Origin of the sequence: Cytobacillus sp. BC1816 (genome assembly GCF_051353635.1) — a bacterium.
GTDB classification, from domain to species: Bacteria; Bacillota; Bacilli; order Bacillales; family Cytobacillaceae; genus Cytobacillus; species Cytobacillus oceanisediminis_C.
Genome location: NZ_CP195611.1, coordinates 3,649,251 through 3,706,037, shown reverse-complemented (window position 1 = coordinate 3,706,037; position 56,787 = coordinate 3,649,251). Strand labels below are relative to the sequence as shown.

General features: G+C 40.6%; 63 protein-coding genes (2 of these 63 running past the window's edge). 52 read left to right on the top strand and 11 right to left on the bottom strand.

Annotated elements, in window-relative coordinates:
• On the top strand, window positions 1-206 hold the 3' end of the coding sequence (locus tag ACR42H_RS18860) for a cysteine protease StiP family protein (RefSeq protein WP_436372538.1). 901 nt of this gene lie to the left of the window's left edge; the window shows 206 of its 1,107 coding nt (coding positions 902-1,107); the start codon falls outside the window, past its left edge; the stop codon is at window positions 204-206.
• Window positions 206-1,006, top strand: coding sequence for an HAD family hydrolase (locus tag ACR42H_RS18855; protein ID WP_113884660.1), 801 nt, complete (start codon window positions 206-208; stop codon window positions 1,004-1,006). Before ACR42H_RS18860 ends, ACR42H_RS18855 begins: the two co-directional genes overlap by 1 nt.
• Here ACR42H_RS18855 and ACR42H_RS18850 read toward each other — a convergent pair.
• A complete protein-coding gene (locus ACR42H_RS18850) occupies window positions 1,003-1,251 on the bottom strand; it encodes a hypothetical protein (RefSeq protein ID WP_436372535.1) in 249 nt (82 codons plus the stop codon). The genes ACR42H_RS18855 and ACR42H_RS18850 overlap by 4 nt on opposite strands.
• A 294-nt stretch (window positions 1,252-1,545) precedes the next feature.
• Between ACR42H_RS18850 and ACR42H_RS18845 the strand changes: the two genes are divergently transcribed.
• The 7 genes from ACR42H_RS18845 to ACR42H_RS18815 all read left to right on the top strand — a co-directional run bounded on the left by ACR42H_RS18845 (window position 1,546) and on the right by ACR42H_RS18815 (window position 8,108).
• Window positions 1,546-3,183 (top strand): YceG family protein, encoded by a 1,638-nt coding sequence (locus tag ACR42H_RS18845; protein WP_113884715.1) that lies wholly within the window; start codon window positions 1,546-1,548, stop codon window positions 3,181-3,183.
• 2 nt (window positions 3,184-3,185) lie between these two features.
• Window positions 3,186-4,292, top strand: a complete 1,107-nt coding sequence (locus tag ACR42H_RS18840; RefSeq protein WP_113884662.1) for a toxic anion resistance protein — start codon at window positions 3,186-3,188, stop codon at window positions 4,290-4,292.
• A 50-nt stretch (window positions 4,293-4,342) separates the two neighbouring features.
• Window positions 4,343-4,954 carry a TerD family protein gene (locus tag ACR42H_RS18835; RefSeq protein ID WP_113884663.1) on the top strand — a complete coding sequence of 204 codons (612 nt, stop codon included), beginning with the start codon at window positions 4,343-4,345 and terminating at the stop codon, window positions 4,952-4,954.
• A 236-nt stretch (window positions 4,955-5,190) separates the two neighbouring features.
• Entirely contained in the window at window positions 5,191-5,892 is a 702-nt protein-coding gene (locus tag ACR42H_RS18830; protein ID WP_113884664.1) for an anthrax toxin lethal factor-related metalloendopeptidase, read from the top strand.
• Between the two features lie 91 nt (window positions 5,893-5,983).
• The gene (locus ACR42H_RS18825; RefSeq protein WP_436372530.1) at window positions 5,984-6,778 is read left to right on the top strand and encodes a thymidylate synthase; all 795 of its coding nucleotides are present in this window, start codon (window positions 5,984-5,986) and stop codon (window positions 6,776-6,778) included.
• A complete protein-coding gene (locus tag ACR42H_RS18820) occupies window positions 6,775-7,260 on the top strand; it encodes a dihydrofolate reductase (protein WP_436372527.1) in 486 nt (161 codons plus the stop codon). Before ACR42H_RS18825 ends, ACR42H_RS18820 begins: the two co-directional genes overlap by 4 nt.
• A 188-nt stretch (window positions 7,261-7,448) precedes the next feature.
• On the top strand, window positions 7,449-8,108 hold the full coding sequence (locus ACR42H_RS18815) for a lysophospholipid acyltransferase family protein (protein WP_436372525.1): 660 nt from the start codon (window positions 7,449-7,451) through the stop codon (window positions 8,106-8,108).
• A gap of 63 nt (window positions 8,109-8,171) precedes the next feature.
• Here ACR42H_RS18815 and ACR42H_RS18810 read toward each other — a convergent pair whose 3' ends face one another.
• On the bottom strand, window positions 8,172-8,408 hold the full coding sequence (locus ACR42H_RS18810; RefSeq protein WP_113884668.1) for a hypothetical protein: 237 nt from the start codon (window positions 8,406-8,408) through the stop codon (window positions 8,172-8,174).
• Window positions 8,409-8,580: 172 nt separating this feature from the next.
• On the opposite strand from ACR42H_RS18810, the gene ilvA reads away from it, so the two are divergent.
• From ilvA to ACR42H_RS18760, 10 genes are all read left to right on the top strand, one after another.
• Window positions 8,581-9,849 (top strand): threonine ammonia-lyase IlvA, encoded by a 1,269-nt coding sequence (gene ilvA / locus ACR42H_RS18805; RefSeq protein ID WP_113884669.1) that lies wholly within the window; start codon window positions 8,581-8,583, stop codon window positions 9,847-9,849.
• 149 nt (window positions 9,850-9,998) lie between these two features.
• Complete coding sequence (locus ACR42H_RS18800; RefSeq protein ID WP_113884670.1) at window positions 9,999-10,196, top strand: twin-arginine translocase TatA/TatE family subunit; 198 nt, start codon at window positions 9,999-10,001, stop codon at window positions 10,194-10,196.
• Between the two features lie 97 nt (window positions 10,197-10,293).
• Entirely contained in the window at window positions 10,294-11,031 is a 738-nt protein-coding gene (gene tatC, locus ACR42H_RS18795; protein WP_113884671.1) for a twin-arginine translocase subunit TatC, read from the top strand.
• Between the two features lie 89 nt (window positions 11,032-11,120).
• Complete coding sequence (locus tag ACR42H_RS18790; RefSeq protein ID WP_436377004.1) at window positions 11,121-11,372, top strand: DUF2535 family protein; 252 nt, start codon at window positions 11,121-11,123, stop codon at window positions 11,370-11,372.
• A gap of 142 nt (window positions 11,373-11,514) precedes the next feature.
• Window positions 11,515-12,360 (top strand): DegV family protein, encoded by an 846-nt coding sequence (locus ACR42H_RS18785; RefSeq protein ID WP_113884672.1) that lies wholly within the window; start codon window positions 11,515-11,517, stop codon window positions 12,358-12,360.
• 255 nt (window positions 12,361-12,615) lie between these two features.
• Window positions 12,616-14,232 carry an ATP-binding protein gene (locus ACR42H_RS18780; protein WP_436372522.1) on the top strand — a complete coding sequence of 539 codons (1,617 nt, stop codon included), beginning with the start codon at window positions 12,616-12,618 and terminating at the stop codon, window positions 14,230-14,232.
• Between the two features lie 83 nt (window positions 14,233-14,315).
• Entirely contained in the window at window positions 14,316-15,296 is a 981-nt protein-coding gene (locus tag ACR42H_RS18775) for a nucleoside hydrolase (RefSeq protein WP_113884674.1), read from the top strand.
• Between the two features lie 156 nt (window positions 15,297-15,452).
• Entirely contained in the window at window positions 15,453-16,034 is a 582-nt protein-coding gene (locus ACR42H_RS18770; protein WP_113884675.1) for an SCO family protein, read from the top strand.
• A gap of 121 nt (window positions 16,035-16,155) precedes the next feature.
• Complete coding sequence (locus ACR42H_RS18765) at window positions 16,156-16,995, top strand: SGNH/GDSL hydrolase family protein (RefSeq protein ID WP_436372519.1); 840 nt, start codon at window positions 16,156-16,158, stop codon at window positions 16,993-16,995.
• Complete coding sequence (locus tag ACR42H_RS18760) at window positions 16,985-17,566, top strand: YpmS family protein (RefSeq protein ID WP_113884677.1); 582 nt, start codon at window positions 16,985-16,987, stop codon at window positions 17,564-17,566. Before ACR42H_RS18765 ends, ACR42H_RS18760 begins: the two co-directional genes overlap by 11 nt.
• 57 nt (window positions 17,567-17,623) lie before the next feature.
• On the opposite strand, the gene ACR42H_RS18755 is transcribed toward ACR42H_RS18760, so the two are convergent.
• A complete protein-coding gene (locus ACR42H_RS18755; RefSeq protein ID WP_436372517.1) occupies window positions 17,624-18,394 on the bottom strand; it encodes a DUF4397 domain-containing protein in 771 nt (256 codons plus the stop codon).
• A gap of 611 nt (window positions 18,395-19,005) precedes the next feature.
• On the opposite strand from ACR42H_RS18755, the gene rsgA reads away from it, so the two are divergent.
• From rsgA to ACR42H_RS18735, 4 genes are all read left to right on the top strand, one after another.
• Window positions 19,006-20,064: a ribosome small subunit-dependent GTPase A gene (rsgA, locus tag ACR42H_RS18750; RefSeq protein WP_436372514.1), complete on the top strand. Its 1,059-nt coding sequence runs from the start codon at window positions 19,006-19,008 to the stop codon at window positions 20,062-20,064.
• A gap of 137 nt (window positions 20,065-20,201) precedes the next feature.
• Window positions 20,202-20,738: a peptide-methionine (S)-S-oxide reductase MsrA gene (gene msrA, locus ACR42H_RS18745; protein WP_113884680.1), complete on the top strand. Its 537-nt coding sequence runs from the start codon at window positions 20,202-20,204 to the stop codon at window positions 20,736-20,738.
• Window positions 20,738-21,178 (top strand): peptide-methionine (R)-S-oxide reductase MsrB, encoded by a 441-nt coding sequence (gene msrB / locus ACR42H_RS18740; RefSeq protein WP_113884681.1) that lies wholly within the window; start codon window positions 20,738-20,740, stop codon window positions 21,176-21,178. The genes msrA and msrB overlap by 1 nt, the downstream gene beginning before the upstream one ends.
• An 18-nt stretch (window positions 21,179-21,196) precedes the next feature.
• Window positions 21,197-21,694 carry a PTS sugar transporter subunit IIA gene (locus ACR42H_RS18735; protein ID WP_113884682.1) on the top strand — a complete coding sequence of 166 codons (498 nt, stop codon included), beginning with the start codon at window positions 21,197-21,199 and terminating at the stop codon, window positions 21,692-21,694.
• Between the two features lie 96 nt (window positions 21,695-21,790).
• Here the strand turns inward: ACR42H_RS18735 and ACR42H_RS18730 are convergent, their stop codons facing one another.
• The gene (locus ACR42H_RS18730) at window positions 21,791-22,882 is read right to left on the bottom strand and encodes a GDSL-type esterase/lipase family protein (RefSeq protein ID WP_436372510.1); all 1,092 of its coding nucleotides are present in this window, start codon (window positions 22,880-22,882) and stop codon (window positions 21,791-21,793) included.
• A gap of 190 nt (window positions 22,883-23,072) precedes the next feature.
• Between ACR42H_RS18730 and ACR42H_RS18725 the strand changes: the two genes are divergently transcribed.
• The 16 genes from ACR42H_RS18725 (at window position 23,073) to ACR42H_RS18650 (ending at window position 43,354) form a co-directional block, all read left to right on the top strand.
• A complete protein-coding gene (locus tag ACR42H_RS18725) occupies window positions 23,073-23,243 on the top strand; it encodes a YjcZ family sporulation protein (protein WP_009332599.1) in 171 nt (56 codons plus the stop codon).
• Between the two features lie 227 nt (window positions 23,244-23,470).
• Window positions 23,471-24,937: an NAD(P)/FAD-dependent oxidoreductase gene (locus ACR42H_RS18720; protein WP_436372507.1), complete on the top strand. Its 1,467-nt coding sequence runs from the start codon at window positions 23,471-23,473 to the stop codon at window positions 24,935-24,937.
• Between the two features lie 127 nt (window positions 24,938-25,064).
• The gene (locus tag ACR42H_RS18715) at window positions 25,065-26,042 is read left to right on the top strand and encodes a S66 family peptidase (RefSeq protein ID WP_436372505.1); all 978 of its coding nucleotides are present in this window, start codon (window positions 25,065-25,067) and stop codon (window positions 26,040-26,042) included.
• A 115-nt stretch (window positions 26,043-26,157) separates the two neighbouring features.
• Window positions 26,158-30,369: a tetratricopeptide repeat protein gene (locus ACR42H_RS18710; RefSeq protein ID WP_436372503.1), complete on the top strand. Its 4,212-nt coding sequence runs from the start codon at window positions 26,158-26,160 to the stop codon at window positions 30,367-30,369.
• Between the two features lie 211 nt (window positions 30,370-30,580).
• Window positions 30,581-31,939 carry an aspartate aminotransferase family protein gene (locus ACR42H_RS18705; protein WP_113884687.1) on the top strand — a complete coding sequence of 453 codons (1,359 nt, stop codon included), beginning with the start codon at window positions 30,581-30,583 and terminating at the stop codon, window positions 31,937-31,939.
• 2 nt (window positions 31,940-31,941) lie between these two features.
• Complete coding sequence (locus ACR42H_RS18700; protein WP_436372501.1) at window positions 31,942-32,634, top strand: CoA transferase subunit A; 693 nt, start codon at window positions 31,942-31,944, stop codon at window positions 32,632-32,634.
• Complete coding sequence (locus ACR42H_RS18695) at window positions 32,619-33,281, top strand: 3-oxoacid CoA-transferase subunit B (RefSeq protein ID WP_113884689.1); 663 nt, start codon at window positions 32,619-32,621, stop codon at window positions 33,279-33,281. The genes ACR42H_RS18700 and ACR42H_RS18695 overlap by 16 nt, the downstream gene beginning before the upstream one ends.
• A 48-nt stretch (window positions 33,282-33,329) precedes the next feature.
• Complete coding sequence (locus ACR42H_RS18690) at window positions 33,330-34,607, top strand: peptidase (protein ID WP_436372498.1); 1,278 nt, start codon at window positions 33,330-33,332, stop codon at window positions 34,605-34,607.
• A complete protein-coding gene (gene gabT, locus ACR42H_RS18685) occupies window positions 34,607-35,941 on the top strand; it encodes a 4-aminobutyrate--2-oxoglutarate transaminase (protein WP_436377002.1) in 1,335 nt (444 codons plus the stop codon). The genes ACR42H_RS18690 and gabT overlap by 1 nt, the downstream gene beginning before the upstream one ends.
• A gap of 12 nt (window positions 35,942-35,953) precedes the next feature.
• Window positions 35,954-37,375 (top strand): aldehyde dehydrogenase family protein, encoded by a 1,422-nt coding sequence (locus tag ACR42H_RS18680; RefSeq protein ID WP_436372496.1) that lies wholly within the window; start codon window positions 35,954-35,956, stop codon window positions 37,373-37,375.
• A 213-nt stretch (window positions 37,376-37,588) separates the two neighbouring features.
• Entirely contained in the window at window positions 37,589-38,464 is an 876-nt protein-coding gene (gene ablB / locus ACR42H_RS18675) for a putative beta-lysine N-acetyltransferase (RefSeq protein ID WP_436372494.1), read from the top strand.
• 72 nt (window positions 38,465-38,536) lie between these two features.
• Entirely contained in the window at window positions 38,537-39,979 is a 1,443-nt protein-coding gene (locus ACR42H_RS18670) for a sigma-54 interaction domain-containing protein (protein ID WP_436372492.1), read from the top strand.
• Window positions 39,980-40,144: 165 nt separating this feature from the next.
• Window positions 40,145-41,575 (top strand): lysine 2,3-aminomutase, encoded by a 1,431-nt coding sequence (gene ablA / locus ACR42H_RS18665; protein ID WP_436372490.1) that lies wholly within the window; start codon window positions 40,145-40,147, stop codon window positions 41,573-41,575.
• A gap of 10 nt (window positions 41,576-41,585) precedes the next feature.
• Window positions 41,586-41,879, top strand: coding sequence for a YokU family protein (locus tag ACR42H_RS18660; protein ID WP_436372488.1), 294 nt, complete (start codon window positions 41,586-41,588; stop codon window positions 41,877-41,879).
• Window positions 41,880-42,006: 127 nt separating this feature from the next.
• On the top strand, window positions 42,007-42,228 hold the full coding sequence (locus tag ACR42H_RS18655; protein WP_113884697.1) for a YozE family protein: 222 nt from the start codon (window positions 42,007-42,009) through the stop codon (window positions 42,226-42,228).
• 430 nt (window positions 42,229-42,658) lie between these two features.
• Window positions 42,659-43,354 (top strand): hypothetical protein, encoded by a 696-nt coding sequence (locus ACR42H_RS18650; protein WP_019379695.1) that lies wholly within the window; start codon window positions 42,659-42,661, stop codon window positions 43,352-43,354.
• A 30-nt stretch (window positions 43,355-43,384) separates the two neighbouring features.
• Here the strand turns inward: ACR42H_RS18650 and ACR42H_RS18645 are convergent, their stop codons facing one another.
• Window positions 43,385-43,546, bottom strand: a complete 162-nt coding sequence (locus tag ACR42H_RS18645) for a hypothetical protein (RefSeq protein WP_436372485.1) — start codon at window positions 43,544-43,546, stop codon at window positions 43,385-43,387.
• Window positions 43,547-43,723: 177 nt separating this feature from the next.
• Here ACR42H_RS18645 and ACR42H_RS18640 point away from each other — a divergent pair, with 177 nt between their 5' ends.
• Complete coding sequence (locus ACR42H_RS18640; RefSeq protein WP_009332582.1) at window positions 43,724-43,897, top strand: YozD family protein; 174 nt, start codon at window positions 43,724-43,726, stop codon at window positions 43,895-43,897.
• Window positions 43,898-44,234: 337 nt separating this feature from the next.
• Complete coding sequence (locus ACR42H_RS18635) at window positions 44,235-45,005, top strand: sporulation protein (RefSeq protein ID WP_436372483.1); 771 nt, start codon at window positions 44,235-44,237, stop codon at window positions 45,003-45,005.
• A gap of 75 nt (window positions 45,006-45,080) precedes the next feature.
• Here the strand turns inward: ACR42H_RS18635 and ACR42H_RS18630 are convergent, their stop codons facing one another.
• Window positions 45,081-45,770: a glycerophosphodiester phosphodiesterase gene (locus tag ACR42H_RS18630; protein ID WP_436372481.1), complete on the bottom strand. Its 690-nt coding sequence runs from the start codon at window positions 45,768-45,770 to the stop codon at window positions 45,081-45,083.
• Window positions 45,771-46,231: 461 nt separating this feature from the next.
• On the opposite strand from ACR42H_RS18630, the gene ACR42H_RS18625 reads away from it, so the two are divergent.
• Window positions 46,232-46,540: a YodL domain-containing protein gene (locus ACR42H_RS18625; protein WP_113884700.1), complete on the top strand. Its 309-nt coding sequence runs from the start codon at window positions 46,232-46,234 to the stop codon at window positions 46,538-46,540.
• A gap of 51 nt (window positions 46,541-46,591) precedes the next feature.
• Here ACR42H_RS18625 and ACR42H_RS18620 read toward each other — a convergent pair whose 3' ends face one another.
• Complete coding sequence (locus tag ACR42H_RS18620; protein WP_009332577.1) at window positions 46,592-46,741, bottom strand: hypothetical protein; 150 nt, start codon at window positions 46,739-46,741, stop codon at window positions 46,592-46,594.
• 14 nt (window positions 46,742-46,755) lie between these two features.
• On the bottom strand, window positions 46,756-46,884 hold the full coding sequence (locus ACR42H_RS18615; RefSeq protein ID WP_009332576.1) for a hypothetical protein: 129 nt from the start codon (window positions 46,882-46,884) through the stop codon (window positions 46,756-46,758).
• Window positions 46,885-47,037: 153 nt separating this feature from the next.
• Here ACR42H_RS18615 and deoD point away from each other — a divergent pair, with 153 nt between their 5' ends.
• Together deoD and ACR42H_RS18605 are read left to right on the top strand one after the other, a co-directional pair.
• On the top strand, window positions 47,038-47,742 hold the full coding sequence (gene deoD / locus ACR42H_RS18610) for a purine-nucleoside phosphorylase (RefSeq protein WP_436372478.1): 705 nt from the start codon (window positions 47,038-47,040) through the stop codon (window positions 47,740-47,742).
• A gap of 303 nt (window positions 47,743-48,045) precedes the next feature.
• Window positions 48,046-48,918, top strand: a complete 873-nt coding sequence (locus ACR42H_RS18605) for a M15 family metallopeptidase (protein ID WP_113885420.1) — start codon at window positions 48,046-48,048, stop codon at window positions 48,916-48,918.
• Between the two features lie 19 nt (window positions 48,919-48,937).
• Here ACR42H_RS18605 and ACR42H_RS18600 read toward each other — a convergent pair whose 3' ends face one another.
• A complete protein-coding gene (locus ACR42H_RS18600) occupies window positions 48,938-49,183 on the bottom strand; it encodes a hypothetical protein (RefSeq protein ID WP_113885419.1) in 246 nt (81 codons plus the stop codon).
• A gap of 280 nt (window positions 49,184-49,463) precedes the next feature.
• Between ACR42H_RS18600 and ACR42H_RS18595 the strand changes: the two genes are divergently transcribed.
• The 3 genes from ACR42H_RS18595 to ACR42H_RS18585 all read left to right on the top strand — a co-directional run bounded on the left by ACR42H_RS18595 (window position 49,464) and on the right by ACR42H_RS18585 (window position 52,357).
• Complete coding sequence (locus ACR42H_RS18595; RefSeq protein WP_113885418.1) at window positions 49,464-49,670, top strand: heavy-metal-associated domain-containing protein; 207 nt, start codon at window positions 49,464-49,466, stop codon at window positions 49,668-49,670.
• 132 nt (window positions 49,671-49,802) lie between these two features.
• Entirely contained in the window at window positions 49,803-51,299 is a 1,497-nt protein-coding gene (locus tag ACR42H_RS18590; protein WP_436372475.1) for a S41 family peptidase, read from the top strand.
• A gap of 128 nt (window positions 51,300-51,427) precedes the next feature.
• On the top strand, window positions 51,428-52,357 hold the full coding sequence (locus ACR42H_RS18585; protein WP_436377000.1) for an LCP family protein: 930 nt from the start codon (window positions 51,428-51,430) through the stop codon (window positions 52,355-52,357).
• Window positions 52,358-52,413: 56 nt separating this feature from the next.
• On the opposite strand, the gene ACR42H_RS18580 is transcribed toward ACR42H_RS18585, so the two are convergent.
• Window positions 52,414-53,031, bottom strand: a complete 618-nt coding sequence (locus ACR42H_RS18580) for a class I SAM-dependent methyltransferase (RefSeq protein ID WP_436372473.1) — start codon at window positions 53,029-53,031, stop codon at window positions 52,414-52,416.
• A gap of 115 nt (window positions 53,032-53,146) precedes the next feature.
• Here ACR42H_RS18580 and ACR42H_RS18575 point away from each other — a divergent pair, with 115 nt between their 5' ends.
• From ACR42H_RS18575 to ACR42H_RS18565, 3 genes are all read left to right on the top strand, one after another.
• Entirely contained in the window at window positions 53,147-53,548 is a 402-nt protein-coding gene (locus tag ACR42H_RS18575; RefSeq protein WP_113885414.1) for a hypothetical protein, read from the top strand.
• Window positions 53,541-54,461, top strand: a complete 921-nt coding sequence (locus ACR42H_RS18570) for a CobW family GTP-binding protein (protein ID WP_436372471.1) — start codon at window positions 53,541-53,543, stop codon at window positions 54,459-54,461. Before ACR42H_RS18575 ends, ACR42H_RS18570 begins: the two co-directional genes overlap by 8 nt.
• A gap of 126 nt (window positions 54,462-54,587) precedes the next feature.
• Window positions 54,588-55,421 (top strand): hypothetical protein, encoded by an 834-nt coding sequence (locus ACR42H_RS18565; RefSeq protein WP_436372469.1) that lies wholly within the window; start codon window positions 54,588-54,590, stop codon window positions 55,419-55,421.
• Window positions 55,422-55,466: 45 nt separating this feature from the next.
• On the opposite strand, the gene ACR42H_RS18560 is transcribed toward ACR42H_RS18565, so the two are convergent.
• Entirely contained in the window at window positions 55,467-55,709 is a 243-nt protein-coding gene (locus tag ACR42H_RS18560) for a hypothetical protein (RefSeq protein WP_009332565.1), read from the bottom strand.
• Between the two features lie 115 nt (window positions 55,710-55,824).
• Between ACR42H_RS18560 and ACR42H_RS18555 the strand changes: the two genes are divergently transcribed.
• Both ACR42H_RS18555 and ACR42H_RS18550 read left to right on the top strand, forming a co-directional pair.
• Window positions 55,825-56,091, top strand: a complete 267-nt coding sequence (locus ACR42H_RS18555; RefSeq protein ID WP_113885411.1) for a hypothetical protein — start codon at window positions 55,825-55,827, stop codon at window positions 56,089-56,091.
• Between the two features lie 123 nt (window positions 56,092-56,214).
• Window positions 56,215-56,787: the 5' portion of a WD40 repeat domain-containing protein gene (locus tag ACR42H_RS18550; protein ID WP_436372465.1), read on the top strand. Its footprint extends 408 nt past the window's final position; 573 of the gene's 981 nt are visible here — the first part of the coding sequence; it begins with the start codon at window positions 56,215-56,217; its stop codon lies off the right edge, out of view.

The window sequence follows — 56,787 nt, the reverse complement described above, 5'->3', positions numbered from 1 at the left end:
CTATTAACTTTGTAAAGCCGGGAGTCGGAGAAACCACCAGGGTTCTTCTGAGAAGGCTTCCATGGAAGATCCTGATGAGAGACCCGGAAAGTCCATATGTTCGCCATATTGTCATGCTGGCCCGGGAGCGGAATGTCGAAATTATTCATTATCCTGATATGAGCTACACATGCTGTGGGTTAATTAAAAAGACGGGAGAAGAATAATGAGGATGTTTGCTTCAGATCTGGACAGGACATTGATTTACTCAAATAAAGCGCTAGCTGATTTTGGACAGACAGGAGAAAAAAATTTAATAGCTGTTGAGCGTATCGACGGCAGGGAAGCAGCCTTTATGTCAAACGAGGCGCTCTTGATGCTGAAAAAGGTATCCGCTCAAATGCTCTTTGTGCCTGTTACAACGAGAACATACGGACAATTTAAGCGTATTTTCATTTTTGAGGATAATCTTAACATTCCGTACACTATCACATCGAATGGCGCAAATATTCATTATCATGGAAAACCTCTTGATGAGTGGTCCGGCATAGTCCGAAAACGTCTAAATTCAGAGTGTGCATTGCTTGAGGAAATGCTGGACAGATCACAATGCCTGGAACTGAACGGAAAAATAAAAACCGCTGAAAATCTTTTCTTTTACTATATTCTGAATGAACAAATAACACCAGCAGCCAAGGAGGAAATAGTAAGGCTGACTGAGTCTTATGGGTGGAGAATATCCCTGCAGGGGAGAAAACTGTATTTTATGCCAAATCCTATCTGTAAAGGCGAGGCGGTAAAATTTATTAGGAATCGGGAAGGAATAAGTAGTGTTTTTGGAGCAGGAGATTCAGTTCTCGACCATGATTTCTTAAAGTTCTGCGATTTCGCATACGTCCCAAACCATGGTGAACTGGCAGCTAATCTTTCCCTCTCACATCCTTACTTGATTTCTAATAATATAGGGGCAGCGGCCGGGGAAGAAATTCTAAATGATATTTTAAATAATATTAAAGAAAGAGTTTAGTCCGGCTGGTCCCTCAGCCATTTTTTTAAAACGATAAATAAACAGATGCAAAAGGTAGCGCATCCTGTAAAGATTAAGCTGCTGATGGCAATAGACTGGTAATTGGCAAAAGCGAAAATGGCAAGGGTTAATGACAAGAAAAAGATGTCTATAAAAACTAAAGAACTGGAACATAAAATATTCCTGATCATATCCAGATCATGATCAATCCCCTGATATCTCACTCTTCGAAAAAGCAGCCTCATACTGATTCACCTTCCTTTCATAGAGTACTCCAATTTATGCAGGGACAGGAATAATGGTGAAAAAGTTCATTTGAGGTTATTCAGCTATGAAAATACTGCTGAAGTGAAACTTTCTTCCTGTTAAATCGTAAAGAAAGTTAACCATTTTAGAAAAAGGCTGTATTCCTATGATATGATGGTAATAAGTTTACATATTTTTTCCCGGTGTCATTATCCGGGAACTGAAACGCCATTTTTGAATGAAATGATAAGAATGCATCTTTCGCTCATAGAGGGAAGGGATATAAATTGAACTTGTCGTACAGTCAAATCAAAACTCACATCTTAAAGGTTACAAATGAGAATTGGACTTCACACTTAACAAAGCCGAATCACGAGCGTGATAATTACAGAGAGGAACAGCAAACTTTGCATATTGGCCAGATTGTTGCCAGGTTTCTCGGAGTTCCGCTCGATGAAGATGAATATTATAATCGTCTTTTTGACCTTATTCACACAGAAAATGCAGGGCTTATTCTTTTGAGTGAAGAACATCTGGATAAAACCATTAATAATCAGCAGTTCCAGGCGATACAAAAAGTCCTGAACATTAACCGGGAACAGGATTTATCCATAAACCGCTTTGCTGCTTTCCTTGATGGGGAACAGCTGCTGCTTAAATCATCCTCACCTTCTATGCACAGGAAGATTAGAGAAGCGATGATCAGTATGCTGAAACTTTTTTCTGAACTTGAACCAGCCGGGTTGAAAAACCAGGAAATCCGAAGAGTGCTTGTAGATGTGATAAAGTGGTCCACTAACCATTTGGGCACAGAACTTAAAGATATTGACCCTAAAATGGCTATGCCAAAAATCCTATGGTACGGTAATGGGAAAAAGAGTCATTTTTATTTTTTATACTACTTAATTCAGATCGGGTGCGATATTCTTTATTTTTCTCCTTCAGGGGAAGATCTTCCGGCAAAAATGGGGCCGGTGGTTCAAGAGTCTTTTGCTCATCATTACCCTGAAAAGAAAAGGCCAGAGCCTTTTCCGCAAGAAAAGAGAAGAAGGAGTGCTACAGTTGCCTATAGAGCATCCAGGGAAATAGAAACTATACTTAACCATGAGGGTTCAGGACTTTATAAACCCTGGCAGCTGCGGGACTATACACCTTCCTCTGTGACACTGAAAACCACTTATGATGAGCTCTTTATTTTAATCAAAGAGAAAGCCATGATCCGCCCAAACTTCGAGGTGAAAGAAGGAAGGGTCATGATACCTTCCGTATTTTCAAAGATCCAGGGTGTAAGCAGGAACCGCAAGGAATACTGGGATCGAATACAAACAATCAGCCAGTATGATGAAAGTTTGCTGATAAGGAGATTTCCTTTTACAAATAGCGTCAACAATGATTTTCGGTTCCATTATCGGAATGCACTTGACAGGGAAGGAAAGCTTGACCCTGAAAAAATCATTGCAGGGCACTATTGGAGGTATCAGCAGCTTCCTGGCGGCCTGCAAAATGGAATTGCAATGGCCATTAGAAATATGTGTGAACGTCCGCGTATAAAGCCGCTTTCCAGTGAGTCGGAAGAAGAATTGAAGATTTATCTTTTTAGCCAAAGTCTGCAAATTCCGCCAAGCATTCTAAAATTAATGCAGCAATTTGATTATTCTCAGGACGTCCCTAAGATTATCCTCTATAACAACGAGCTGAACGGGACGATGGTAAGATCGGATGCCGCTCTTCTTTTGCTGCTTAATCAGTTTGGATTGGATATTGTGTTGTATAATCCGCCGGGCCATAACGACATTGAAAACTTCATTGAGGAAGATTTATATGATGTCCATTGGCTTGAGGATGTTGTTTTTGAACAGGAATTTAAGGAGCCATCCTTTCTAAAGAAGGTTCTCTTTCAAGGATTATTAAAAAATTTAAAGGGTGATTGAAAATGAATCCGACTAAAGCAGCAGATATGAATTTAACAGCCCAGGTGCAGGATGACAAATTAACCGAAAATAAGGTATCAGAAATTAAGCTAGCTTTAAGGCAGGAACCTGAGGTGCAAAATTTGGCCAGGTCCATCGATGAGAAGGACCAAATTCAAATACTTGAATTCGGTAAAGAGCCTGCTGTCCAGATTTCCCGCTTTTCTGATCAGATACTGAGCAACATGAGAACAACCAAGGTTGAGGATTCAGGTGAACTTTTAAAGCAGCTCGGCAGAATTATGGACAAATTTGACAAGAAGGATTTCGAGCAGGGATCAAAAGGGATCTTTGGCAAGCTTTTCAAGCGCGGAGAAAAGATGATTGAAAAGCTTTTCGGAAAATATCAGACAATGGGCGCGGAAATTGATAAAGTTTATGTTGAAATTTCCAAATACCAAAGTGAAATGGTTGACTCCACAACCATGCTTGAACAAATGTATGAGCAAAATTATCAGTACTATTTGACGCTTGAAAAATATGCTGTGGCAGGACAGCTGAAAGCCGACGAATTAAAAGCCAATCAGCTTCCCCAGCTGGAAGGAAGGGCGGCCCAGGGGGATCAAATGGCTTCGATGCAGCTGGATACGTTAAGAAATGCCATCGAACTGCTGGAGCAAAGAGTCTATGATCTTGAAATGGCTAAAATGGTTGCCCTACAAACTGCACCGCAAATCCGGCTGCTGCAGCGAGGCAATACCAAGCTGATCGGGAAGATTAATTCTGCATTCGTTACTACGATTCCAATTTTTAAGAATGGCCTGATTCAGGCAGTGGCAGCGAAGAGACAAAAACTTGTTGCAGATTCAATGAGCGAGCTGGACAGACGGACAAATGAAATGCTTGTGCGCAATGCCCAGAATATTTCTAATCAAAGTGCTGATATAGCAAGATTGGCAGGCGGTCCGAGCATTAAGATAGAAACTATTGAGGAATCCTGGAATATCATCATGAAAGGTATGCAGGAGACAAAATCAATAGAAGAAGAAAACAAGCGTTTACGTGAAGAAGGAACAAGGAGACTGGAACAGCTGCAGGACAATTTTAAAAAAATGAAGCAGCAGGGTTAGGCAGCTGCTCATTTTAAATAAATATAAATTATTGATGAGGTGGAATTGATATGGCAATAAATCTTCAAAAGGGCCAGCGTGTTGACTTAACTAAAGGAAATCCGGGATTATCTAAAATTATGGTAGGATTAGGGTGGGATCCAGTACAAAAAAGCGGAGGCGGCGGTCTTCTGGGATCTTTATTCGGAGGCGGCGGCGGTGCAAATATCGACTGTGATGCTTCTGTTATCATGCTTGGTGAAAATGGAAAACTTAAGAGTAATAAAGATGTTATTTATTTCGGCAACCTGAAAAGCAGCGATGGAAGTGTCCAGCATACCGGGGACAATCTGACGGGTGCAGGAGATGGAGACGACGAACAAGTGCTGATTGATTTAAGCAGAGTGCCTGCTAGCATACACAAAATGGTATTCGTCGTTAACATTTATGACAGCGTCAAGAGAAAGCAGCATTTTGGCATGATTCAAAATGCTTTCATCCGTGTTGTCAACTCAGGCAGCAATCAAGAGCTGATTCACTATAACCTGACAGATGATTACAGCGGAAAAACTAGTTTAATTGTTGGTGAGATTTATCGGCATGGAAGCGATTGGAAGTTTGCTGCCGTTGGCACTGGAACGGCTTCCCCAGGCCTATCAGATGTTGTGCGTTCATATTCTTAATAAAGATAACCATTGGCAGGGGCCCGATTTTACTCGGGCCCTTTTTGAATTTTCATTTAATTTTGCCATCATTTGTTTCCTTCTATTCCTTCATTCGTATGTTATAATTTTAATAGTTTAACAGAACGGTTAAAAAATTTTTCTCCATTCAGGCAGTTCCGCAGCTTAGGCACTACTTCAAAGGGCTCTGTTGCCCGGAAATTATACATCTTAGATTAGCAGAAGGGGCTTTTAAAATGCGCAAAATGGCACTGACATTTACAATCATGATGGTTTCCCTTGCACTGCTGGGTAACTCTCAGGCTGCCATGGGCGGTATTAAACTAAAAGATTATCCGCACTCCTCCCAGCTTAAAGAGCTTCTCAGTTTAAAATCCCCACGGCAGCTCGGCGGCATTTTCATATTGCCGCTCGAACCTTTTGATGAGGGAGAGGCTGCAGAAATGATTTCCCGGGTGGATAATCTGCCCGCCTCCCTGCTGTCCAAAATAGAGGATGAAGATATAAGGGTGAAATTATTCGTAGGAAAGCTTACTGATAATCCTACTGCTCAGCACCTTGAAGGGGTAATTCCCCGCGGCTATACAGGGGGCACCACCTGGGATGATGTCCCTGGGATTGGCGGGGCAAAAACGGTCCTTGTTAAAATAGGCTACAGTGATAAGGGGAAAGGCCATGGATCCGTTAATCTGGAACTTCATGAACTTGCCCATTCTGTTGATCGCTATGTTTACAATGGCATCCGATTTAATCAGAAGTTTCTCTCTGTCTGGAAAGCAGAGAAAGCTAAATTGTTCCCCGGTCAAAATTATTTTCTATCCTTCCCTGAAGAATATTTCGCTGAGGCTTTTGCCATGTATTTTGCAGGAGGCGAATCCAGGAAATCATTAAGTGTGAATGCTCCGAAAACCTATGATTTTATAAACAAATTATACTAATTTAACCCGTTTCTCTAAATATTTATCTGATGTGAAATTTACGGAAATTCGTGTACAATAGCAATGAGTATTTAAAAAAGGTTGGGTTGAAATGAAACAATATTTGGATCTATGCAAGCATGTTTTGGAGAATGGCACAAAGAAAGAAGACCGCACTGGCACAGGGACAATAAGCACATTTGGCTATCAGATGCGCTTTAACCTGCAGGACGGCTTCCCATTGGTAACAACAAAGAAATTGCATTTGAAATCCATTATCCATGAGCTGTTATGGTTTTTAAACGGTGATACAAATGTAAAATACCTTCAGGAGAATGGTGTGCGAATCTGGAATGAATGGGCTGACGAGGAAGGCAATCTTGGTCCGGTTTATGGTCATCAATGGAGATCATGGACAGGTGCCGATGGAAATACAGTTGATCAGATTAGCAGCCTGATTGACCAGATTAAAACAAATCCCGATTCCCGCAGGCTGATTGTAAATGCATGGAACGCAGGAGAGATAGAAAAGATGGCTTTGCCTCCTTGCCACTGCATGTTCCAGTTTTATGCAGCAGATGGGAAACTTTCCTGCCAGCTTTATCAGAGATCTGCGGATGTTTTTCTTGGGGTTCCGTTTAATATTGCTTCCTATGCTTTGCTGACTATGATGGTTGCACAGGTGTGCGATCTGGAGCCTGGTGAATTTGTACATACGTTTGGAGATGTGCATATCTACCAGAATCATATTGACCAGGTAAACCTTCAGCTGAGCCGTGATCCCCGACCGCTTCCAAAAATGAGTATTAATCCGGATGTGAAGAACATTTTCAGCTTTAAGTTTGATGATTTCCAGCTGGAAGACTATAATCCCCACCCTCATATTAAAGGAGTTGTCAGTGTATGATTTCTTTAATGTGGGCAATGGATGAGAATCGTGTGATTGGCAAGGATAATAAACTTCCCTGGCATCTGCCTGAGGATTTAAAGTTTTTTAAAAGAACTACGATGGGGCATCCGATTGCCATGGGACGAAAAACTTGGGATTCAATCGGAAGACCTCTGCCGGGGAGAGAGAATATTGTTATTACCCGCAATGAATCCTTTTCATGTGAAGGGTGCACAGTTGTAAATTCGGTTGAAGAGCTTCTGAAGTACAGCGGTGTAAAGGAAGATGAAATTTTCGTCATTGGCGGTGCCGAGATTTTTAAAGCCATTCTTCCTGCAGCAGATCGTCTCTATTTGACTATGATTTATGATCAATTTGCAGGAGACACATACTTTCCGGAATTAGACATGTCAGAATGGAATCTCCTTTCAAGGGAGAAGGGCACCAGGGATGAAAAAAATCCATATGATTTTGAATTCCTCATTTATAAAAGAAAATAATCTTAAAAGCAGCTCGCACCGGCGGGCTGCTTTTTTAATCATCTAATCTGTAAACATATAGTGAAAGGAACCTGATTATTATATAATGTAAACCATCCCAAGACCTGGAGGTCATTATGCTTCGATTAATAATCTTTTTTCTGTATATGGGCGGATATTTAGTTTATAGCCTCCCTGCACTAAACCGCATGAGGAAATTGAATGCTGTGCTCCCTGTTGAGGAACGCGACCGCATTATCCATAATGTACCGCAGAAGTGGTCTAGGACAATAATGAAAATCTCAGGCTCTCAAGTGAAAGTTAAGGGGCAGGAATTGATTCCGGGCGGGCCTGTCGTTATTGTTTGCAATCATGAAGGGGATTTTGATATTCCAGTCCTTCTTGCATCCATTGATAAACCTTTTGGTTTTATTTCAAAAGTTGAAGTTAAGAAAGCACCCATTATCTCTTCATGGATGGAAGTCATGAACTGTGTTTTTGTTGATCGCAGCAATCGCAGCAAGGCTATCAATTCTTTAAAGGATGCTGCAGTGCTTTTAAGGCAGGGTCACTCTCTCCTGATTTTCCCGGAAGGAACCAGAAGTAAGGGCGGGCAGGTAGCGCCTTTTAAAGTGGGCGGATTCCGGCTTGCACAGGATGCAGGTGTTCCGATTGTGCCAATTTCTATTAAAGGGACAGCTGATGTGTTTGAAAAGAATGGGAGGCTCATAAAGCCGGCTAAAATAGAAATCCAGGTGTGTAAGCCTGTGAATTCTAAGATCGTTCAAAATATGGATGCAAAGTTTCTTGCGCAGGAAGTAAGAGAAATAATCTGCAGCAGCCTTACAGGCAAGAAGATCGCGTCATAAAGAAGAAGGCCCCATTCAGTCAGGGGCCCTATTTCTATCATTATTTATTCGGTTAATTAAAAATTAGAAATTGGGATTCACTAAATAATCTGTCAGCTTCTGAATCATTCCGTGGTATTCTTTGGGATCGCAAAACTCTTCTGCTGTAAAGTTGGCTTTCACCCACTGTATTAATTCGTCAGCACTGTTGAAGTACTCTCCGCTCGTGTCGCTTTTCCGAATCATATACCTGCCGTTATCTTCATCCAATGTTACTTCCACAGGCAAAGCGCTATCCAGACTGCATAAAGAAAACTCCATTCCGGCACCCCTTTGAGATATAAATTAGCTTTTGCTTATTATATGTCGGTTTCAGCGATTTCTATCCTTAAAATAATTCGAAAAATGTAAATTTTTAAAAAACCTGATTGAAATCATGATTTGTCATGGTATAATGTACAAATTAATAACTTGTAAAGAAGAGGGTGGCAAAATGGAACAGAAGGTAATGACAAAAAAATGGGTGCAGTTGGAAGATATTCTGATTGCATACCAGCAGCTAAAGGATATTGTTGCCCATACACCTTTACAGAAAAATGAACGTCTATCAGAAAAGTATGGGTGCAATGTCTATCTGAAAAGAGAAGATCTTCAGCATGTCCGCTCATTTAAATTAAGGGGTGCCTATTATAAAGTAAAATCTTTAACTGCAGTGGAGCTGGAAAATGGTGTGGTCTGTGCAAGTGCAGGGAATCATGCACAGGGAGTCGCCTACGCATGCAGGCATCTTGGCGTCCAGGGGAAAATTTTTATGCCGGCAACCACACCGAGACAAAAAGTAAGTCAGGTGGAGCTGTTTGGCAGGGACTCAGTGGAAATCATTCTCGTGGGAGATACCTTTGATGATTCCTATTACGAAGCTCTTAAATGTGCAGAGGCGGAAAGCAGGGCATTTATTCACCCATTTGATGATGAAATGGTGATTGCAGGACAAGGGACAGTAGCGGTGGAAATCCTTAACGATTGTGAGGAGCCTGCAGATTTTGTTTTTGCGAGTATTGGCGGAGGCGGATTAATGGCCGGACTGAGCACTTACATAAAAAGTATATCACCGGAAACACAGATGATTGGAGTAGAACCGGCAGGAGCACCATCGATGAGTGAATCTATCAGGGCTCAAGCAGTAGCACCTCTCGATGAAATTGATAAGTTTGTAGATGGAGCGGCAGTAAAATGTGTCGGTGAAAAAACCTATGAAATCTGCAATGAGCATGTTGATGATATTTTCATGGTACCTGAAGGGAAAGTGTGCACGACGATCCTTGAATTATACAATGAGCATGCGATTGTGGCTGAGCCTGCAGGTGCGCTGCCAATAGCCGCACTTGATATGTGCAGGGAGCAAATTAAAGGAAAGAATGTCGTATGTGTGATCAGCGGCGGCAATAATGATATTGGACGAATGCAGGAAATAAAAGAGAGGTCCCTGCTTTATGAAGGCCTGCTTTACCACTTTATTGTGAATTTCCCTCAGCGTGCCGGAGCATTAAGAGAATTTCTTGACGAGGTTCTTGGCCCGACAGATGATATTACACGGTTTGAGTACACGAAGAAAAATAATAAAGAAAATGGTCCAGCCCTTGTGGGAATTGAGTTAAAGCATAAAGAGGACTATAGTGACCTCATTTTAAGAATGAATAAAAAGGGGTTCTCATATAAAGAGATAAACAAAGACAGTAACCTTTTTCATCTGCTGGTATAATCACCACCTGAATGACTTGGCAGCTTCATATTATTTCCTATGATTTTGTGACTGAAATATGAATTTTTATGATATCTGTGACATTTCCTTTGAAAAGTACTATAATCGTATTAGATTCAGAAGGGAAGTACTTAAAAGGAGATGTGAATATGCTTTCAAATATTGGTGTTCCCGGATTAATTTTAATCCTTGTTTTGGCGTTAATCATATTCGGACCAAAAAAGCTGCCGGAAATTGGCCGTGCTTTTGGTGAAACACTTAGAGAATTCAAAAAATCCACCCGTGGCCTAACAAGTGACGTTATGGAAGAACTTGAACAGGATTCTAAGAAAAAAACGGTTAAATAAGGTGTAAGGATATACTTCTTGCGCCTTTTTGTTTTGGTTTCAGATACAGCAGGCTGGTCCAAAGCCTGGTTTTTTATAAAATTAGCAGGAGAATTGTATGGAAGAAAAAGAGTTAAATTTAGTCGAACATCTAGATGAATTAAGAAAAAGACTCATTATAACGGCATCAGCATTTATCCTTTTTTTTATTGCAGGCTTTGTTTTTGTTGAGGATATTTATAAATGGCTGGTAAGAGACCTGGAAGTCAAATTGATTGTCCTTGGCCCAAGTGATATTATCTGGGTTTACTTTATGCTTGCTACGGTCATTGCAGTTGCAGGGACAATTCCCGTTCTGGCTTTGCAGATTTGGCTTTTTGTCAAGCCTGCCCTGACAGCAGCTGAGCGGAAGATCTCTCTTTCTTATGTGCCGGCGCTTTTTATTTTGTTCATTATTGGCCTATGCTTTGGCTATTTTGTCATATTCCCCACCGTATTGAGTTTTCTTGTTGAATTGGGTGGAGAAATGTTTGAGGCCAATTTCACAGCGGATAAATATTTCCGCTTTGTCCTTAATATGACTTTGCCTTTTGGAGTTTTGTTTGAACTCCCTGTAGTCATCATGTTCCTGACTTCGCTTGGAATTATTAATCCTTATGTGCTTACTAAAATCAGGAAGTATGCTTATTTTGTCCTTGTAGTGATTTCAGTTGTTATATCACCTCCTGACTTCATGTCTGATATTCTTGTCACGATTCCATTGCTTCTGCTTTATGAAATAAGCATCAACTTATCTAAAATTGTCTACAAAAGAAAGCTGAAAAAGGCTGAGAATTCAGGAGAGGCATCTTCTTAAAAAAATTAATCGGATAGCATAATCAGACACATTTCGAGCGGTATTTGGGGTATAATATAAACAAACGGGTGAAAAAGAGGATTGATATTTTGCTATTTAAAAGCCTAGAGTTCAAAAATGCTGTTGGACAGAAGGTAAAAATTATTGAAATTCCTGTATTGGCAAAAGATAGCCCTTATTATTTTATGATCCAAGTCCGTTTGAAAACTTTTATTGCGGCCATTAACGCCAATGAGAAAACACTTAAGAACCATTCTTTTAGAGAATATCTAAAGCGAGTTTTAAAGTGGCCCGTCTATGAAGAGATTTTTAAGACCCCAGAATTAAAAAATAACGCTTAACAACTTTGATGCCGGCAGCCAGCCGGTATTTTTTTGGCCACATAAGGAGGAGAAATACAGGCTATATATTTATTGCTTTATTTGTATTTTGCTTGAATGTATAATATGAACTAATTGTTAATGCAGGGGAAGTGAAAGCATAATGGCTAAAATTAAAATTGTTACAGATTCTACAGCAGACCTATCCAGCGAATTGATTGAAAAATTCGATATTGAAGTTGTCCCGCTATCTATTCACATAGAAGGTAATACATACTTGGACCGGGTTGATATTACTCCATCTGAATTCATGAGGAAAATGAAAGAAGCGGACGAGTTGCCTAAAAGCTCACAGCCTCCTGCGGGAGTATTGGCTGAGGTGTATGACAGGTTTGGTGACCAAGGCTATGATATTCTCTCTATTCATATGACTGGCGGAATGAGCGGTACTGTTCAATCAGCGGAAAGCGCAGCAGCTATGTCACATGCAAATGTTACAGTGGTAGATTCAAGATATATATCCAAAGCACTGGCTTTTCAAGTATTGGAGGCTGCAAAAATGGCCAGCGAAGGGAAAGGCATTCAGGAAATTGTCAGCAGGGTGGAAACCATTCGCAGTAATACTAAATTATTTGTAGTAGTAGATACGTTAGAAAATCTTGTAAAAGGCGGAAGAATCGGCAAGGGCAAGGCCATGATCGGGTCCTTGCTGAATATAAAACCAATTGCCTCGCTTGAAGGCGGTGTATACACACCTGTGGCCAAAGTAAGAAGTCATACCCAGGTGGCGAAGTATTTGGCCAAACAATTTGCAGAGGATATCAAAGGGAAAACAATAAAAGGTGTAGGCCTTGTCCATGCAGAAGGCATTGAGTTAGCTTCTAAACTGAAGAAAATGATTGAAGAGCTGGATGCTGCTGCAGAAATTGAAATTGAAGAAACAACTCCAATTATCAGTACACATACGGGACCAGGAGCAATTGGCTTTATGTATCATCTGGAAGAGTAATAAAACGGACGCATGGCTTATCAGGCTATGCGTTTTTTTGTAGTTTAGGAATTTATAAAATATAAAGATGTGAATAACTTTGATGAAAAATTACTGCACCCTGCTCCATCGCCTGCCCTGATCAAGAAGCTTCCGCTTTTGTTCCGGAGTTAAATGCTGCACTTTTAAAACTTTGGCGTTTTTAGAGGATTTCAGCAGAATTTTGCCGAAAAAGGTTAGATAGCTACTTAGAGTAAAAGGAATCGGTGACGCTATATGAAGGATCAAATAAAAAATTTGCCTTTGTTCAGGAAAGTGCTGTTATTCTCCTTCCTCATTTCTTTCTTTGTCACGGTTTTTACAGCAGGCATCAGCTTTATGGTTGAAACCCGGCAGTTGGAGAAGCAGCTTACAGATAGAGTGACTGACATGGCATCTCTTTGGAGCTCTGTTATAGAGTACGAAGATGTTGAGAAAGTAAAGGAACAGCAGGATCCGTCCGATCCTGCTTATAAAAGACTGCATCATCTTATTTCATTGGTAAATGAAAAGGCAGCATATTCAAATGCATCACTGCTGTTGCCGGAAAAAAGTGATGATAACTCAGTAAAGTTATTAGTAACTTCCAAAAGCTTTAAAGAAATGGGCCTGGAATCATTTTCACTTTATTCGGCAAGTGACGATTTTATAGATGGTTTAACGGAAGCCGTGCAGAAGAGAAGTGCTGCATCCAGTGAGGTTCATCAGGATCAGTTTGGCACCTGGATTTCTGCCTTTTCACCTATTGTGGATTCTAAAGGAAATATTATTGCCATATTATGTATCGATATTGATGCAGCTGTGCTGAAATCGATTCAAAGAGATTTAGCCCTATATTTATCAGGCTTATTTTTAATCATTATCTTTTTAATATATTTTGTCTTAAAATGGGGTCTTAAAAAAGTATTAGAGCCAATTAATGATATTATTTCAGGTTTTAAAGAAGTCAGCAGCGGTAACTTTAACGTAAAGTTAAAGCCTTCTAATCAATCGGATTTAGGTATTCTTTCAGAGAGATTTAACTTTATGACCACCCGTCTGGCTATCCTTTTTGAAAGGCTGTCTGCCACTTCCGAGCAATTTGGGACAGTACCAAGAAATATTTCCTCTTCACATCGCTTTGAAGAAGCAATAGGGGAAATGGAGCATATCATGGAAAGGACAAAGATTCTTAAGGAGCTGCAGAGAGCTGAGAAGATGAACGCAATTGGCCAGCTTGCTGCTTCGGTGGCACATGAAATCAGAAACCCAATGACGGTAGTAAAAGGATTCCTTCAAATTTTTCTGGCTAAGGAAGAAATGACCGAAGAAGAAAAAATGTACATAAAGCTTATGATTGATGAGATGGAAAGAGCAGAAACAATCATAAACGATTATTTATCACTTGCCAAACCTGATATAGAACAAGTAGAGGCAATCAATGCCGGGGAACTTGCTGCCAGTGTAATTGATTTAATGAACTCATTTGCTATGATGTCAAAAAATATATCTGTTGCTTCCGAGATATCTGAAGGTATATGGATACAAGGGAATGCCAGTGAGTTAAAACAGGTTTTGATCAATATTTATAAAAACGGCATTGAGGCCATGAAAAATGGGGGCTGCTTATCACTTTCCGTATCCAGCGAAGGTATATATGGTGTTTTTGAAATTTCTGATACGGGGATCGGTATGACAAAGGGAGAAATGGATAGATTGGGAACTGCTTTTTATTCTTTGAAAGAAAAGGGAACTGGGATGGGTCTGCTGGTGTGCTACCAAATTGTCGACCGGATGAAGGGACGTATTGAAGTTAATAGTGAGAAAGGAAAGGGCACGGTATTCCGGATATTCATTCCGCTGGCTATTGATTAGCGTTATAGACTTTTATCCCATAATTGAAAATATTTGCCATTATTGTTTATCCCCCGAATAAAATGAATTATGGGGGTGTAAGGTTGAAGAGAAAAAATGTCCTTTTATTCAGTGACTTTGGAATAGATGATTTTGTTGCGGTGATCTTTGCCTTTTTCTCAGAAGAAATCGATATCGTGGGGATTGTTGCAGATTATGGAAATGTATCAAGGGAAGATGCCATCCGAAATGCTGCATACCTGCAAGAAGTAACTGGACACAAGGATATTCCTGTATTCAGCGGAGCTGTTTTGCCCTTAACCGGAGAAGTCCCGGTGTATTATCCGGACGTCCACGGTAAAGAGGGACTCGGCCCGATTACGCCGAATCTGCAGAATTCCAATGGCATATTTGAAAATTTCGGCGATTTCAAAAACCTGATCCAGATGTATGAAAATGATATAATTATAGTAAATGTAGGCAGGCTTTCCTCACTGGCTGCGGCATTTATTCTTTACCCTGGACTCATGAGTAAAGTCAGTGAGTTTTACATAATGGGAGGGGCATTTAATGTTCCTGGCAATGTGACTCCGGTAGCTGAAGCTAATTTTTATGGTGATCCGTACGCAGCCAATGTCGTGTTTTCAAATGCACCGAAGAAAATTCATATTCTTCCTTTGGATGTAACGATGTCTGCAATCATTACACCAGCTATTGTCGACGCCCTTGATGCTTATTATCAGTCTGTACAAAATAAAGTCGGCTTGCTACTTAAGCCTATGGTTGATTATTATTTTAATTTTTATAAAGGAACCTACCCTGGCATAAGCGGCAGTCCCCTGCACGATTTGTTAACCTTTTGGGCAATGCTTGAAGGAGCTGAAATTCAATATATGGATGTCCCTGTAAAAATAATTGTCAACAGGGGGGAGGCGTTCGGCCAGAGTATTGGAGATTTTAGGAATGTACCTCCTGAAGATAAGATGAAATACCGGATTCATCGGATTGCTGTGCAATTTAATTATTCAAATTTTATCAGGAAATTTTATGAAATAATGACCAATCATAAAACGAAAACACCCTAAAAGGAAATGTGTTTTTGCGGATGATTCCTGCTTATCCCGCTAGTTCTTAAAAAAGAGCCAAAAGCTTCTATTCACAAGTTTGTCACAAGTACTTCTTTCTTCTTTCAAGAATATTTGCTAAAATTAGCATCGTAACTAATTAAAGCAGGTGAATATATGAGGAAAAGAGTTTTTGCCATTATCGTTTCAGCTTTTATGCTTTTAGTCCTTTCAGCATGCGGACAGAGTGGTATAAAGGACGCGTTAAACTGGGAGCTTGCAGATTTTAAGTATACAAATCAGGACAATCAGGAAATTGGTTTAAAGGATCTTGAAGGCAAGGTATGGGTGGCAGACTTTATTTTTACTAACTGTGAAGATGTATGTATGCCAATGACAGCTAATATGAAGAAGCTTCAGGATTTGGCTAAGAAGGAAGGCATTAAAAATATCGAATTTGTTTCTTTCAGTGTTGACCCCAAGGTTGATACACCTGAGGTATTAAAGGAATTTGCATCTACATACAATGCAGATTTCACTAATTGGCACTTTCTGACTGGCTATTCCCAGGAAGAAATTGAAAAGTATGCTATGGAATATTTTAAAGCCATTGTGAAAAAGCCGCAAACAGGCGATCAGGTTATCCATGGAACAGATTTTTACCTTGTTGACCAGAACGGCACTGTTATGAAATATTATACTGGGCTTAATGAAATTCCATTAGATGAAATAATGAATGATATTAAAGCCTTGCAATAGACCTTGGAAAAGGTCTATTTTTCTTTTGGGATAAGCCAGGGAACCTTCCAGGCAATGCTAATTCTTTTTAATAGGAAAGTACATGTTATAATATGATTGAATTATATAGGCAGGTGATAGTATGATAAAAAAATTCACCTTCATCTTTTTGATCATGCTGCTTCTCGCCTCCTGCAGTTCATCAAACAACAGCGAAATCATTCATTCTGAGAAAAAATCTAAACTCGCACTCAAAGAGGATATCCCTCTCGACTTTTTTCCAAGAAATATTACTGTTGCTGCAGTAGGGGACTCTTTAACCCAGGGGGTTGGAGACAGTACTGAACGCGGAGGTTACGTGCCATATCTTGAAATGTCACTGGAAAAAGACAAAAGTGTGCAAGACGCTGTTTTTTATAATTTTGGAGTAAGAGGCAATCGTTCCGATCAATTATTGAAAAAACTAGGGACTGAAGAAGTAAAAGATGTTGTGAAGAGTGCAGACGCGGTTATCATAACAATTGGAGGAAATGATGTTATGAAAGTTGTCCGCGAGAATTTTTCAAACCTAAAGCTTAGGGCTTTTACTAAGGAAAAGAAAAACTATGAGCAAAATCTGATTGATGTTTTAGATGCGATTAAAGAGGTAAACCCTAATAGTAAAATCGTTTTAATAGGATTATATAATCCCTTTTTAAAATGGTTTTCGGAAATAACGGAAATAAATGAAATTCTTGAAGATTGGAATGGCACAAGCCAGGCTATATTAAAAAATTATCCGGGAACGTATTTTGTTGAAATAGATGATATATTCGAAAATACCGATGATAATCTTTTATATACAGACTATTTTCATCCAAATGACAAAGGATATGAATTAATAGCTGGCCGAGTTCATCAAATTCTAACAGAAGAAGTTCTGAAAGAAATTCCGTATAAAAGGAAAGCAGAAGGAAATGGAGAGAAGATGATTGAAAGATAGCAAATGGAAAAAGCTGTTTTTGGCGCTGCTGGTCATTAATGCACTCATCTTAATTCTGCTGTTTATTTTTATCAGCATGCCGGCAGATGATGAAGGCTATACAGCGATCACCGAGAATAGTGAAAATTATGTTCCTTTTAACATAAAAGCCAATAAAGAAGACTTGAATAGAGTCATTAACCACTATCTTGAAAAAGAAGGACTGACAGGGGCAATAGATTATAAAGTTCTTCTGAATGATGAAGTTGAATTATATGGCACAATCCCTTTCTTCAGTCAGGATCTGCAAATGAAATTATCATTTGAACCGGAAGCCTTGGAGAATGGGGATGTTGTCCTCCAGCAAAAGTCCATATCTGTAGGACAGCTGAATCTCCCTGTATCACATGTTCTAAAGCTGGTAAAAGACCGCTATAAGCTTCCAGAAGGAGTCACAATCCAGCCGCAGAAAGAACGAATTTATGTGTCGCTGCAGGAAATGAAGCTGAAGAGTGATGTAAAAGTAAGAGTGGATGAATTTAATTTAAAGCAGGATGATATTCGTTTTACCCTTCTTGTGCCGGTTAAATGAGAAAAGGGAATCCTTTCGCAAAGGATTCCTTTTTCTGTTAACGGGTATTTGAACCATTTAGTCTGGAATCAGAATTGTTTCAAGCACAGGCTCATTTACAATAGAACCTACAGCCATTAGGGTGTAAGCCTGGTCTGCTTGAAATTGCATTCGAGGAATTGACAGGGCTACATGGGGGGTGCCTGCAATCCTTGCTTCCAAGTCGACAGTCATTGGAGTTAAGGCCATATATTTACTTGCCTGCCTGAAAGCGATATTGGAAAAAACGACATCCCGATTTTTTACGGCGATATCAACAGCAGGAGCATCAGCTGAAAGATGGGCAAATCTGACTTTTGTTGCTCCAGCAGGCACTTCATGTCGGCCTTCTAAAACAACAAGCTTTAATTTCAATGCAATTCCTGCGGCAGCAATTGTATAAGACTTACCTGCGGCAATAATGAATTTTCTGCTTAGAAGCGTGGACGCCCTGTTACCTGCTCGATATATGTCTATCTGATGCTTGCCAGCTGGCAGTGAAGCATAACCGCTTGCTTCTTTATAGTGGAAGTTCTTCAAAATACCTGTACCGTTTACATAAATATCAACCAGACCGGCTTCAGGTGAACCATGAAAGATCCGTACTTTTGCCTGCTGTCCCTCTTGAACCATTACAGAAGGCAGCTGGTTGTTTGTACGCATTTTTTGAATAGCCTGATTTAGGCAATGTAAATGTTTATGGTAATAAGCAATATATTGTGCAGGATCAATATATTTAAAATACTGTGCCAGAAGATCATACATAGCTGCTCTTTGGAAGTACCATTGCCGGTTTCTCTCTGAAGCCATGCTTCTCCCTCCTAAATCTACTTCAATAACATATGCTTCTGCCTGGGTGAATGCCACATGGGGAAGAGTGAATCTGAATAGCATAAAAGCTAAACTGAGTAACAGGCACTGAGTTGATTGGAGCGAAGGACACTTGATCCTTGAAAATGCTGCCGCATTTCCTTCTTGCGGTGTTGAATAAGGGCGGATTATTCAATGTCCTGCGGGAGGAGAGGGAAGTGAGAGATCCCACAGGCGAAGCTGAAGAGGCTCACATTCCTCTCCGCGGTTCACTTAGTGTACGCAGCTGAAATCAACGGTCCAAATTTATTATTAAAACAATTTTCTACTTGAAATAATCATGATTAAAAATAAAAACGCTTTACTTCTGTTGCAATATTCCATATAATATAAACAAATAAACGAAAGTGGGTGATGTGCTATGAAAAAAGAACTTTATGCAAATACGTTAATTGCAGATAATTCAGGCACAGCCCAAATGGAGATCGTTTAATCGAGCGGACCAGTTTGTTTTCCACTGCTTATTGAACCTTGCATTATTAAACCATGGGCTGATTGCCTATGGTTTTTTGTATGTAAATTAAATTTCTATAAGCATGGAGGAACAAACATTGACAATCACTAAATTTGGATTTAATAATTTTTTTAAAGAGGCATTTTCAGTGTATGAAGAAAAAGAGTATCAAATTGGCCGTGTTGCACTAGAGCATAAAAGAATGTATCGCGTTTGGACAGATAACTCTGAAATGCTGTGTGAGGTATCAGGGAAGTTTTCTTTCAGTGCATCATCAAGGGAAGATTATCCTGCTGTCGGTGACTGGGTTGTTATCAAAGAAAGGACAGGAGAACAGCGAGGGACGATACATGCTGTCCTTCCAAGAAGAAGCAAATTTTCACGAAAAGCTGCAGGGATGAATACTGAAGAGCAAATTGTAGCAGCTAATGTAGACACTATTTTCCTGGTTAATTCTCTTAACGAGGATCTTAATTTAAGGAGATTGGAACGTTATTTGCTTTTATCATGGGAAAGCGGGGCAACTCCTGTCATTGTTCTTACCAAGGCTGACCTTTGTGAAGATCTGGAGGATCAGCTTGCTAAGGTGGATAGTGTTGCCATGGGTGTTCCTGTTATCTCAATCAGCGTCATTGAAGAGAAGGGAATAGACCAGCTTAAGCCGTTTTTAGAGCCAGGAAATACAATCGCCTTACTCGGCTCTTCAGGCGTAGGGAAATCCACACTTACAAATTACCTTCTTGGGGAGGATAAGCAAAAAGTCCAGGATATTAGGATTAGTGATGATAAAGGAAAGCATACAACTACCCATCGGGAACTCATCCTACTTCCTGACGGTGCCATATTAATTGATACTCCAGGAATGAGAGAGCTTCAGCTGTGGGAAAGTGAAAACGGGCTTTCTGAAAGCTTCACAGATATTGAGCAAGCCGCTGAAAACTGCAGGTTCAGGGACTGTACACATGAAAATGAGCCAGGCTGTGCTGTGACTAGGTTTATAGAGGATGGAAGCATATCAAGGGCACGTCTTAACAGCTATAAAAAGCTTCTAAAGGAGCTCGCTTATCTGGACAGAAAACAGGATAAGAGAGCCCAATCTGAAGAGCGCAAACGCTGGAAAAAAATGAGCGCCGGAGCAAAGAATAAAAGAATGTAAAAATTCAGAAACCTCTTCACAAAAGAGGTTTCTTTTGCATATAAGGAATCTTTTCATTAATCTTATGTATATAGCTTTAAATCATCTTTCTAAGGGAAAAAGTAAAAGATAGAAAAGTGCCGAAAGAGGTGGAGTAAATGACAGAGAAACTATTTGAAAAGGCAACATTTGCAGGAGGCTGCTTTTGGTGTATGGTAAAGCCTTTTGATGAACAGCCTGGGATTAAAGAAGTAATATCCGGATATACCGGAGGGGATGTGAAAAATCCTACTTACCAGCAGGTCTGTTCAGAAACGACTGGTCATTACGAAGCGGTTCAAATTACATTTGATCCTGAGGTTTTCCCATATGAAAAGCTTCTTGAACTATATTGGCAGCAGATTGACCCAACAGATGCAGGAGGGCAGTTCTATGATCGCGGCCAATCATATCAGACAGCGATTTTCTATCACAATGAAAAACAAAAGCAATCAGCAGTAGAATCCAAACAAAAGCTTGAAGAAACCGGTCCATTTACGAAACCGATAGTTACCAGGATTCTTCCTGCTTCAGACTTTTATCCTGCAGAAGACTATCATCAGCATTATTACAAAAAAAATCCGGATAGATACATTTCCTATCAAACCGGCTCTGGAAGAAAGGCATTTATTAATAAGCATTGGGGTGAAAGATAATGGCAAAAAGCAGAGAAGATTTAAAGCAGAAACTAGATCCAATGCAATATGAAGTCACTCAGAATAATGGCACAGAGCCGCCATTCCGCAATGAATATTGGAATGAATTTAAAGAGGGAATCTATGTCGATATTGTTTCCGGCAAGCCTCTTTTCAGCTCAAAAGACAAATATGACGCAGGATGTGGCTGGCCAAGCTTCACAAAGCCCATACAGGATGAAGAAGTTGTCGAAAAAGAAGACCGCAGCCACTATATGGTCAGAACGGAAGTGAGAAGCAAATCAGCCGATTCCCATCTTGGTCATGTTTTTGATGATGGGCCTGGACCTGAGGGCCTCCGATATTGCATAAATTCTGCTGCACTAAGGTTCATTCCTAAGGAAAAACTGGAGGAAGAAGGCTATAAAGAATTTCTGAGATTATTTAATGATGCAAACTAAGAAATGGAAGGTGTTTTCATGTTTAAGAAATTATTTGGCAAAAAGGAAGCTGTTAAAGCAATTGAGGTTAAGGCTGCTTTGACAGGCACAGCAGTTAATCTGGAAGAAGTGCCTGATCCTGTATTTGCAGAAAGAATGATGGGGGACGGTATTGCAATCGAACCTGCAGAAGGGTTGGTTGTTTCCCCGGTAAATGGAGAAGTGGTTCAAGTGTTCCCTACCAAGCATGCAATTGGCATTCGTGCTGAGAATGGTGCCGAGATTTTAATTCATATTGGCCTTGAAACGGTTTCGATGAAAGGGGAAGGGTTTGAGACCCATATTTCCGAAGGATCAAAGGTCAGTGAAGGTGATAAGCTTGTCACTTTTGATTTAGCACTGGTTAAAGAAAAGGCAAAGAGCACTATCACACCGATCATTGTCACTAATGGCGACCAGGTCGCTTCTCTTGAGAAGAATGCAGCAGGGGCAGTAACAAGAGGTACATCTACAGTAATGACAGTTACTGCTAAATAATCGGAAAAAGCCGCCAATAATTGGGCGGCTTTTTTCAGGTCGCTTTTGCAGTCTGAGTTTATAATAGCTTCTCTTTTTCTTTTATGAAAAGCTTCATTACTCTGCCTTGGTAAGGATGGAGGAAAATTGAATAACAGCATCGTCAGTACTGTTATTCACTGATTTTTCTTTAGTCACAATAAATTTTACATGATGCGGTCCGTTTTCGAGGCCGCTGGCAATATATTGGTATCTTTCTTTAGTCAGTGGCCACCATGCGGATAAAGATGTAATGTAAACATCATCTATGAAAACATCCATCTTCCCGCCTTTTTCGCTTCGAATCATATTGAGCCCAAGGAAAGGGCCGCTAAATTGATATTCAAGACTGTCACCCGCCTTGCTGCTCTCCCAAATGCCGTCTTTGTGAATAAAAGAACCCGATACCTCTGTAACATGAGGAATGGATGCTATTTCAATATCCGCATTTTCATGAATGGGGGCAGAAAGCTCAGCAATCTCTGCATGACTTCCGGCTAATTCTCTTATTTTCTTTATTAGTGTATCTGCATATATTCTATAGCCCTCATCATTTGGATGGACCATATCCTTTGTCAGTTCCTGTGCAGGCAATCCAGATTGTCCGAATGACTTTCTCATATCCACATTTTTTGCGCCATAGTGATTGGAAATAATAGAAATTGCCTGAACAAATGCCTCATTATCAAGCGGATTTTCTGTAATGGTTATGATCTCGGTATCAGGGTAGAGCTGTTTGGTTTTCCGGATAAGCCCTTCGTAGAAATATGAAAATTGCTTTTCATCCATATATTTGCGGTCATTCTCCCCAAACACGATAAAAGTTAAATCAATTTTCCCTAAATGTTCGGATTGCTGAAGCTTATATAAGCCTTCAAAGGCAGTGGCACCGCTTTGGACTATGGAATGCCTTCTGGCCTTGATTTCAAATTCACTATGAAGATGCCGTTCAAGCCTTGTAAACCATGCAGCTGATTTGGAGGTCGCACCTGACCCCCTTCCAATGCTATCCCCGATAATGAGGTAATTGATATTCTCTTTAGACGATAACTTTTGATACACGTTAGTTGGATTTGCCCCTTCAACTTTAGATAGGCTATCAAACAAATGATACAAACCATATATAAAAGTGATGATAAAAAAATATATGCCGATCTTCCTTTTCTTCATTGGTTTGAATCCCCCGCTTCTTTTCTGAATCCTTAATGTTATCGTACCCTAATAATGGCTATGGGGAAAGGTTTATAATGGAGTTCAGCGTTTTTTTATAAAAATGGGCAAATGCACATGCGGGTCAAGTTCTCAGCACATACATTAATATTGAAAATGCCCAAGAAATCTTATTGAGGAGTGATTATTAATGTATAAAGGTGCAGTTGCTGGTGCTGGCTACGACCAATGTTTTCCGGGATATGGCTATCCTGTAGCGGGTGCTCAATATGGAGGATGTGGATATGGCGGTTTCGCATTGATCGTCGTATTATTCATTCTATTGATTATTATCGGAGCATGCTGCTGTGGAAATTGGTAATATAAAATGAATCTTGTGGAGGCTGCTCTTTAGGAGCAGCCTTCTGTTTGTTAAGGGGCAGCAATTGCAGTTAATTTACGGAATTTTACATAACTTTTTTAAAACCGAACAATATTTATTGTTTTGATTAAATAGTTCGTAAAATGATTGACCATTTATTCAGTGTTTGATATAGTTACCTAGGGTTAATGAAATTAACGAATAATGCGTCTGGGGGAAATAGGACGATGAATGCTAATTATGATGTTATTGTTGTCGGTGCTGGACCGGCTGGAATATTTACTTGTTATGAACTAACACTAAAAATGCCTGAAGCAAATATTTTATTAATTGATAAGGGTCATGATATTTTTCGGAGGAATTGTCCGATTTTACAGAAAAAGATTGAGAAATGCCCGCCGGCCGCGGGAAAAAAAGAGTATGCAGGGTGTTTGCCGGCTTGTTCAATCACCAATGGTTTTGGCGGAGCAGGTGCTTATTCAGATGGGAAATTTAATATTACAAGTGAATTCGGCGGCTGGATGACAGATTATCTTCCTGATTCCCAGGTTGTTGAATTGATCAAATATGTAGATGAAATTAATTTAAAACATGGTGCAACTGAAAGCATCACAGATCCAATGACGGATGAAGTGAGAGATATTGAGCGCCGCGGTTATGCAGCGGGACTGAAACTTCTTCGAGCACAGGTTAGGCATTTAGGTACGGAGCAGAACCTTGAAATACTAAAAAGCATTTATGAATATTTGCGTGAAAAAATTGATATGTCTTACAAGACAGAGGTTGAAGATCTCATAACCGAAAAAGCGCCTGATGGCCATCGTATTATAGGGGTTAAGCTTAAGTCCGGAAATGAAGTTTATGCTGATAAGGTGGTTGTAGCACCTGGGAGAGATGGATCTGTTTGGCTGGCAAACCTCCTGAAGTCCCGCCGCTTAAAAATGATCAATAATCAGGTCGACATTGGGGTCCGGGTCGAAACTTCCAATATTGTCATGGAGGAGATTAATAAACATCTTTACGAAGGAAAGTTCACATTTAATACATCTGTCGGTACAAGAGTTCGGACATTCTGCAGCAATCCTTCCGGCCATGTCGTAGTGGAAAACCACTCCGGAATCATGCTGGCGAATGGCCATGCTTATAAAGACCCTAAATTGGGTAGCCCGAATACAAACTTTGCGCTGCTTGTATCCCATACATTCTCAGAACCGTTTGATAAGCCAAACGAGTATGCACACGAAATTTCAAGGCTTGCCAACAGCCTTTCAAACGGCGGAATCATTGTTCAAAAGTATGGAGATATACTAAAAGGAAGAAGATCAACTGAGAAGAGAATTAAAGAAGGTTTCCTTGAGCCAACCTTAAAAGAGGCGGTACCTGGCGACCTAGGCCTTGTGCTTCCATATAATACTATGAAAAGCCTGATTGAAATGACTGAGGCTTTAAACCATGTATCTCCTGGCCTTGCATCAGAACATACACTATTCTATGGCGTGGAGGCAAAATTCTACTCTGCACGCCCAAGACTTAATGACCGTTTCGAAACGGAAATCAGCGGCCTTTATGTTGGCGGGGACGGTGCAGGCATTACCAGAGGGCTCGCACAAGCCGGAGCTTGCGGAGTGTGGATAGCAAGGGATATCGTAGAAAAGAAAAGCAATGCACCAAGAAGGGAACCTGCAATAGTATAAAAACAGAAGGCCAAGCTGAAAAGCTGGCCTTTTTTCAATATGTAAAAACAGTCATTTCTTAACGAGACTGTATCTGATAAAATGTAAAACAATAAACAAGAATTAAAGGGGCAAAGGAGAGGACATAATGCTTGCAGAGCGTTTAAAGCCAGGGGATGAAATCCGGGTCATTGCACCGTCAAGAAGTATGGCTATCATAAAAGGCGAACAATTGCGAATTGCCCAGGAACGGCTGAATCAGCTTGGATTCACAGTAACATACGGTAAAAATGCAGAACTGCATGATGAGTTTTTCAGTACTTCTATTGAAGAGAGATTGGAAGATTTGCATGATGCTTTTACCGATCCTAATGTAAAGGGAATCCTGACAGTGATTGGCGGTTATAACGCCAACCAGCTTTTGAATTACATAGACTTCGAGATAATAAAAAACAATCCGAAAATATTCTGCGGATTTAGTGATATCACGGCATTGCAGGGCGCCATTTATAAAAAAACAGAATTGATCACCTATTCAGGCCCGCATTTTTCAAGCTTCGGTGTGAAACATGGCTTTGAGTACACTCTTGATTCTTTTGTTAATGCAGTAACCAATGACGCTCCCTATGAAATCCTCGCTTCATCACATTGGAGTGATGATCCATGGTATCTTGATCAGGAAGACAGACTTTTCATTAAAAACAATGGGTATACGGTCATCCAGGAAGGGTGTGCAGAAGGCAGATTAATTGGAGGGAATTTATGCACACTTAACCTGCTGCAGGGGACGGAGTTCATGCCATCATTAAAGGATTCTATCTTATTTATTGAAGATGATGAGGAATCACATGCTCTTACCTTTGATCGGGATCTTCAATCACTGCTGCACCTGCCTGATGCTCAAGGCATCAAAGGAATCCTGATTGGCAGATTTCAGAAGAATTCTCAGGTTACCGAAGAGGCACTGAGAAAGATTATTGATTCAAAAAAAGAGCTTCAAGGTATTCCTGTGATTGGAAATGTGAATTTCGGCCATGTGCAGCCCTGTGCCACTATTCCGATTGGAGGGAAAGCAGTTATAAAAGCAGAAAGTTCTGAGAGTGAAATTTGGATTGAACAGATATAATTAATCCCCGGAAGTGATGCCGGGGTTTTTTTGTGTAAAAAATACACTCATTTCCAGTAGTAATTTTCTGTAAATGTTTGTATTATATTTCTAACTTACCCAAATGAGGTGTACTATGGAAATTTTTCTTAAAGAGCTGAAATGCTTGGCAAATACCAGGCAGTTTATAAAGGCGATGGATGTGCTGTCGAAGGAATTGGAGGATATAGGGAAATCGAGGTTTTCAATTATTAAAAATAAATTAGCAGAAATCTCCTCGATTGCAGATTTTAAGCTGCTCATTCAATTGTTTGACCGTGGAGTAATGTACCAATACAGTGGATTTATTGCCCGTTATGCACATCGCCGTTTTAATACTCTTCAAACCGCCATTTGGTATTGTGATGAGTTAATTGACAGCGGTAAAACTCTGGAAGCGAATGATATCATAACGGAGTATTTGAGAAAGCAACCACATGATGCAGACACTGAGCTGATTATAAGTGCATTATTTACGGAAGTACATAGCCTTCTGGAGTTAAAGAGAACGAAAGAGGCTGAGGAAAGGCTCGTCGAAATGGAGGCGATCAGCGAAAAACCAATCTGGGATAAGCTGGGGTTTTATTATCTGCAGGCAGGAGACCGTACCAAGGCAGAATCCTATTTAACGGCTGGCCTGAGGGGTGAGGAACGAGGACATGTTTGTTATCTTTTGTTATCGGATTTATACGCATCAACTGGCGACCGGGAAAAGTCGCTTCGAACAATTAAAGAAGGAATGGAAGAACACCCCCAAGCACCTGCATTGAAACTGGAACTTATTCGCAGGTACAGGGATCTTGGTTTTCATGAGGACATGCTCTCATTGATGAATGAGGTCGACCGGCTTGTACCTTTTCACATTTATAAGCGCTATTTTGAACATCTTAGAGCTTTATCCTATTATCAAAAAAATGAACTTGAAAAATTACATCACTTTATCTCTCAAAAGAAAATGAAGGACAGTCCTTTCTCGGCAGATAAGGGGTTTACTGAAACAGGTGATACAGTAAAGCTTTCTATTAATCCTGTTGTACAGAAGAGCAATTACTGTGTGCCTGCCAGTTTTGAAATGCTCTTTTCTTATTTTGGCAAAAAGGAGACTCAGGATGATATTGCCGAACATATTTTTGATGTGACTGGTTCAAAGCTGTCTGCATCTGCGGAATACCTTGAAAAAGAAGGTTTCGCTTGCCGTTTCTTTACTGGTGATAAGGAGCGATATAAGACATTATTGCTGCAAGGGATACCCGTTATCCTTAGTGTCGACTTTGAGGCATCTTCACATGTCCAAGTTATGACGGGAATTGATGAACGATTTGGCTTTTATATGGTACAGGATCCAAATTTCTTAGAAACAATGTACGTTACTTATGAAGAGTTCCAAAAGCTTGCTGTTAATACAAACCTTTTATCCATTGCGGCAGTGCCAAAAGCGAGAGAGGCGGATCTGGGGTTTCTATCTATGGATGAGCACCGGTATTATAAGAAACTTCATTCACTTTCGGAGCAGGTGGAAGAGGATATAAAGAAGAATGAACCGGCTATGGCAGCCTTTTTATCCTCTTCAATGAATGAACCTTATACACTCATATATACAGTGAAATTCTTTTCCGGGGATAAATACAAAGAGTTCATTATTGAATGTTCCGAAAAGCTGCTTGCCATTTTTCCGGAGTCTGACTTTTTTAAGCTTCATGCAGCTCAGGCATATATACGTTTACACGAAATCGACCGTGCTGAGAAGATATTATCAATGGTTGAAAGAAAAACATTCAGTCCATTATACCAGTATTTAATAGGAAGGATTCATCTGCATAAGGACGATTACCATACCGCAATCGGCTTTTTCAGAACTTCTTTGCAGCTTGACTCTGATCAATACTATATATGGAGTTATATTGCTCTCTGTCTCCTTTATAATTCCGAGCCGGAAGCTGGGAAAGGAATGTCTGACATTGCACTGAAAATTAATGAGCAGGATCGTTTTATCAGAGTTAATCATGCCATTATCCTTTCTGATCTGAAAAAGTACGATGAAGCACGCTCCATATACAGTGAATTGCTGCGTGAAGATCATGGCGATGCGTATGTTTGGTATGAGAGAGCGAAGCTTGACCAAGCAGGAGGAAACATTCGCAAGGCTGAAAGAGGCTACAATATTTCAGCCTGCCTGGATCCGGAAATCCCTTATCCATACCTGGCTCTTGCCGATTGCTATGAGTATTTATTTGAAGACAAAGGGCGCGCTGAAGAGATTTTAGTGAAAGGAGTGGAGTTATCAAGGAGTCCGCAGATTCTAATCCGCTTGGGTGATCTTTACAAAGATCATGAGGAATATGCAAAAGCAGAGAGTATATATTTCTCCTGCATAACAGAAAATCCTGATGAGGTTTTTGCCTATCTAGGTTATGCATTTGCTATCTCTGAAACAAAGGGGCCTGATAGAGCAGCTGAATTTATCAGGAAACATGAAGAACGTTTCTGGAAGGATAGTGAGTTTTTAATAAATGGGGGCAAGCTGCTGGCTGACTTTGGACAAGACCAGAAGGACTTCCACTTGCTGGAGGCAGGGTTGGCTTTAATTGAAAGAGGTTTTAACTATATTGATCAAAATCTGGATGAAGCCCTGGAACTTTATGTAACTATTGCGGAAGCGACGCCTTATCTGAATCGTGCAATCGCTTTTCTGGAATCAAAAGCTGAATGCGAAGACACCCAAACTGACTATCTATGCTATTCGGGCACTTTATATGAAAGTGCGGAACGATATGCTGAAGCCATTAGGATATATGAAAACGCCTTAGAGAAAAAAGAAACAGCTTTTCCATATTACAGGCTTGGGGAAACCTATTTTAAGCTTGAAAAATATGAATTGTCGATCAAGGCACTGAGGAAATCCCTGGATCTTAATCCTGAGACAGAGGGGGCATATACACGCATCGCACAAATTTATGGAATTTTGGGAGATGAACAAAAGGAAGCAGAGTATATGCTGCTTCTGATTGATAAGGCCCCTTTAACAGTTAATATTGAATATTTAACAAGAATGCTTTCCATTGAAGGACTTCTTGGATTTATAGAAAAATTGAATCAAATGAAGGGAGAAGTTATTGAAACATGGAGGCTGGATAGCCTTGCATATGCTTATGGGGCAGCAGGGGACAGTATAAAGGAAGAGAGCTGTCTTTTGGAAGCTCTGGATTTGGATTCTCAATTAGCTGAATTAAAGCATCACTATTCTAAGCTTCTTATAAAGAATAAGAAATATAAAGAGGCAAAGAATTTGCTTGAAGAGCTTATAAAAGAGCAATGGGATGATGAAAGTTTATATGAAACTTTGATTGCTTTATTTGCTGAGTCAAATAGAATCATTAACCTTTCTGCATTCCTGGGAAAAGTTAGAACCGAAAAAAGTGAAAAAAGCCAGGTTTTCTTATTGGCGGCCGATGCTTTGGCAAAGCGTGCAAGCGGGGGTGATTTGGAAGCTGAACAGAAGTCCTCCTTCATTGGAAGGTTTGTACAAAAGATGAGAGAAAAGACAAAGCAAATCACTTTGTTTGGAGTGATTATCGATTTATATGAGTCTTCAATCAGACTTAATCCGCTTAATAAAGATGCATCTATCGGTCTTGCCGGATTCTATGAATCTGTAAATCTTGAGGATGATGCAAAAAAGGTTTTGAAGTCTTCTCTTGTGAATGATTGGGATTTCGTTACAGCCTATCAGCTCGCACAGCTGCATCTGGCAGGCGGGAATGATCCCCTTGAGGAAGCGGCAGAGATGAACAGTGCAATAAAACTTCTGGACGCCTGCCTAAAAGAAAAACCGGAAGATACTCATATTCTGCTTTTGAAGGCGGTGGCATTTACACACAGAATGAGATTTACCGAGGCAGAGGTACTCTTTACAAAAGTGTTAAAGGAAAATCCATATGAGAAAGAGGCCCATTTTAGATATGGGAATCTATTAAATAAAAGAAAGAGGCACGAAGAAGCTATAGAGATTATGTTGGATGGCCTTAAGGTACACCCTGAGGATACTTCATTATTTATTGAACTCGCTATCTCTTACCATAAGGTAGAGGATGTCGAAAAGTCACTAAAACTCATGGAGGATGTGCTTGAAATCGATCCTGACCTTTTGATAGCAAGATATAATAAAGCTTGCTATCTTTCAATCTTAAATAGATTGGAAGAAGCTGACGAAGAACTTGAGTATGTACTTTATCATGATGAAGATGGATATTTTCAGGAACTTGCAGAGGAAGACATTGATCTTATTAATTTGAAAAAAAGCACCATATAACTAATACAAACAGCCGCTGTCAGCCGGCTGTTTTTTTTCGTGCAAATGGTTCATTTTGAGAATATGAACATTCTTTAAGAAAGATTTTGGGTGTCAATTCATATATTTTAATATATTGGCTCAGAAGATAGCGTCAAACTTTATAAATCTACTTCCAAACTTAATGCCCTAGGCGCTTTCTTGCGCCATTGAAAATGGAGGGGTTTCTGAAATGGATCAATCAAACCTAATTAAGCCGATGCTTGATGCACAGTACCCGATAATTGATTACGGCAAGGGAGTTTACTTATATGATACTGACGGAAAGGAATATTTGGATGCATCGTCTGGCGCAATAACGGCCAATATTGGCCATGGTGTTGAGGAAATCATTGAGGCAATGCATGAACAAGCTAAGAAAGTCTCTTTTGTGTATCGTTCGCAATTTACCAGCGGGGCAGCTGAAAAGCTAGCTCTTAAAATAGCGGGAGCAGCAATTGGAGACTTAAATTGGAGCTTTTTTGTGAACAGCGGCTCTGAGGCCACTGAAACAGCTATGAAAATAGCGATTCAATATTGGCAGGAAAAAGGTATTCAGACAAAAACAAAGGTGCTTTCAAGGTGGATGAGCTATCATGGCATAACCCTGGGCGCTTTATCAATGTCAGGTCATACGGGCAGAAGGGCGCGCTTTATACCACTGCTTGAAGATTTTCCTGTCATTCATCCGCCATATTGCTATAGGTGTCCATACAATCTAGAAGCGCCTGAATGCGGTTATCTGTGTGCCCATGAACTTGAAACCGTCATTAAACGGATAGGGCAAGAGAATATTGCTGCATTTATCGCAGAGCCAGTCATTGGGGCTGCAGGGGGTGCTATAACCCCTCCAAAAGATTACTACCGGATAATAAAAGAAATTTGTGACCGGCATGACATTTTGTTTATTGCTGATGAGGTAATGACTGGTTTTGGCAGAACGGGCACAATGCTTGCCTGCGAGCAATGGAATGTTAAACCTGATATTGTCGCACTTGGTAAAGGAATGGGGGCCGGGTATGCTCCGATTGCGGCTGCCCTTGTAAGCGATGAAATTATGAAGCCTATATTGGCGGGGTCAAAGAGCATTATGAGCGGCCATACCTTAAGTGCCAATCCTCAGTCCTGCGCAGTTTCTCTCGCAGTGCTTGAGTATATTGAAAAAAATAACATCATCCCTGAAGTGGATAGCAAGGGTGTGTATTTGAAAAATAAGTTGATAAAACTGCAATCCAAATTTTCTTTCATTGGTGATGTTAGAGGAAAAGGACTAATGATCGGACTTGAATTTGTAAAAAATCATCTGTCCAGAGAGCCGTTTTCAAGAAGATTTAGTCTGACACAAAGATTAATAAAGGAAGCTCAGGAACAGGGACTGCTTATTTACCCGGCGGGGGCAGGCAGAACCGGCACCGATGGAGATGCTGTATTGATTGCACCGCCGCTTACCATTACCAAAAGAGAAATTGATGATTTGGTGAAAAGGTTTGAAAGGACTTTGCAGATTTTTACAGAAAAACACTTGATCTTTGCTGAGGAAGAGGCTGAATAAAAATGGAAAACACTTATAACAAAATCATTGAAATTGATGAGGCAATGAAGCATTTTCGGGATGGCATGATCATTATGTTTGGCGGATTCGGCGGAATTGGCACCCCTCCTGCCCTTATTGACGGCATTTTGGATAATGGGTTCAAAGATTTAACGCTTATCGGCAATGATTCAGGGTTTCCCCATATTGGCATCGGGAAAGTGGTAAGCCAGGGAAGGGCGAAAAAAATGATTGCTTCCCATATCGGATCAAACCCCATTGCCGGCCAATTAATGACAGATGGGAAAATGGAAGTGGAGTTTTCGCCACAGGGAATATTGGCAGAGAGAATCCGTGCAGGGGGAGTCGGCATTCCTGCCATTCTTTCCGATATTGGACTTGATAATGACATTGTAACCAGCAATAAAGAAACATGTAATTTGAGTGGAAAAAAATATCTTGTTGAAACAGCTCTAACAGCTGAAATATCCATTGTCTTTGCCAAAAAAGCGGATCCTTACGGAAACTTAATTTATGACAAAAGTGCGAGAAACACAAACCCGCTTGTTGCTATGGCGGGAGATATGACCATTGCAGAAGTGGAGGAAATCGTCCCTCTTGGCAGCCTCGACCCTGATGAAATTATAACACCAGGGGTTTTTGTGGATTATATTGTCCCTTCGAAAGGAGTGAATTGGAAATGGGCATGGGAGTAGAAATCAGAGATCGCATTGCAAAACGTGCTGCTGAAGAAATAAAGAACGGGATGATTGTAAATCTCGGCATTGGAATCCCTTCGCTTGTTCCTAATCATCTTCCGGATGGGACAAAAGTGATGTTTCATGCTGAAAATGGCATTACAGGTATGGGGCCAAGTCCTGGTAAAGGGAAGGAAGATGAAAATCTCTGTAACGCTGGCGGTTTTCCGGTTTCCGTTGTAAAAGGTGCTTCGTATTGTGACAGTACTATTGCCTTTGGGATGATCCGCAGAGGAAGAGTTGATATGACAATCCTTGGCTCCCTGCAGGTGAGTGAAAAGGGAGATCTGGCCAATTGGATTGTCCCTGGTAAAAAAGTTCCTGGCATGGGCGGGGCAATGGAACTTGCCCAAAAAGCCAAAAAAGTAATTGTCCTGATGAACCAGACAGACAAGTATGGAAATTCAAAAATTGTGAACGAGTGCAGTCTGCCTCTTACATCTGCCCGCTGTGTAGACATGATTATTACGGAGATGGCTGTCTTTCAAATAACAAATCGTGGTCTGACACTGACTGAATTGTTTGCACCGCACTCGATTCATGCAGTAAGGGCGAAAACCGGCTGCAATTTTACCATTGCTGGGAATGTGAGAGTGATTAATTGATAGACAGTATCCTATGTTTGGCTGTGGTCTTAGAAAAGGAGTGGGAATATGAATGCTCATGCAAAGGTTAAACAGTGGCTGGAAGAAAATAGGCAAAGGGGAACAAGACTTCTTCAGCAGCTTGTCCAGGAAGGAAGCATCCGTGGGAAAGAAAGCAGTGCACAGGCTGTCATCATTGAAAAATGCCGCAAACTTGGACTAACCCTTGATATTTGGGAGATTGGCAAGGAGCAATTGACCAATCATCCAGCCTTTTGTTCGGATAGAAAGGATTTTTCCGGAAATCCCAATGTGGTGGCTACTTTGAAAGGAACAGGCGGGGGAAGGTCCCTTATCCTTAATGGCCATATTGATGTTGTTCCAGAGGGAGACCGAAATGATTGGAATCATGATCCTTTTAGCGGCAGAATCGAAGATGGAAAGCTATATGGCCGGGGTTCAACGGATATGAAAGGAGGAACAGTCTCACTTCTGCTTGCAATGGAAGCCATCATAACGCTTGGAATCAAGCTTAAAGGAGATGTGATATTCCAAAGTGTCATAGAAGAAGAAAGCGGAGGGGCGGGTACTTTGGCTGCTGTCCTCCGGGGATATACAGCCGACGGCGCAATCATTCCCGAACCGACAAATATGAAGCTCTTCCCAAAACAGCAGGGTTCGATGTGGTTTCGGATAACGGTCAAAGGGCGTTCCGCTCATGGAGGAACCCGATATGAAGGCATCAATGCAATCGAAAAAGCCATGACAGTAATGACAAAGCTTCAGGAACTTGAAAAATTAAGAAACCAAAGAATTGAGGATCCGCTATATTCCAAGATTCCAATTCCGATCCCTATTAATATCGGAAAAATAAATAGCGGCGAATGGCCTTCTTCAGTACCGGATATTGCCATCATAGAGGGAAGGATGGGGGTGGCGCCAGATGAGGAAATGAAATCTGCGGAAAAAGAACTGGAACAGTGCCTGAAGGAAGCAGCACAAAATGATGCCTGGCTTAAAAAGAATCCTCCTCAAGTTGAATGGTTCGGCGGACGCTGGCTGCCTGGTGATTTGGAACAGGATCACCCTCTAATGACTGTATTATCGGAGTCTTTTGAAGAAGTAAAAGGCATGCAGCCGGCAGTGGAAGCATCACCCTGGGGCACGGATGGAGGCATATTATCCAAAGTGGGAAATACACCAGTTGTTGTCTTTGGCCCCGGTGTGACTGAAGCTGCCCATGATGTCAACGAATATATTTCCTTGCAGGAAGTTTTTGAAGCTGCTGAAATCATTGCTCTGGCCATGCTGGAATGGTGCGGCACTAATCAGCGAGAGGGGAAATGATGATGGGATCAATTAAAATAAAAACGGAGATACCGGGACCGAGAGCGAAGGAATTATTGGCTAAAAAAGAGCAGAATGTGCCAAAGGGGCCATTTAACACGATTCAGACATTTGCGGATAAGGGGAATGGAGCACTTCTGACAGATATAGACGGAAATACTTTTCTTGATTTTGCCGGGGCAATCGGCACATTAAATGTTGGCCATTGCCCGCCAAGGGTAGTGGAAGCCCTGCATGCCCAAATTGATCAATATCTTCATCCGTGCTTCCATGTCATGATGTATGAGCCTTATATTAAACTGGCAGAAAAGCTTAACAGCATTACACCCGGAAATCACAGCAAAAAAACATTCTTTTTAAGCACCGGCGCAGAGGCAGTGGAAAATGCCGTAAAGATAGCAAGGAAATATACCGGCCGAAAAGGGATCATATCATTTGAGCGGGGGTTTCATGGCCGTACCTATATGTCCATGAGTTTAACGAGCAAGGTTAAACCATATAAATATGAATTTGGGCCATTTGCGCCTGAAACATATAAATGGCCTTACCCTTATTATTACCGCAGCGAGGGGCTGAAGGATAAAGAACATGATCTTGCCTTGCTTAAGAGATTCGAAACTTTTTTTCTCAGCGAGGTGCCTCCTGAAGAAATTGCTGCTGTTATTATGGAGCCCGTACAGGGTGAGGGCGGTTTCGTTATGCCGTCTTCCCGTTTTGTAAAAGGTGTAAAACAGCTTTGTGAAAAACATGGAATCCTCTTTATTGCTGATGAGGTTCAGACGGGATTTGGCAGGACTGGCAAAATGTTTGCTATGGAGCATTATGATGTTGTGCCGGATTTAATTACGATGTCAAAATCAATCGGTGCCGGATTGCCGATCAGTGCTGTAACTGGAAGGGCTGACATAATGGATTCACCGAATATCGGTGAAATAGGCGGAACTTATGGAGGCAGTCCGCTCGGGTGTGCAGCCGCATTAGAAGTGATTCAAACAATTGAGGAAGAAGGATTAATAGGAAGGGCAAATGAAATCGGAAGCCTTTTTACTGAAAAATTTTCAGATCTTCCTTTAAAATATAAGCAAGTGGGTGAAGTTCGTTCTTTAGGGGCAATGTGTGCCATTGAATTTGTTAAAGATCAGGATACAAAGGAACCGAATAAGGAAATAGTTCAGGAGATCCTGTCAAAAGCGCACAAGCGCGGCCTCATTGTTATGAGCGCAGGCCTCTTTGGCAATATCATTCGCCTGCTTACTCCGCTTATTACACCCGATGAACAGCTCAATGAAGGATTAACCGTACTAGAAGAGGTAATAGCTGAATGCTGCACATAAGGAGGAATACAAATGAAACAACATTTATGGATCGGCGGAAAGTTCAAGGAAACAGAGAACTACAAAGCGTTGAAAAGCCCTTATAATGGGGAAGGTATTGCAGAAGTTGCCATGGCTTCTCCTTCCGATGTGAAGTCAGCGATAGATGCGGCAGATCATGCCAGAAAAACAATGGCTGAAATGCCTGCTCATAAAAGGGCAGAAATACTGGAAAATGCAGTTGCCATCATGAAGGAAGAAAAAGAAGAGTGTGCAATGATCATTGCGCGTGAAGCATCTAAACCCCTAAAGGCTGCAAGAGGAGAAGTGGACCGCACCATCATGACATATACCTTCGCTGCCCAGGAAGCGCGCAAGCTTTATGGAGAGACAATCCCAATGGATGCTGCTCCTGGAGGTGAAGGCAGGGTTGCTTATACAGTAAAGGAGCCGCTTGGAATTATCGGCGCCATCACTCCATTCAATTTTCCTATGAACCTTGTTGCCCATAAAGTGGGGCCTGCAATTGCTGCCGGAAATACGGTTGTATTAAAGCCTGCATCCCAAACGCCAATGTCCGCATATAAAATAGCTGATATTTTTCGCAGAGCGGGACTTCCTGATGGAGCTCTGAATGTTATAACAGGGAGCGGCGGAACGGTAGGGGATGTGCTTGTTGCAGACGACCGCATATCGATGATTACTTTTACAGGGAGCCCGGCAGTAGGAAAACAGATCCGCGAAAATGCCGGCTTAAAGAGAGTAACACTTGAATTGGGTTCCAATTCGGCAGTAGTAGTGGATGAGAATGCAGACGTGGAGAAAATTGTCCCGAGAATTGCAGCTGGGGCATTTGCCTTCCAGGGGCAGGTATGTATTTCCGTTCAGCGAATCTATGTGCATGAATCCCTATACCAGACATTTGCAGAACGCTTTGTTGAGGAAGCCAAAAAGCTAAAAATCGGCGATCCGCTTAATGAAGAAACAGATATTTCTGCGATGATCTCGAAGAGCGACACCGACCGAGTGCAAAGCTGGATCGAGAGTGCCGTTAAGAGCGGAGCAGAACTTGCTCTTGGCGGAAAGGCAGCAGATAATACCTTGTATCCAACCGTCCTGCTGAACGTTGATAAATCAGAAAAAATTTCATGTGAGGAAGCATTTGCACCTGTTGTCCATATTAATTCATTCAGCAGCTTTGAAGAGGCGCTTGCACTTGTGAATGATTCAGATTATGGTCTGCAGGCTGGTGTTTTCACCAATGATGTGAACAAAGCCTTCAGAGCTGCAAAGGAGCTTCATGTTGGTGGTGTGATGATTAACGATTTCCCAACCTTCCGTGTAGACCATATGCCATATGGTGGGGTAAAAATGAGCGGAATGGGACGTGAAGGCATAAAATATGCTGTTGAAGAAATGACTGAGATGAAACTGATCAGCTTTAAAATTGACTAAGATGAAGGACAGGAATTATATCGCAGTCTAACGGGCAGTAAGACCTCCACTTCAAGGCTCAGGGGAAATCATTGAGGGATAAGCGGGGGTCAAACTGCCGGTAAAAGGGGCTGATTCGGCCGGAAAAATGGCGGAATTGGCCCTTATTCCTTCATACATCTATAATGCCTTGCCGTTTGGCAGGCAGTTTTTTAATAGGAGGGGGTCTATGCAATGAATAAAAAAGCTTCTGTAAAAACAATAAAAAAAGAAAATGTTCTTGCTGAATTATACCTTGATCCATTCAATAAACGTTTAAGAGTAGATGATTATGCAGGGAAATTGGAAGATGCTGTCCATGAAGCAGAGAAAACGGCAAAGGAACACCAATGTGAGAAATTAATTTTTAGAGGAAGAGTGGAAAGTTATACTAATCTGCTTGCTCTGGGGTTTCAGTGCGAAGCTGTTATTGACGGGTACTTCCGGGGTTCTGATCAATACTTTTTCTGCAAATATTTTTCAGACGAAAGAAGAGTCAATCCACATTGGATTTCAGAAGACAGCATTATTTCAAATGTAGTTGCCCTTTCAAGAAACCCGGATGTCATCATGCCTCCTTCCGAATATCAGCTCATGAAAATATCGGAGAAAGATGCTGAAAAACTTGCTTCACTTTATCGGGAAGTATTTCAAGTTTATCCAACACCTCTCCATGATCCCTCATATATTAAAAAGACAATCCAGGAAGGTACCATCTATTACGCATTTCAGTATAATGATGACCTTGTCAGTGCAGCTTCAGCGGAGGTCAATCTTTTTTATAAAAACGCAGAACTGACAGATTGTGCGACACTTCCGTCCCACCGTAAACATGGTTTAATGAAAATACTCCTTGAAAAATTGGAAAAAGATTTAAAATCGCAGGGTGTATTCTGTACCTACTCCATTGCCAGAGCGCTGTCTTTCGGAATGAATGCCGTTCTTCATCAGCTGGGCTATTCCTATCGGGGCCGGCTTCTTAACAACTGTTATATTTTCGATAAACTTGAAAATATGAATGTCTGGGTAAAGAATTTGGCTGCTGCAGATTCCTGGAGCCACAAAAAATAGTGCCAGTTTTTCGGCACGATCCTGACAAATTTTCGGCACCCTGTCATATACATAAATATGGGAGGGGATATTATGATTGAAACTCAAAACATTTCAAAAGAAGTTCTGGCAGCCATACTAAAGGGCATTGATGAAGGAATTCATGTTGTGGATTTGGATGGAAACACTATTTTTTATAATGAAATTGCTGCAAGGCACGATGGCCTTGTGGTTTCTGAGGTAATCGGAAGACCTGTTCTGAAAGTCTTTCCTTCATTGGATAAAGAGACAAGCACCTTACTAAAAGTAATGAAAACAAAAAAACCGATCTATAATCAGACGCAATCCTATGTGAACCTTCATGGCGCACAAATAGAAACCATTAATACAACTCTCCCTATTACTGTAGATGGCAAAGTAGCGGGAGCTGTTGAGATTGCTAAGGACTATTCCAGATTAAAGCTTCTATCTGAAAGCCTTCTGGATTTGCGAAAAAAAATAAAACAGCCTGTCAAAAAAAAGACTTCTGTTCAGAATGTACAGTACACACTGGATAGTCTTCTTACTATAAATCAGGAAATGCAAAAAATTAAAAAGGAAGCAGCCAAACTGGCAAAGTCTGATTCCTCCATTCTGGTGTTTGGCGAAAGTGGATGCGGAAAGGAGCTCTTCGTTCAGGGACTCCACCATTCTTCCTCAAGAGCTGCCGGGCCATTTATAGCCCAGAACTGTGCAGCTATACCCGAATCCTTGCTTGAAAGCATTCTATTCGGGACGGCTAAGGGAAGCTATACAGGAGCTGTAGACAGGCCAGGGCTTTTTGAACTAGCCGATGGGGGAACACTCTTCCTTGATGAAGTACATGCCATGCCAATTGAGCTCCAGGCAAAACTGCTTAGAGTGCTGGAGGATGGGATTGTCAGAAGAGTGGGAAGCCCAAAGAGCTCCCATGTAGATGTGAGAGTGATTGCAGCCATGAATATCCATCCAGTGGAAGCGCTGGAGAGAAACCAAATCAGAACAGACTTATTTTACCGCTTAAATGTTCTCACTTTCGGTCTCCTTCCTCTAAGGGATAGAAAAGAAGATATTGAATTTCTTGCACATCACTTTATTAAGGGATTTAATCAGGTATTACACAAAAACCTTTCTGGAATCGGGGATGATGTGCTTGCCTTTTTCAGACAATATCATTGGCCCGGAAATGTCAGGGAATTAAAGCATACAATCGAATACATGATGAATGTCTGTGAAGACCGTTTTCTTAAAACAGAGGATTTGCCTGTGATAATGAAACAGCAGCTGCAAAAGGATGAACAGGCTGTTTCACTATGGGTTCAGCCTTTAAAGGCGAGCATGGAAGCACAGGAAAAAGCATTAATTGAAAAAGCTCTTCTAGAGACCAATGGAAATATAAAAAGAGCCGCAAAGCTATTGGAGGTTCCACGGCAGACGCTGCAATATAAACTGGCAAAACATAATATTGATATAAATAACAGGAGCCTTGTCTGCAGCAAGTATGAAAGTGCCGAATAATCGGCATTTTTTTTTGTTTTATAGCCACCAGTTCAGTAAAAATATCCTTCAGCTGCTAACAATCGCCACTCCGGCAAGGTTTTCATATGATAATACAAAAGATTCAGAATTGGCATGATTCTTGCATTATGTATTTTAAAAGAAATCCATATAGGGGGAATTTAAATGAAGAACTTTTTATATAAACCGGATCGGTACTGGAAAGACATTGAGCTCTGGAAGGATGTCACAGAGGAACAATGGAATGATTGGCTCTGGCAGCTGACAAATACAATTCGCACTGTTGATGATCTGAAGAAAGTCATCAATCTCACCCCGGATGAGGAAGAAGGGGTAAGGATCTCGACTAAGACAATTCCGCTGAACATCACACCTTATTATGCTTCACTAATGAATCCGGATGATCCGCGATGCCCGATCAGAATGCAATCTGTACCAATTTCAAAAGAAATATATAAAACAAAATATGACCTTGAAGATCCTTTGCATGAAGATGAAGATTCACCTGTCCCTGGCCTGACGCACCGTTATCCTGATCGTGTCTTATTTCTGGTGACAAATCAATGCTCCATGTATTGCCGCTATTGTACAAGAAGGAGATTTTCCGGTCAAATTGGCATGGGAGTGCCAAAAAAACAGCTTGATGCGGCGATCAGCTATATCAGGAGTGCCCCTCAGGTTAGGGATGTTCTCATTTCTGGCGGGGATGGACTTTTGATTAATGATAATATCCTTGAGTACATTTTGAAGAATTTGCGGGAAATCGATCATGTTGAAATCATCAGAATCGGCACGCGGGCACCAGTTGTTTTTCCGCAGCGGATTACCGAAAATTTATGCAATATCCTGAAAAAGTATCATCCAGTATGGCTGAATACACATTTTAATACTTCCATTGAAATTACCGAAGATTCCAAGAGAGCATGTGAGATGCTGGCAAATGCCGGTGTCCCAGTTGGTAACCAATCCGTTATTTTGGCTGGTATAAACGATAGCGTTCCAATAATGAAAAAACTAATGCATGACCTTGTTAAAATCCGGGTCCGGCCTTATTACATTTATCAATGCGATTTATCTGAAGGCATTGGCCATTTTCGTGCACCAGTTTCAAAGGGGCTTGAGATCATTGAAGGATTAAGAGGACATACTTCCGGATATGCGGTTCCAACTTTTGTTGTAGACGCGCCTGGCGGAGGCGGAAAAATCTCCTTGCAGCCAAATTACCTGATTTCACAAAGTGCAGATAAAGTGGTCCTTCGTAATTTTGAAGGAGTCATAACCACCTATCCGGAGCCGGAAAACTATGTTCCTGGCCGTGCTGAAGGTTATTTTAAAGAAGTTTACCCGGAAATGGATGAAAAACGGTCCAATGTCGGAATAGCCGCGCTGATGAATGATCAGCAGTTTAATCTAGTACCTGAAGGGCTCGCAAGACTTGACCGCCGTGAAAAATACGAAAGCGATCCTTCCCACAGTTCATTGAAGGATAAGCGTGACAAACGGGATGAACTAAAGGAAAAGAAATTCACTGCCCAGCAGACGAAACAGAATCCAGCGGCTGAAACGGATGCCGAGACTGCAGCGGCAAAGGAATAGGAGGCTAATAATGCAAAGTAAATGTGCATGGTGTGAAAGCCAAAATATAAATGAAAGCAGGGAAACCGTTTATTGGGAGCTGCCTGATGGAACAAGGGCCATCCAAATCAATGAGACACCTTCCATTTCCTGCAGGGATTGTGAAATGGTTTACCAGTCAGATGATCTCGTTAAGGAGATTGAGGACCAATTATTTTTGATTGATGTGAAAAAGATTGGAAAAGAGATAAATTACGAAAAGCTGATGGAGCAGCCGAGGCTGCTGAAGCGAAATTATTTCGATTTCTCTTCCTATGATAAGTAAGTGATAAGGGCAGCCCGGAAAGCTATGCGGGCTGCTTTTTTCTATGTATTAGTAGACGAACTGAGCACAATTCGATTATAGTAGAAAATAAATTAATGAACGACAGAATAAAGGGGAAGGCGTTAGTATGTCCAAAACTTTCTATCACTTTTTAATGAAATACAGGCACCCTGCACCAAAGGACGACATCAGCCGTTTTGCCAATGACGCATATGAGGATCACAGCTTTCCGAAAACAGCCTATGATTATGATGAGGTCAGCTCTTACCTAGAATTGAACGGAAGTTATCCGGAGAGCATGTCTGTATTTGATGAAGTCTGGCAATTGTATATTCTTTCTGAAAGCTGAATGAATTCATGGAAACACTCCGACTAAGGAGTGTTTTTTATTTAGGCTGTTTTCGTAAAGTTCGTTGCTTTTTAATATCATAGTTTAATTTACTGAGTTGATCTTCAATGTGGGAACTTGATCCTCGAAAATACATACGCATTTTCCACGTGCGGTGCTGATTTGCGGAAGATAATTTAATGTCCTGCGGGAGTAGAGGGAGTGGGAGACCCCACAGGCGAAGCCGAGGAGCTCTGTTCCTCCCCTCGGAAAGCAACGGGCTGAATTCATAATCAAAAACAGCAATCTATGAGAAAGAAAAGAGCATTATTTAAAATGGGACATCTGCGCTTTTTGCTTGATTGTGATGAACGTACGGACGATTTTTATAAAAAGTGCATATACTATTGTATTCAATACTCACGACTCAGTCATTGAGAGGATGGAGGAAATGAGCAAAAAAAAGAAACCAAAGTACAAAATCGGTGATACAGTCGTGATCACTATTTATGGTACAGTCGGAAAAGTAACAGATGTGAAATGGTTAGATGATATGTACGTCTATGAAGTCAATAAAAGTGAAGGTCTATATATGGAATCCAGCCTTCAAATGCTGTCTGAGTATGAAGGTGAGATTATGGAAAAGGAGCATATTGACATCGAATATAAATACTTTTTTGGTGACCTTGTCCAAGTCAAGGGGTATGGTTCGGATCTCTTCAAAATAGTAGGCTTCAGGACGGAAATTTGGAGATACAAAGAAGATGCATGGGAAGATGTTATTTATGAGCTTTCGAGAATTAATGACGGGGAATGGCTGGAGGCAGGAGAAGAAGAGCTGACTCTCGTTGCGGATGCTGAAAGTGCAGATGCTTTTATCCAGAAGCTGGGACTCCTTTATATGATCAACAAAAAAGAAAAGCTGCCTGAATTAAAGGATTCTGCTCATTCATTCCGCAAGGCAGAGAAGGAATTGCTTGAAGGCATTAAAGAAAGAAAAGTGCTTATTGATGGTTTGCTTGATATATATAATGATTATCGTATACTTTATGAAATGTTTCAGGATGATGAGTATAAGCATATCATGCGGGTTATACTCAGAAAACTGAAGCATATCGCCAATAATGATGATAAGAGCACTGTGTAAAAAAAGCAGGCTCCGGGTTCTTAGCATTTCTTAGAGCCAAGTGATTAGGAGATACAGTAAAAATGGGATGCCAAACCATATGACCAGTTTAAACCAGGCATTTAATAGATTGCTATAAAGATTAATGATGAAGCTTTCTTCACGATTGACATCTTCTTTAATGATTAGGGCCAGTCTGGATATACTTGACATGTGCTGCCTCCTCAATTTCTGAATAAAATGGATCGTTGTTAGCTGCTTATCCTATATGTATGTCCGAAATGAAGAAAAATGCACGGTAGGACAAAATAAAGAATATGACTTTTCTGAAAGTTGGTTTGCATGAATCCAGGTAGTGCTTCATACATTTTGTACAAAGGGGGCGTTGCTGTGAAGGAAATAGAGGTCGTAATAGATACGGAAGAAATTGCTGAGTTTTTCTTTCATGAGCTGGCAAAAAGAGGTTATGTGCCTACTGAAGGAGAATTGGATGAACTTGCAGATATCACATTCGAATACCTGCTGCAAAAGTGCATCATTGATGAAGAAATTGAAGATGATTAATATAGAAAAATGACGAGGAAAGGTGCTCGTCATTTTTTTGCGGAGCAGCAGGAAGATCATGCACATACATATTCTGAAACTTTGAATTACAAGTACACACCATCATTCAAGAAAACGCTGAGTAATGATAAAGCAATTTCCGCATATTTTAAAAATTTTGGCGGTACACTTGAAAAATGAAACTTTTCCGGTTATCTGCTCGTATATCAAAATGTAGCTGGTGCTTTGTGTTATATAATAGAGACCGCAGGAAAATATTAAAAAAGTTGGCCGGCTGGAAGGTAAACCTTACATGGAAAAAAATTAAAAATAAAAAAAGAACTAGGGAGAGAAGCATATGTCATTTTTTAATAAGGTCCTGGCAAGTGTTGGAATTGGATCGGCAAAAGTCGATACAAAGCTTGAGAAGGATTCAGCAGCCCCAGGAGAACCTCTCAGAGGCATTGTTGAGATCACAGGGGGAAGCACCGAACAGAAAATCGATGATATTTATCTTTCATTGAATACTACTTATATTAAAGAATCAGATGATAAAAAATATACAGTCTCAGGTTTGATTGACCGTTTCAGGCTCGCTCAAGCCTTCACCCTGGCGGCAAATGAACGAAAGGAAATTCCATTTAGCTTTAATCTTCCATCTGACACACCTTTGTCTTTTGGGAAGACAAAAATTTGGGTGGCGACAGGATTGGATATAAAAAACGCGGTGGACCCTGCAGATAAGGATTATATCCGAGTTGTGCCAAACCCGTTAATGGATTCTGTATTGAACGCTGCTTCGAGAATCGGATTCCGTTTGCGGGAAGCAGAATGCGAACAGGCTCCGCATCGCCTCCGCAGAAGGCTGCCGTTTATACAAGAGTTTGAATTTGTTCCAGTCTCCGGTCCTTTCAGAGGAAAGCTGGATGAACTGGAAGTTGTATTCTTCCCACAGTCAAATGGAGAGACTGAGATCATGATGCAAGTTGACCGCAGAGCGAGAGGGTTGGGGGGATTCCTGGCAGAGGCACTGGAAATGGACGAAACCTTTGTTCGTTTCACTGCTACAAATGCAGATATTCCTTATATGCAGCAAAAGCTCCAGTCTGTTATTGCAAAATATGCTTAAAATTTATGCTGACGAAACGATGGGTGACGCCCATCGTTTTTATATGCTTAGACTGCAGCTATGGAATGCATATAGTTAGGCAAGAAGTGTTTTAAAAAAATCCTGACCTTTTAAAAAGGGGGTTATTAACACGTAAATAATTGAGTCGGGAATTCTCTTCTCATCATCGGAAATAATCCCGTGAACACCAAGCCGCTGCATGTCTGCAAACTGGTATTGCTTGCTGATGGTCCACGAGTATATCTCATAACCGAATAACTCAGCTTGATTAATAAAGGACTTGGAAAGCAAGAGATGGTGAACGGATAGGAAAGAGGCAAAATCGCGGTAGGATGCCAAATGAAACAAATCCAGGTGTTTGCTCAGCAGCAGGCCTGCAGGAATTTCGGGAGCAAGCTGGTGAAACTTTTTTATCTCATTAATATGGAAAGATTGGACTTTTATCTGATTGTCAGGTTTATAAGAATTTAGCATGTCTGCCAGAATTTCTGTCATGCCAGGCTGATTTTCAGGTGATTTCATTTCAATTATGATTCCTGTTTTTCCGCTGACTTCTTTTAAAACTTCATTTAGTAAAGGGATCTTTTCACCGGCAAACGCAGGAGAAAACCAGGATCCTGCATCCAGCTTTTTTAATTCCTTAACCGTCAAATCCTCAATCAGCCCCTCTCCGTCGGTAGTGCGCAAAACATTAGCGTCATGAATAACGACAAGCTGTTTATCCTTGCTCAGCCTCACATCCAATTCGATGTAGTCAAAGCCCAATCTGTTTTATATTCAATCCTCATCGGATTGTTACTAATGACTATTTCTTATTTTTTTCAGCCACTCATGCCTTTTCAGTCTATCGCACACAGAGGTGCATCCGCTCTTGCACCGGAAAACACGCTGGCATCCTTTGAAAAAGCTATAGTTTAGATACCCGCAATTTTTCTTCACCTCCTTAAAAGACTTTTATACATAATATGCAGATTGAACACTTTTGAAAGCGTTTTCTTTATGAAAAAAAACGTGAATCGACAAAACTAGTATTTTTTTGATGGAGGAAACGACAAGAAAAATGGCTAATTAAACAGTAATACAAATTGTTCTTAGAAATTTGGCGGGATAGTAAAAAAATGTCATAAAAAATGCTTTTGAAGACATTATTCATCAAAGCAGCTGAGTTTGTCTGGTAGGTAAATCAGCCGAAAAAGCGGATGTGTAGAATGTGAGGGGGATGCCAAATGCTGAAGGAATTAACAATAATCAAAAGAAAAGAATATGATGTGACAATCTTTCAAACACCGAAATTTAGAGACAATAAAGGCTTTCAGCAAGTATATCGCCTAAATGTCGAAGCTTTAACCCATGAGGAATGTCTTGATTCAGTTTTTAGGAAGTTTAATGTGCATGACAGGATTCCCGGGGATTTTGATGGCCGATTTATTTCCACAGGGGATATACTCTATATTGATGAAGGCAGGAGAGGGCAATTTTATTATCAGCTAAAGCCGGGCGGCTGGGAAGAAGTTAATCGAATACATATACGCTAAATGAAATAGCAGGAGGGCACAATAGCTCTCCTGCTTATTTTATTAAATATTTTATTCGGTAATGTTTGATCCTGGACTGTTTTTGCGTTTATTGGCAGTGTATTCTTTGCCGTGGGCTTCTTGCTCTGCAATAATTGCTTCAGCAGGAATATGATTATTTTTCTTTGGAGAATTTATTCGGTTGCGGTGCTTTTTGCCCATCTTAATCCCTCCGATTATCTATTGCTTTTTGTTTTGACTGTTTTAGATGTATGGGGCTCGGTATTGGCCCTCGAAGATGGATTTGTCTCATTGGCATGCTGCACGGCCTGCCTGAGTTTTTTGCTCATTCCTTTTTGCGGCATGATTACAACCTCCTTTGGAAAAGCTAAAAATAGCTTTCCCGTACAGTGAAAAAACATGCCTTATGTAATTTGTTTCTAAGTGATGGCACATATGGTATAGTTTGACTTGGAAGCATTTACAGAGGCTTCAGAAATAATTTGGAGGTTTTGATTATGAGCATACATATCGGTGCTAAAGAAAACGAAATTGCAGAAACGGTCCTGCTTCCTGGAGACCCTCTGCGTGCAAAATATATTGCAGAAACATTTTTGGAAAATGCAGAGTGCTACAATGAAGTCCGCAACATGTTTGGCTATACAGGAACGTATAAAGGGAAACGCATATCAGTTCAGGGCACAGGCATGGGAGTGCCATCCATTTCCATTTATATTAATGAACTCATGCAAAGCTACAATGTTCAAAACTTGATTAGAGTAGGCACATGCGGTGCAATTCAAAAAGATGTGAAAGTTAGGGATGTAATCCTGGCTATGAGCTCTTCTACAGATTCCCAAATGAACAGGCTTACTTTTGGAGGAGTAGACTTTGCACCGACAGCTAACTTCGACCTTTTGAAAAAAGCTTATGATGCAGGTGTTGAAAAAGGATTAAACCTCAAAGTCGGAAATGTATTCACAGCAGATATGTTCTATAATGACAATGCTGACCACGAAAAATGGGCACAATATCAAATTTTGGCGATTGAGATGGAAACGGCTGCGCTTTATACACTTGCAGCGAAATTCGGACGTAAGGCGCTTTCTGTCTTAACAGTCAGCGATCATATCCTAACAGGTGAGGAAACAACTTCTGAAGAACGACAAACTACCTTCAATGAAATGATTGAAGTTGCACTTGAAGCTGCAGTTAAAGAATAAAGGAAATGGAAACTGGTTCATTGAGAGCCAGTTTTATTTTTTTTGTTTAAATGAAAAAAACTCAAATCTGCAAAAAGCCATTTGTGCCGTTTGTCCTGTTTTTCACACAATTATGGACTAGTTGACTTGTAATGTTAAAATAGTAATGTTGCAAAGAAAAAGAAAAGCGGAAGCGCCTTCGGAACAAGTAAAGTTCACTTGTTCCTGCGAAGTTTGTCCAAGGATGCATTCCTTGGTGCCCACCCCAGACAATACCAGGATGTAGGCTGCTTTCGCTAGACAAAAAAAGTCAGGTGAAATTGAATGAAGAAAATCATAATTATGGCAGGGACCTTTACCCTCCTGCTTTCCGGCTGCAGCAAGCTGGATCCTTATATGGAGAAGGTACAGCCGCTTATTGAAAAAATTCCATTTTTGGGGGGAGAAAAAAGCCTTGAGGAATCTCCTCAAGAGGATGACTCCTCAAAAGAAGAAGAAAACAGTGCTGAGGAAGCAGGCAATGAAGGAAAAGAAGAAATTCAAGATGATCCTCTTTCATTGGAAGCGGCATATTTTAATGATGTTAAAGTTGTCGATGGAAGAAATATAATTCAGAATCCTGAAAATGTGATGGCCCTCGTGAATAAACAGTTCAGTCTTCCAGATGGCTATGAACCATCCAAGTTAATGATCCCAGATGTTGCATTTTCTTATGGGAAATTAGATTTGGAAAAAAGCTATATGCGGCAGGACGCTGCCCAGGCTTTGGAAAAGCTATTTACCGGAGCGCTTAATGAAGGTGTTGAATTATTTGCAGTTTCTGGGTACCGTTCATTTACACGGCAATCACAGGTTTTTGCGGCTGAGGTAAGCAGAGTTGGAAAAGAAAAAGCAGTTCAGGCAGTTGCCATTCCGGGCAGCAGTGAACATCAGACGGGCCTTTCAATGGATATCTCAAGCAGAAGTGCAAATATGGAGCTCTCAGAAGAATTCGGGGAAACCAAGGAAGGAAAGTGGCTTGCTGAAAATGCACATCGCTACGGATTTATCCTCCGCTACCCTAAAGGAAAAGAAGGCATTACAGGTTATAAATATGAGCCTTGGCATTTCCGCTATGTTGGGACTGAGGCAGCAGGAGTCATTTACGAAAAGCAATGGACTTTGGAAGAATACTTCGATATTGTTAAAAAGATCTAAGAGGCCGCAAAGGCCTCTTTTATTTTTCTTTTTGCCTGAAATTGCTTTTCCCTGATTGAAAATAGAATATAACTGCTAAAATGAGGGGAACAGCGGGAAGTGCAGACAGGATGCGGATAACGTTTTCTGCCCCTGATAAATAATACCCTAAGGGAAGAAGAAGAAAAAAGCTTGATAGGGCAAGTTTCCATGACTGATTCATGATGCCTGCAATCAGGCTGATCAATGAAGCTGCGAAACTTAGCCATAACACTGCGATTATCATTATAATTCACTCCTTAAAAAAGTGATGGGTGGCTTGAGGGAGGGCTGGTGTATAGGATTAGGCGGGTGCTTGCGGATTTTTAAAATGAGACTATATAATAAAATATGGTCTATACTGGCTAAACATTAACCTTTTATTTTCTCGATGATTATATTAAGGGGAAGTATGATTCCTGAGTTGGCATATATCAAGCCGCCGACTGTTGGCTTGATGTTTATTAACGCCCTTAAATGAGGTAATAATAAACTAAGGTTTTACAGGTGAAAAGGAGGTTCATACATTGGAAAAAGTTTCACTTAAAGTTGTGGGGATGACCTGCAGCCACTGCGAAGAGGCGGTTAAAAATGCCCTCCTCTCCATTGATGGCGTGGCAAGCGTCGCCATTGCCTTTCACGATGAACATGCAGAGATTGAGTATGACCCGAAAAAAGCTGATCAGGAAAACTTAATAAAAGCGATAGAAGATCAAGGCTATGGGGTAGCCTAACATAAGAAGGAGCGCTTTAGCATATTTCGCTGGCGCTCTTTCAATTTTTATACATACGCATTTTTCTTTGTTATTTTTTCGATAAAAATGTTATTCTAATCATTAAGGATTCTACATAGTTATTTTACGGTAATGAAAGTGGTGAAGAGTTTGCAAAATGAAGATATAAACAAAGAAACTTCCGAAACACCAGATAATAACCATTCAGGTTTTATCCGTATGAAAAAGTTTCATTTTGTCATGCTGCTGTTTTTTATTGTTTTCCTTTCAGCTGGAATTACTACCTTTGCACTGGCTTTTGGAGACGAAAAAGCAGTAGATGTTGGAACAGGTGAGAGAAGGGAATTTGATAAGTTTTATACAGCTTATGATACCCTTAAGACAAACTACTTCCAGGAAGTTGACCAGGATAACCTTATAAATGGCGCTATTAACGGTATGCTTGAAGCGCTGGATGATCCATACTCAGACTATATGAACGAGGAAGAAGCCAAAAGCTTCCATCAGAGTATTTCATCCTCATTTGAAGGAATCGGAGCTGAAATCCAGGAACAGGAAGGCTACATTGTAATTGTTTCGCCATTAAAAGGTTCACCTGCTGAAAAGGCCGGGCTTAAACCGAATGACAAGGTCCTGTCCGTTGATGGAAAAAGTCTTCAGGGGATGAGTTCAACAGAAGCCGTTATGCTGATCAGAGGCGAAAAGGGCACTAAGGTAGAACTTTCAGTTCAGCGCCCTGGTTCAGATGAGCCTATGAATATTTCCATTACTCGTGATACCATTCCCCTTGAAACCGTCTATGGGGAAATGCTTGAAGATGGTATTGCTAAAGTGCAGATTACTACTTTCTCGGAAAATACTTCTAAAGAGCTGGTGGAAACTCTGAATGAGCTGCAGAAGCAGGGCATGAAAGGATTAATTCTTGATCTTCGCCAGAATCCTGGGGGTCTTTTGGATCAGGCAGTGAAAATTTCCAGCCTGTTTGTCCCGGATGGCGAGATTTTATTCCAAATTGAAGACCGCAATGGAAACAGGGAAGAAGTTAAATCAACGAAAGAGGAAAACCCGAATATTCCTTTAGTAGTGGTAATTGATAAAGGAAGCGCAAGTGCATCAGAAATTTTGGCCGCCGCAGTACACGAGTCTGCAGATGTGCCGCTTGTCGGTGAAAAGTCGTTTGGAAAAGGCACAGTCCAGCGTGCACAGGACTTCTCCGATGGATCAAACATGAAATTCACTACTGAAAAATGGCTGACACCGGATGGGAATTGGATTCATAAAAAGGGAATAACACCGGATCACAAAGTGGCCTTGCCGGATTATGCTACACTTCCATTTATTAATCCTGACACTGAATTAAAGCTTTCTGCTTCTTCAGCTCAGGTTAAAGCAGCACAGCAAATGCTAAAAGCACTTGGATATGATCCTGGAAGAGAAGATGGTTTCTTTGATGAAAAAACAGAACAGGCTGTCAAGGAGTTTCAGGCTGCTGAAAAGCTTGAGCAAAATGGAGTATTATCAGGGCAGTCTACCCTTAGACTGATGGAAAAACTCCGTGAAAAAATTGATCAAAATGATACGCAAATTCAAAAAGCAGCCGAAGTGCTGAAAGAACAAATAGAATCTTAAGGCAAAAGCTCTCCATTTTTTTGGAGAGCTTTTTTCTGTGTATACATGTATTCCTGTTATGAAAATGGGTATATAAAGCATTCATCTTTCCCACAATGATAGTAAACTTTACTATAAGCAGCGCAGGGGTGATTCGCTTGAAGAATATAATGATTGTTTTATTATTGGCTGCAGCCATCCTGTCCGGCTGTACTTCCTATCAGCAAAAAGAAGATCGCAATGAGGTAAGGCAGTATTCTGCACCTGATGAGGCCGAAAAGGAAGATAAAGAGCCATCAGCTATTGGAAAAGAAACGAAAAACTTTTTGCTGATTGGTGTGGACAGCAGGGGAGAAGAGGATTCACGTTCAGATGCTATTCTTCTAGCCAGTTATGTACCTTCAGGAGAATCGATTAAATTGGTGTCTTTAATGAGGGACAGCTATGTAAAAATTCCTGATTATGAATATATGTACAGCAAACTGAATCATGCTTATTATATAGGCGGCAAGGATTTATTAAAGGATACAATAGAACAAAACTTCGGAGTCCGAATCGATCATACAGCAATTATCGATTTTAAGGGATTTACAAAAATGCTTGATGCCATTGCCCCGGAGGGAATTGAAGTGGAAGTCAGTTCTGCAATGATTGACGATATGGGATTGGATTTGGATCCTGGCAGGCAAAAACTTAAGGGGAGCGACCTTTTATCGTATGTTAGATTTCGCCATGATGGACAAAGTGATTTTGGGAGAGTGGACAGGCAGCAGGAAATTTTGATAGAGCTTAAAGATGAAGTGATGAATCAATTCTCTTCACCTGCCGGTTTGGCAAGATTTCCTGAAGTGATCAGCCAGGCATTGAAATACGTTGAAACTGACTTAAAGTTTGAGGATGCAATAGCCTTAGGTGTTTCATTTTTAATGGACCCTGTTACTGATATTGAAACACTGAGGGTGCCGATTACAGACAGTTTTGAAAATAAAACATATGAGCATGCCGGATCGGTTCTCCAGCTGGATTTTGAAGAAAACTCAGAAGCACTTAAGCAGTTTTTGAAGGCTGATAAAGAATAGTGACGTAAATAAGCCAAAGCGATTTAAGAAAGTAAATGAGGAGCCGTTGGGGCTCCTCATTTACTTTTTCTGCAGACAGCAATTCCAAAAGGGTAGTGTTTGCCTTCCCTTTTCGGTTCAATAAGAACACTTCTCTGATAATAAAATTCCGTCTCCCCGTATGACTTAAACAGATCCGTGAATTCATCTTCAGTCAGCTGATGATAATGGAATGGCTCTCTTGTTGGTTTTCCCCTTCCAGCGCCGAATGGAGTGGATAAAATGAGAGTCCCCCCAGGCTTTAGCATCTTATAAAGGCTGTTAAGAAATATTTCTTCTGATGCCAGGTGTTCAAGCGTTTCAAAGCTCGTTATTACATCAAAGAATCCTAATTGATCTGGGAGGATTTCATCTTCTGCATTGGCTTTTACATATTGCACGAGAGGATGATAATGGTACTGTCTGGCATATTTCAGTGTATCTTCATCAACGTCCACTGCGATAATTTCATTGATTTCTTTTTTCTTGGCTTTTGCCATGATTTTTGAGCCGTAACCCGTTCCGCAGGCAATATCAAGGACTCTTCCTCTGGCATAATAAAGGGCAAAATAGTAACGCGCCAAATGTTCCAGAAGCATTCCATTTGTAATCGGCATTAACTCCGGTATGATTCTTTCTCCGGTATTTTCGAGCATATTAACTCCACCATCCTTATTAGAGATTATAGCAAATATGGCTTATGGTTTGTATGGACTGATAAAATCATATACAATGTGTCATTAGACAGGATAGCTATAAAGAGGTGATCCTTTGAAGCAGATAGTGGAACTTAATGAGCAGACCCGCAATCAAATATCAGTTATAGAACAAAAGTGTGAAAAGCTTGCTGAAAAACTTCTTAATAACTATAAAACAGACTTTCAAACCGGCGGGGAAAATCTGGTAGTGGACCTGATCAGAACCATTAAAGGCCGAGGTGCATCAGAAAATGATGTATTTAAAGTTGACTATGAGTCCATTTTGGAATTGGGAATTGAAACGGAAGATGATTTTTTTCCAAATGCATATATTCCCATCTGGAAATGCAAACAGGAAATGTTTCATTCCGTGGGTTACTTAACAAATCTGGATATTGATTCAATAGAGAAGAAAATGATGATTATGATTGAAGAAATGCTTGCAGACCGTGAAGAAGGGGAAAAATATGAATAAAACAGAAATATATATATTATCAGGCTTTCTTGGGAGCGGGAAGACTACACTTCTTAAGCAGCTGCTCCAGGATGAAAAAAAGCAAGGCAGGAAAGTGGCAGTCATGATGAACGAGCTGGGGAAAGTATCAATTGACTCGGACGTGGTTGATGAAGATGTACCATTAAAGGAGCTGCTTGATGGATGCATATGCTGTACAATCTCAGATAAGCTGGAAGCTCAGCTTCAGGAATTATTGATGGTTGATAAGCCGGAAGCGATCTATATTGAAACAACAGGCGCTGCTCATCCCATAGAAGTTCTGGATAGCATCCTTTCCCCGCTCTTTGCAGATCGAATGCTGGTAAAAGGAATTCTTTCAGTTGTTGATGGTCCAAGGTGGCTTAATCGAAAGCTGTTAAGCCCGCAGATTCAGCAGCTATTAATTGAGCAGGTGAGGCATGCGGATTTAATTATTTTAAATAAAGCAGATGATCTTACAGAAGCGGAACAGGCCAGGCTTACAATGGAGGTACAGGGGCTAAATAGCCATGCTTTCAGCATCTTAACATCGTACTCAAAGATCGCTGTGAAGCAGGTGAGAGGTATGACTTCCGGGAAAAAGAGCCCGGCTTCCAGCTCACATGTTTTTTCTGACCTAAGCCTGAGCACTTTTGTTTATCAGTTTCAAAAACCTGTCAATCAGTCTGAATTTGAGGACTTTCTAAGAGGCCTCCCTGATACTGTTTACAGAATAAAAGGATATTTGAAACTGAATTCATCACAGTATCCGCTGCTGTTTCAGTATTCTTATGGAATGCCGCTGTATATGCAGGAAAACATGAATTTGCCCTTGAATATGGTATTTATAGGAGAAAATCTTGACTGGGAAGATATGAAGAAAAAATTAACTGCCTTAGAAGGTATTAATTAAAGATAAGAAAAATCGCACTCTAATTGTGCGATTTTTTTATTTCTTCATATGAATGAAAAAAACCTGTTTTTGGGAAACTCAATATATAATGCTGAACCGAAAAAACATAAAAAATGAGTGGAACTTATGAAAACAATACACGCAATCATTATTTTTATTGTTCTTTTTACTGCAGGAGCCATACACACTGCTGCAGCGGAAGAGGGGATAAGCTGGCAAATTGAGATGATCCCTTGGGAAGAAGTAAATGGGATATTGCCTAAATACAGTAAATTTACTGTTCTGGATGTTGAAACAGGCAAGAAGTTTAAAGTTCAAAGACGAGCCGGCAGCCATCATGCAGATGTACAGCCATTAGACGCAAAAGAAACAAAAGTAATGAAAAGCATTTATGGAGGAAAATGGAGCTGGAAGAGGCGAGCAATCATTGTTATTAATGGCAATCAGTGGATTGCCGCTTCTATGCATGGCATGCCCCATGGAGGCGGTGCACTGAAAAACAACTTTCCCGGCCACTTCTGTATTCATTTTTATGGCAGTACCACCCACCGTACCAATTACATGGATTTATCACACAAGCTGATGATATTAAAAGCAGCAGGAAAACTTGATGGATATCTCTATAAAGCAAATCCATATGAAGTGATCAGTGCATTCATGGCTGGATTAAAACAGCAGGATTCCAAGATCGTACAGCCCATTTCCCTTCAGCCCTTGCCATGGAATCAAATCCTGCCCATCATAGAAAATGTACGGCTGAGTGCGATGCCTGTTCTTCCTGCTGAGGATTTGACAGGCGAGCTGAGCCTGGAAGTGCCGGTAGAAGTAGACTGGTTTATAAAGAACCGCGGCAGACTGCATTTTAGGGGCAGCATCTATCTTGTGCGCTATTCACAGGCTGACCCATGGAAAGTGGACAATAAAAGATTCTTTAAGGAGAATAAGTTAGTGAACGAATAAAAGCTTGAGAATAAAATCTCAAGCTTTTATTTGTTTTCAGCAAGACTACTGTTTTTCTCCAAATTTGATGAATGTGCGTTCGTCTTCCACAAGTCCGCATGCAGCACACTGTACCCTCTTGTCGGGGCCTTTATAAGGCATATGAAAGGGGGACAGCTGTTCACTGCTGTACTCTTCCAATACATTCCCTGTCTGGGGATCCATTTTAATGGATTGAGGCACCTGCTGAATAATATTGAATCGGCTTCTGTTGGTTTTACAGTTTGGACACCGATAAGGTGAATTCATTAATCATTCTCCTTTCTGGCATATTAGATATATTTTTTGCATTTATAAAATTATTTATGTAAAAATACATTTAAGGAAATATAATGGTTCCTGTTTTGGAAGGGATGTGGCAGTAATGAGTCCAGACTATGAAAAGCTTCTGAATGAATACCGGAAGCTTTGGAATAACCGGAAACTCGAAGAGGATCATAATGCTGAAATGATATTGAAGGAAGCAATCTCCAGGGAATTAAAGGATGAAAATTCCCATCCTAGAGTCCGTAAGACAATCTATGAAAAATTCTACCTTGCGGTTAAGAGAATTACACAGTCAGACTTGAATGAAACATCAAAAAACGCACTTATCCAAATGCATATCAATGAATGTGAATGTTTGAAATAGGAAGAGTAAAGCTTCCTATTTTTTTTGAATTCAGCAGGTTTTCTTTAGGTTTCAAGATCCTTTCACATTTATCTCACAATATTAAGGTAAGATGAAGGTAAGATAGTCATAAGGAGAAATGGTATGTCAAAAAAAAAATATTGGTTTTTCTTATTATTGATAATAGCAGCCATTCTTACTTCCTGCTCAGAAAAGAGCCAGCCTGCAATTCCAGAAGAAATAACTTTTGCTGCTACAGTGAATATCAAGGATATGACCATATCCTTTGTAGATTTAACTAAGAAGGAGCTGGCGGCAGAGTGGATTATGGAAAAACCTTATACAGGGGCTTTGATTTTCCCGGACAATGATTCCATACTTCTTTATGGAAAACAGCTGGAGACGGCAGATCAATATTCCTTAAAGGAAGGAAAACTGATTGATAGCTGGGAGACAGGAGAAGGTATTGTCAACGGCATCCTGCTTGAAACAAATGAAATAGCTTTTGCAGATCAAAACTTGAACAAAATAAGGTTCTTTAATTTAAATGGAGAGGAGGAAAAACAGGTCGAGACCGAAAGAGATCCGCTTACCCTCCTTGAATCCTCTGCAGAGAAAAAGTTATTTGTCCTAAGCTTCAACCATGAGAAACTGGGAATTATCGATCTTGAGTCAAAAGAAAAAAGCGGGGAATTTACAATCCATCCTTTAGCAGCC

Excerpts from the sequence above, each read along its gene's own strand:
- ACR42H_RS18780 (WP_436372522.1), top strand. The coding sequence starts at position 12,616 with ATGAAGGATCAAATAAAAAATTTGCCTTTGTTCAGGAAAGTGCTGTTA.
- ACR42H_RS18835 (WP_113884663.1), top strand. The coding sequence starts at position 4,343 with ATGGCAATAAATCTTCAAAAGGGCCAGCGTGTTGACTTAACTAAAGGA.
- ACR42H_RS18635 (WP_436372483.1), top strand. The coding sequence starts at position 44,235 with ATGTCATTTTTTAATAAGGTCCTGGCAAGTGTTGGAATTGGATCGGCA.
- ACR42H_RS18715 (WP_436372505.1), top strand. The coding sequence starts at position 25,065 with ATGCTTGCAGAGCGTTTAAAGCCAGGGGATGAAATCCGGGTCATTGCA.
- ACR42H_RS18605 (WP_113885420.1), top strand. The coding sequence starts at position 48,046 with ATGAAGAAAATCATAATTATGGCAGGGACCTTTACCCTCCTGCTTTCC.
- ACR42H_RS18825 (WP_436372530.1), top strand. The coding sequence starts at position 5,984 with ATGAAACAATATTTGGATCTATGCAAGCATGTTTTGGAGAATGGCACA.
- ACR42H_RS18720 (WP_436372507.1), top strand. The coding sequence starts at position 23,471 with ATGAATGCTAATTATGATGTTATTGTTGTCGGTGCTGGACCGGCTGGA.
- ACR42H_RS18705 (WP_113884687.1), top strand. The coding sequence starts at position 30,581 with ATGGATCAATCAAACCTAATTAAGCCGATGCTTGATGCACAGTACCCG.
- ACR42H_RS18615 (WP_009332576.1), bottom strand. The coding sequence starts at position 46,884 with ATGCCGCAAAAAGGAATGAGCAAAAAACTCAGGCAGGCCGTGCAGCAT.
- ACR42H_RS18815 (WP_436372525.1), top strand. The coding sequence starts at position 7,449 with ATGAGGAAATTGAATGCTGTGCTCCCTGTTGAGGAACGCGACCGCATT.
- ACR42H_RS18840 (WP_113884662.1), top strand. The coding sequence starts at position 3,186 with ATGAATCCGACTAAAGCAGCAGATATGAATTTAACAGCCCAGGTGCAG.
- ACR42H_RS18620 (WP_009332577.1), bottom strand. The coding sequence starts at position 46,741 with ATGGGCAAAAAGCACCGCAACCGAATAAATTCTCCAAAGAAAAATAAT.
- ACR42H_RS18570 (WP_436372471.1), top strand. The coding sequence starts at position 53,541 with ATGAATAAAACAGAAATATATATATTATCAGGCTTTCTTGGGAGCGGG.
- deoD (WP_436372478.1), top strand. The coding sequence starts at position 47,038 with ATGAGCATACATATCGGTGCTAAAGAAAACGAAATTGCAGAAACGGTC.
- ACR42H_RS18690 (WP_436372498.1), top strand. The coding sequence starts at position 33,330 with ATGAATGCTCATGCAAAGGTTAAACAGTGGCTGGAAGAAAATAGGCAA.
- ACR42H_RS18580 (WP_436372473.1), bottom strand. The coding sequence starts at position 53,031 with ATGCTCGAAAATACCGGAGAAAGAATCATACCGGAGTTAATGCCGATT.
- ACR42H_RS18600 (WP_113885419.1), bottom strand. The coding sequence starts at position 49,183 with ATGATAATCGCAGTGTTATGGCTAAGTTTCGCAGCTTCATTGATCAGC.
- ACR42H_RS18710 (WP_436372503.1), top strand. The coding sequence starts at position 26,158 with ATGGAAATTTTTCTTAAAGAGCTGAAATGCTTGGCAAATACCAGGCAG.
- ACR42H_RS18645 (WP_436372485.1), bottom strand. The coding sequence starts at position 43,546 with ATGTCAAGTATATCCAGACTGGCCCTAATCATTAAAGAAGATGTCAAT.
- ablB (WP_436372494.1), top strand. The coding sequence starts at position 37,589 with ATGAATAAAAAAGCTTCTGTAAAAACAATAAAAAAAGAAAATGTTCTT.
- ACR42H_RS18625 (WP_113884700.1), top strand. The coding sequence starts at position 46,232 with ATGCTGAAGGAATTAACAATAATCAAAAGAAAAGAATATGATGTGACA.
- ACR42H_RS18770 (WP_113884675.1), top strand. The coding sequence starts at position 15,453 with ATGAGGAAAAGAGTTTTTGCCATTATCGTTTCAGCTTTTATGCTTTTA.
- ACR42H_RS18655 (WP_113884697.1), top strand. The coding sequence starts at position 42,007 with ATGTCCAAAACTTTCTATCACTTTTTAATGAAATACAGGCACCCTGCA.
- gabT (WP_436377002.1), top strand. The coding sequence starts at position 34,607 with ATGATGGGATCAATTAAAATAAAAACGGAGATACCGGGACCGAGAGCG.
- ACR42H_RS18565 (WP_436372469.1), top strand. The coding sequence starts at position 54,588 with ATGAAAACAATACACGCAATCATTATTTTTATTGTTCTTTTTACTGCA.
- ACR42H_RS18695 (WP_113884689.1), top strand. The coding sequence starts at position 32,619 with ATGGGCATGGGAGTAGAAATCAGAGATCGCATTGCAAAACGTGCTGCT.
- ACR42H_RS18555 (WP_113885411.1), top strand. The coding sequence starts at position 55,825 with ATGAGTCCAGACTATGAAAAGCTTCTGAATGAATACCGGAAGCTTTGG.
- msrA (WP_113884680.1), top strand. The coding sequence starts at position 20,202 with ATGACAGAGAAACTATTTGAAAAGGCAACATTTGCAGGAGGCTGCTTT.
- ACR42H_RS18830 (WP_113884664.1), top strand. The coding sequence starts at position 5,191 with ATGCGCAAAATGGCACTGACATTTACAATCATGATGGTTTCCCTTGCA.
- tatC (WP_113884671.1), top strand. The coding sequence starts at position 10,294 with ATGGAAGAAAAAGAGTTAAATTTAGTCGAACATCTAGATGAATTAAGA.
- ACR42H_RS18735 (WP_113884682.1), top strand. The coding sequence starts at position 21,197 with ATGTTTAAGAAATTATTTGGCAAAAAGGAAGCTGTTAAAGCAATTGAG.
- ACR42H_RS18660 (WP_436372488.1), top strand. The coding sequence starts at position 41,586 with ATGCAAAGTAAATGTGCATGGTGTGAAAGCCAAAATATAAATGAAAGC.
- ablA (WP_436372490.1), top strand. The coding sequence starts at position 40,145 with ATGAAGAACTTTTTATATAAACCGGATCGGTACTGGAAAGACATTGAG.
- ACR42H_RS18810 (WP_113884668.1), bottom strand. The coding sequence starts at position 8,408 with ATGGAGTTTTCTTTATGCAGTCTGGATAGCGCTTTGCCTGTGGAAGTA.
- ACR42H_RS18670 (WP_436372492.1), top strand. The coding sequence starts at position 38,537 with ATGATTGAAACTCAAAACATTTCAAAAGAAGTTCTGGCAGCCATACTA.
- ACR42H_RS18765 (WP_436372519.1), top strand. The coding sequence starts at position 16,156 with ATGATAAAAAAATTCACCTTCATCTTTTTGATCATGCTGCTTCTCGCC.
- ACR42H_RS18680 (WP_436372496.1), top strand. The coding sequence starts at position 35,954 with ATGAAACAACATTTATGGATCGGCGGAAAGTTCAAGGAAACAGAGAAC.
- ACR42H_RS18785 (WP_113884672.1), top strand. The coding sequence starts at position 11,515 with ATGGCTAAAATTAAAATTGTTACAGATTCTACAGCAGACCTATCCAGC.
- ilvA (WP_113884669.1), top strand. The coding sequence starts at position 8,581 with ATGGAACAGAAGGTAATGACAAAAAAATGGGTGCAGTTGGAAGATATT.
- ACR42H_RS18725 (WP_009332599.1), top strand. The coding sequence starts at position 23,073 with ATGTATAAAGGTGCAGTTGCTGGTGCTGGCTACGACCAATGTTTTCCG.
- ACR42H_RS18800 (WP_113884670.1), top strand. The coding sequence starts at position 9,999 with ATGCTTTCAAATATTGGTGTTCCCGGATTAATTTTAATCCTTGTTTTG.
- ACR42H_RS18560 (WP_009332565.1), bottom strand. The coding sequence starts at position 55,709 with ATGAATTCACCTTATCGGTGTCCAAACTGTAAAACCAACAGAAGCCGA.
- ACR42H_RS18820 (WP_436372527.1), top strand. The coding sequence starts at position 6,775 with ATGATTTCTTTAATGTGGGCAATGGATGAGAATCGTGTGATTGGCAAG.
- ACR42H_RS18850 (WP_436372535.1), bottom strand. The coding sequence starts at position 1,251 with ATGAGGCTGCTTTTTCGAAGAGTGAGATATCAGGGGATTGATCATGAT.
- ACR42H_RS18755 (WP_436372517.1), bottom strand. The coding sequence starts at position 18,394 with ATGGCTTCAGAGAGAAACCGGCAATGGTACTTCCAAAGAGCAGCTATG.
- msrB (WP_113884681.1), top strand. The coding sequence starts at position 20,738 with ATGGCAAAAAGCAGAGAAGATTTAAAGCAGAAACTAGATCCAATGCAA.
- ACR42H_RS18590 (WP_436372475.1), top strand. The coding sequence starts at position 49,803 with ATGAAAGTGGTGAAGAGTTTGCAAAATGAAGATATAAACAAAGAAACT.
- ACR42H_RS18650 (WP_019379695.1), top strand. The coding sequence starts at position 42,659 with ATGAGCAAAAAAAAGAAACCAAAGTACAAAATCGGTGATACAGTCGTG.
- ACR42H_RS18855 (WP_113884660.1), top strand. The coding sequence starts at position 206 with ATGAGGATGTTTGCTTCAGATCTGGACAGGACATTGATTTACTCAAAT.
- ACR42H_RS18730 (WP_436372510.1), bottom strand. The coding sequence starts at position 22,882 with ATGAAGAAAAGGAAGATCGGCATATATTTTTTTATCATCACTTTTATA.
- ACR42H_RS18700 (WP_436372501.1), top strand. The coding sequence starts at position 31,942 with ATGGAAAACACTTATAACAAAATCATTGAAATTGATGAGGCAATGAAG.